Annotated in this window: 48 protein-coding genes and 1 pseudogene (1 of these 49 running past the window's edge); 31 read left to right on the forward strand and 18 right to left on the reverse strand. The window is 45.0% G+C overall.

Annotated elements, in window-relative coordinates; genetic code table 11:
* Positions 1-345: 345 nt before the first annotated feature.
* Positions 346-1,977, reverse strand: a complete 1,632-nt coding sequence (locus JGK20_RS14140; protein ID WP_293149884.1) for a serine/threonine-protein kinase — start codon at positions 1,975-1,977, stop codon at positions 346-348.
* 279 nt (positions 1,978-2,256) lie between these two features.
* Between JGK20_RS14140 and JGK20_RS14145 the strand changes: the two genes are divergently transcribed.
* Positions 2,257-2,400: a hypothetical protein gene (locus tag JGK20_RS14145; protein ID WP_293196495.1), complete on the forward strand. Its 144-nt coding sequence runs from the start codon at positions 2,257-2,259 to the stop codon at positions 2,398-2,400.
* A 113-nt stretch (positions 2,401-2,513) separates the two neighbouring features.
* Positions 2,514-4,979, forward strand: a complete 2,466-nt coding sequence (gene pheT, locus JGK20_RS14150) for a phenylalanine--tRNA ligase subunit beta (protein WP_293230938.1) — start codon at positions 2,514-2,516, stop codon at positions 4,977-4,979.
* Between the two features lie 136 nt (positions 4,980-5,115).
* Here the strand turns inward: pheT and JGK20_RS14155 are convergent, their stop codons facing one another.
* Positions 5,116-5,688 (reverse strand): Uma2 family endonuclease, encoded by a 573-nt coding sequence (locus JGK20_RS14155; RefSeq protein ID WP_293230941.1) that lies wholly within the window; start codon positions 5,686-5,688, stop codon positions 5,116-5,118.
* Between the two features lie 164 nt (positions 5,689-5,852).
* On the opposite strand from JGK20_RS14155, the pseudogene JGK20_RS14160 reads away from it, so the two are divergent.
* The 5 genes and pseudogenes from JGK20_RS14160 to JGK20_RS14180 all read left to right on the forward strand — a co-directional run bounded on the left by JGK20_RS14160 (position 5,853) and on the right by JGK20_RS14180 (position 16,339).
* Positions 5,853-6,099: pseudogene (locus tag JGK20_RS14160) on the forward strand (YciI family protein).
* Between the two features lie 126 nt (positions 6,100-6,225).
* Positions 6,226-9,246: a hypothetical protein gene (locus JGK20_RS14165; RefSeq protein ID WP_293189917.1), complete on the forward strand. Its 3,021-nt coding sequence runs from the start codon at positions 6,226-6,228 to the stop codon at positions 9,244-9,246.
* A complete protein-coding gene (locus JGK20_RS14170) occupies positions 9,243-12,872 on the forward strand; it encodes a helicase-related protein (RefSeq protein WP_293189919.1) in 3,630 nt (1,209 codons plus the stop codon). The genes JGK20_RS14165 and JGK20_RS14170 overlap by 4 nt, the downstream gene beginning before the upstream one ends.
* A gap of 17 nt (positions 12,873-12,889) precedes the next feature.
* A complete protein-coding gene (locus JGK20_RS14175) occupies positions 12,890-15,904 on the forward strand; it encodes a hypothetical protein (protein ID WP_293183471.1) in 3,015 nt (1,004 codons plus the stop codon).
* A 33-nt stretch (positions 15,905-15,937) separates the two neighbouring features.
* Positions 15,938-16,339, forward strand: a complete 402-nt coding sequence (locus JGK20_RS14180; protein WP_293230944.1) for a peroxiredoxin — start codon at positions 15,938-15,940, stop codon at positions 16,337-16,339.
* 104 nt (positions 16,340-16,443) lie between these two features.
* Here the strand turns inward: JGK20_RS14180 and raiA are convergent, their stop codons facing one another.
* The gene (raiA, locus tag JGK20_RS14185) at positions 16,444-17,097 is read right to left on the reverse strand and encodes a ribosome-associated translation inhibitor RaiA (RefSeq protein WP_293183475.1); all 654 of its coding nucleotides are present in this window, start codon (positions 17,095-17,097) and stop codon (positions 16,444-16,446) included.
* A 151-nt stretch (positions 17,098-17,248) separates the two neighbouring features.
* On the opposite strand from raiA, the gene lipB reads away from it, so the two are divergent.
* Positions 17,249-18,022, forward strand: coding sequence for a lipoyl(octanoyl) transferase LipB (gene lipB / locus JGK20_RS14190; protein WP_293183477.1), 774 nt, complete (start codon positions 17,249-17,251; stop codon positions 18,020-18,022).
* Positions 18,023-18,232: 210 nt separating this feature from the next.
* Here the strand turns inward: lipB and JGK20_RS14195 are convergent, their stop codons facing one another.
* The gene (locus JGK20_RS14195) at positions 18,233-18,784 is read right to left on the reverse strand and encodes a single-stranded DNA-binding protein (protein WP_293230947.1); all 552 of its coding nucleotides are present in this window, start codon (positions 18,782-18,784) and stop codon (positions 18,233-18,235) included.
* A 260-nt stretch (positions 18,785-19,044) separates the two neighbouring features.
* A complete protein-coding gene (locus tag JGK20_RS14200; RefSeq protein ID WP_293183481.1) occupies positions 19,045-21,588 on the reverse strand; it encodes a mannose-1-phosphate guanyltransferase in 2,544 nt (847 codons plus the stop codon).
* Positions 21,589-21,677: 89 nt separating this feature from the next.
* Here JGK20_RS14200 and JGK20_RS14205 point away from each other — a divergent pair, with 89 nt between their 5' ends.
* Complete coding sequence (locus JGK20_RS14205; RefSeq protein ID WP_293183483.1) at positions 21,678-21,818, forward strand: hypothetical protein; 141 nt, start codon at positions 21,678-21,680, stop codon at positions 21,816-21,818.
* Between the two features lie 259 nt (positions 21,819-22,077).
* Here the strand turns inward: JGK20_RS14205 and JGK20_RS14210 are convergent, their stop codons facing one another.
* Positions 22,078-22,341 (reverse strand): hypothetical protein, encoded by a 264-nt coding sequence (locus JGK20_RS14210; protein WP_293183485.1) that lies wholly within the window; start codon positions 22,339-22,341, stop codon positions 22,078-22,080.
* Positions 22,342-22,360: 19 nt separating this feature from the next.
* Here JGK20_RS14210 and JGK20_RS14215 point away from each other — a divergent pair, with 19 nt between their 5' ends.
* A complete protein-coding gene (locus JGK20_RS14215; protein ID WP_293149854.1) occupies positions 22,361-22,558 on the forward strand; it encodes a hypothetical protein in 198 nt (65 codons plus the stop codon).
* Positions 22,559-22,569: 11 nt separating this feature from the next.
* Here JGK20_RS14215 and JGK20_RS14220 read toward each other — a convergent pair whose 3' ends face one another.
* The gene (locus JGK20_RS14220; protein ID WP_293183487.1) at positions 22,570-23,784 is read right to left on the reverse strand and encodes a transposase; all 1,215 of its coding nucleotides are present in this window, start codon (positions 23,782-23,784) and stop codon (positions 22,570-22,572) included.
* A 122-nt stretch (positions 23,785-23,906) separates the two neighbouring features.
* Between JGK20_RS14220 and JGK20_RS14225 the strand changes: the two genes are divergently transcribed.
* Complete coding sequence (locus JGK20_RS14225) at positions 23,907-24,644, forward strand: class I SAM-dependent methyltransferase (RefSeq protein ID WP_293230950.1); 738 nt, start codon at positions 23,907-23,909, stop codon at positions 24,642-24,644.
* A gap of 248 nt (positions 24,645-24,892) precedes the next feature.
* Here JGK20_RS14225 and JGK20_RS14230 read toward each other — a convergent pair whose 3' ends face one another.
* Positions 24,893-26,563, reverse strand: a complete 1,671-nt coding sequence (locus tag JGK20_RS14230; RefSeq protein ID WP_293183491.1) for a hypothetical protein — start codon at positions 26,561-26,563, stop codon at positions 24,893-24,895.
* 136 nt (positions 26,564-26,699) lie between these two features.
* On the opposite strand from JGK20_RS14230, the gene JGK20_RS14235 reads away from it, so the two are divergent.
* Positions 26,700-26,840 carry a hypothetical protein gene (locus JGK20_RS14235; protein ID WP_293224724.1) on the forward strand — a complete coding sequence of 47 codons (141 nt, stop codon included), beginning with the start codon at positions 26,700-26,702 and terminating at the stop codon, positions 26,838-26,840.
* A gap of 60 nt (positions 26,841-26,900) precedes the next feature.
* On the opposite strand, the gene JGK20_RS14240 is transcribed toward JGK20_RS14235, so the two are convergent.
* Positions 26,901-27,380 (reverse strand): NUDIX domain-containing protein, encoded by a 480-nt coding sequence (locus JGK20_RS14240; protein ID WP_293149848.1) that lies wholly within the window; start codon positions 27,378-27,380, stop codon positions 26,901-26,903.
* 145 nt (positions 27,381-27,525) lie between these two features.
* On the opposite strand from JGK20_RS14240, the gene JGK20_RS14245 reads away from it, so the two are divergent.
* Positions 27,526-28,227, forward strand: coding sequence for an alpha/beta hydrolase (locus JGK20_RS14245; protein ID WP_293230953.1), 702 nt, complete (start codon positions 27,526-27,528; stop codon positions 28,225-28,227).
* Between the two features lie 189 nt (positions 28,228-28,416).
* On the opposite strand, the gene JGK20_RS14250 is transcribed toward JGK20_RS14245, so the two are convergent.
* A complete protein-coding gene (locus JGK20_RS14250) occupies positions 28,417-29,247 on the reverse strand; it encodes a class I SAM-dependent methyltransferase (protein WP_293230956.1) in 831 nt (276 codons plus the stop codon).
* Between the two features lie 305 nt (positions 29,248-29,552).
* Here JGK20_RS14250 and JGK20_RS14255 point away from each other — a divergent pair, with 305 nt between their 5' ends.
* The 11 genes from JGK20_RS14255 to JGK20_RS14305 all read left to right on the forward strand — a co-directional run bounded on the left by JGK20_RS14255 (position 29,553) and on the right by JGK20_RS14305 (position 40,762).
* Positions 29,553-30,329 carry a GTP-binding protein gene (locus JGK20_RS14255; RefSeq protein ID WP_293230959.1) on the forward strand — a complete coding sequence of 259 codons (777 nt, stop codon included), beginning with the start codon at positions 29,553-29,555 and terminating at the stop codon, positions 30,327-30,329.
* Positions 30,326-31,141 (forward strand): metallophosphoesterase family protein, encoded by an 816-nt coding sequence (locus JGK20_RS14260; protein WP_293196502.1) that lies wholly within the window; start codon positions 30,326-30,328, stop codon positions 31,139-31,141. The genes JGK20_RS14255 and JGK20_RS14260 overlap by 4 nt, the downstream gene beginning before the upstream one ends.
* Positions 31,142-31,378: 237 nt before the next feature.
* The gene (locus tag JGK20_RS14265; protein WP_293224720.1) at positions 31,379-32,110 is read left to right on the forward strand and encodes a metallophosphoesterase family protein; all 732 of its coding nucleotides are present in this window, start codon (positions 31,379-31,381) and stop codon (positions 32,108-32,110) included.
* A gap of 96 nt (positions 32,111-32,206) precedes the next feature.
* The gene (locus JGK20_RS14270; protein WP_293230962.1) at positions 32,207-32,776 is read left to right on the forward strand and encodes a Crp/Fnr family transcriptional regulator; all 570 of its coding nucleotides are present in this window, start codon (positions 32,207-32,209) and stop codon (positions 32,774-32,776) included.
* Positions 32,777-33,045: 269 nt separating this feature from the next.
* Positions 33,046-34,101 carry a GTP-binding protein gene (locus JGK20_RS14275; protein ID WP_293196506.1) on the forward strand — a complete coding sequence of 352 codons (1,056 nt, stop codon included), beginning with the start codon at positions 33,046-33,048 and terminating at the stop codon, positions 34,099-34,101.
* Positions 34,102-34,423: 322 nt separating this feature from the next.
* Positions 34,424-35,074 carry a GTP cyclohydrolase I FolE gene (folE, locus tag JGK20_RS14280; RefSeq protein ID WP_293153275.1) on the forward strand — a complete coding sequence of 217 codons (651 nt, stop codon included), beginning with the start codon at positions 34,424-34,426 and terminating at the stop codon, positions 35,072-35,074.
* Between the two features lie 143 nt (positions 35,075-35,217).
* Positions 35,218-36,447: an FAD/NAD(P)-binding protein gene (locus tag JGK20_RS14285; RefSeq protein WP_293230965.1), complete on the forward strand. Its 1,230-nt coding sequence runs from the start codon at positions 35,218-35,220 to the stop codon at positions 36,445-36,447.
* 74 nt (positions 36,448-36,521) lie between these two features.
* Positions 36,522-37,556, forward strand: a complete 1,035-nt coding sequence (hemB, locus tag JGK20_RS14290) for a porphobilinogen synthase (RefSeq protein WP_293230968.1) — start codon at positions 36,522-36,524, stop codon at positions 37,554-37,556.
* Between the two features lie 173 nt (positions 37,557-37,729).
* Positions 37,730-37,867: a hypothetical protein gene (locus JGK20_RS14295; protein WP_293183511.1), complete on the forward strand. Its 138-nt coding sequence runs from the start codon at positions 37,730-37,732 to the stop codon at positions 37,865-37,867.
* A 172-nt stretch (positions 37,868-38,039) separates the two neighbouring features.
* Positions 38,040-38,711: a response regulator transcription factor gene (locus JGK20_RS14300; RefSeq protein ID WP_293183513.1), complete on the forward strand. Its 672-nt coding sequence runs from the start codon at positions 38,040-38,042 to the stop codon at positions 38,709-38,711.
* A gap of 188 nt (positions 38,712-38,899) precedes the next feature.
* Entirely contained in the window at positions 38,900-40,762 is a 1,863-nt protein-coding gene (locus tag JGK20_RS14305; RefSeq protein WP_293230971.1) for a CHASE2 domain-containing protein, read from the forward strand.
* A gap of 37 nt (positions 40,763-40,799) precedes the next feature.
* Here JGK20_RS14305 and JGK20_RS14310 read toward each other — a convergent pair whose 3' ends face one another.
* Positions 40,800-41,246: an HNH endonuclease gene (locus JGK20_RS14310; RefSeq protein ID WP_293183517.1), complete on the reverse strand. Its 447-nt coding sequence runs from the start codon at positions 41,244-41,246 to the stop codon at positions 40,800-40,802.
* On the reverse strand, positions 41,233-41,508 hold the full coding sequence (locus JGK20_RS14315; RefSeq protein WP_366034572.1) for a hypothetical protein: 276 nt from the start codon (positions 41,506-41,508) through the stop codon (positions 41,233-41,235). The genes JGK20_RS14310 and JGK20_RS14315 overlap by 14 nt, the downstream gene beginning before the upstream one ends.
* Before the next feature lie 158 nt (positions 41,509-41,666).
* Here JGK20_RS14315 and JGK20_RS14320 point away from each other — a divergent pair, with 158 nt between their 5' ends.
* The 3 genes from JGK20_RS14320 (at position 41,667) to JGK20_RS14330 (ending at position 46,509) form a co-directional block, all read left to right on the forward strand.
* Positions 41,667-42,422 carry a DUF928 domain-containing protein gene (locus JGK20_RS14320; RefSeq protein WP_293230974.1) on the forward strand — a complete coding sequence of 252 codons (756 nt, stop codon included), beginning with the start codon at positions 41,667-41,669 and terminating at the stop codon, positions 42,420-42,422.
* A gap of 45 nt (positions 42,423-42,467) precedes the next feature.
* Entirely contained in the window at positions 42,468-45,695 is a 3,228-nt protein-coding gene (locus JGK20_RS14325) for a CHAT domain-containing protein (RefSeq protein ID WP_293230977.1), read from the forward strand.
* Between the two features lie 397 nt (positions 45,696-46,092).
* The gene (locus JGK20_RS14330; protein ID WP_293230980.1) at positions 46,093-46,509 is read left to right on the forward strand and encodes a hypothetical protein; all 417 of its coding nucleotides are present in this window, start codon (positions 46,093-46,095) and stop codon (positions 46,507-46,509) included.
* Here the strand turns inward: JGK20_RS14330 and JGK20_RS14335 are convergent.
* The 3 genes from JGK20_RS14335 to JGK20_RS14345 form a co-directional block, all read right to left on the reverse strand.
* The gene (locus tag JGK20_RS14335; protein WP_293185830.1) at positions 46,489-48,447 is read right to left on the reverse strand and encodes a cation:proton antiporter; all 1,959 of its coding nucleotides are present in this window, start codon (positions 48,445-48,447) and stop codon (positions 46,489-46,491) included. The two genes, JGK20_RS14330 and JGK20_RS14335, sit on opposite strands and share 21 nt — an antisense overlap.
* Positions 48,448-49,029: 582 nt before the next feature.
* Entirely contained in the window at positions 49,030-50,172 is a 1,143-nt protein-coding gene (locus JGK20_RS14340; RefSeq protein WP_293216146.1) for an RNA-guided endonuclease TnpB family protein, read from the reverse strand.
* An 81-nt stretch (positions 50,173-50,253) separates the two neighbouring features.
* Entirely contained in the window at positions 50,254-51,465 is a 1,212-nt protein-coding gene (locus JGK20_RS14345; RefSeq protein WP_293216144.1) for a GH25 family lysozyme, read from the reverse strand.
* 113 nt (positions 51,466-51,578) lie between these two features.
* On the opposite strand from JGK20_RS14345, the gene JGK20_RS14350 reads away from it, so the two are divergent.
* Together JGK20_RS14350 and JGK20_RS14355 are read left to right on the forward strand one after the other, a co-directional pair.
* Complete coding sequence (locus tag JGK20_RS14350; protein ID WP_293185828.1) at positions 51,579-52,073, forward strand: DUF427 domain-containing protein; 495 nt, start codon at positions 51,579-51,581, stop codon at positions 52,071-52,073.
* 625 nt (positions 52,074-52,698) lie between these two features.
* Positions 52,699-53,814, forward strand: coding sequence for a GGDEF domain-containing protein (locus tag JGK20_RS14355; protein WP_293204765.1), 1,116 nt, complete (start codon positions 52,699-52,701; stop codon positions 53,812-53,814).
* Between the two features lie 221 nt (positions 53,815-54,035).
* Here JGK20_RS14355 and JGK20_RS14360 read toward each other — a convergent pair whose 3' ends face one another.
* Both JGK20_RS14360 and JGK20_RS14365 read right to left on the reverse strand, forming a co-directional pair.
* The gene (locus JGK20_RS14360; RefSeq protein WP_293230983.1) at positions 54,036-54,581 is read right to left on the reverse strand and encodes a class I SAM-dependent methyltransferase; all 546 of its coding nucleotides are present in this window, start codon (positions 54,579-54,581) and stop codon (positions 54,036-54,038) included.
* Positions 54,488-54,979 carry a hypothetical protein gene (locus JGK20_RS14365; protein ID WP_293230986.1) on the reverse strand — a complete coding sequence of 164 codons (492 nt, stop codon included), beginning with the start codon at positions 54,977-54,979 and terminating at the stop codon, positions 54,488-54,490. Before JGK20_RS14365 ends, JGK20_RS14360 begins: the two co-directional genes overlap by 94 nt.
* Positions 54,980-55,489: 510 nt before the next feature.
* On the opposite strand from JGK20_RS14365, the gene trxB reads away from it, so the two are divergent.
* On the forward strand, positions 55,490-56,857 hold the full coding sequence (trxB, locus tag JGK20_RS14370; protein WP_293185824.1) for a thioredoxin-disulfide reductase: 1,368 nt from the start codon (positions 55,490-55,492) through the stop codon (positions 56,855-56,857).
* 51 nt (positions 56,858-56,908) lie between these two features.
* Here trxB and JGK20_RS14375 read toward each other — a convergent pair whose 3' ends face one another.
* Positions 56,909-57,211, reverse strand: coding sequence for a hypothetical protein (locus JGK20_RS14375; RefSeq protein WP_293185823.1), 303 nt, complete (start codon positions 57,209-57,211; stop codon positions 56,909-56,911).
* Positions 57,212-57,410: 199 nt separating this feature from the next.
* Between JGK20_RS14375 and JGK20_RS14380 the strand changes: the two genes are divergently transcribed.
* Positions 57,411-57,671: the 5' portion of a class I SAM-dependent methyltransferase gene (locus tag JGK20_RS14380; protein ID WP_293185821.1), read on the forward strand. Its footprint extends 348 nt past the window's final position; only the first 261 of its 609 coding nucleotides appear in the window; its start codon is at positions 57,411-57,413; the stop codon falls past the right edge of the window.

Below are 57,671 nucleotides of genomic sequence, written 5' to 3' on the forward strand. Positions count from 1 at the left end.
CGAGTCCGGCGGTTGAGCAGTTTCATTTTTGTGCGATCGAATCCTCCATTGCTACTTTTTAATTTAGGTGACTTTGGGCGATCGAGCTTCCTCCAGACGAATCACCTGACTGGGGGAAGGGTTCAACAGTTGACAGTTGACAGTTGACAGTTGACAGTTGACAGTTGGGGGAGAGGGGGAGATTGGGGAAGATTGGAGGAGATTGAGAGAGATTAGGAAAATATTCCTTTTTCCTTCTTCCTTACTTCTTTCCTTCTTCCTTCTTACAACTTCGATCGGACTTTCATCCGTTACATCCGTTACATCCGCTACAGAATCCGTTGCCGAACTTCCTTCTTCCTTCTATTAAAATCCAAAACCCCGCTTACCATCGGGCTTAGTAGTCAACCAATTTGTCTTTGCACTTGCGAGTTGTTCCTCAGTAACAGTAGCGTCAGTTAGATTCGCGCCGCACAAATTCGCACCCCGCAAATTCGCCTTGCTCAAATAAGCGCCCGTCAAATCAGCACCTCGAAAATCCGCACCTTCAAAATTAGCAGTGCTGCAATAAGCTTCAGTCAAATTTGCCGATCGCAAATTTGCCTTCACCAACCTCGCGTGGCCCAAATTCGCCCCCGACAAATCCGCTGCTTGCAAATTTGCCTTCACCAACCTAGCCTGATAAAAATTTCCCCCCGCCAACTGCGCTTTTGGCAATTGCAAACCCGACAGTTCGCAGTCAGCAAAATCGCGTTTACCTTTAAAATATGCCGCTCGCAAGCTGTTACTTTCCCACTTTACAACCGCTTTCGTTACCTTTTGTCCTGCTAAATTGCCATTGGACAAGGCCGCAGTTCCGAAAGTTCTGCCAGACTCAGCCAAAGTCCGGGAAACTCTCGGCTGCATCCCTGTATTTCCCGATTGACTGAAGGAAGTTCTAGTGCGGATGCTTTGCTTCGATCGCAAATCTCGATCGTTTTTCATCTGGGGCGAAGGCAACGAAGTAGCATCACTATTAAATATCGTTGGTTCTTCAACCGTGCGGCCACCTGCGTTGAATTGAGTTGTCAAGCCGTTGCAAAGATCTGCGTCTTCAAATTCGCCATTCAGAGCTTTGACGACATCTCCTGTCGATTGAAAGCGATGGCCGACCATGGGCTTGAGCATTTTCTCAAGAATCCGCGCAAAATTTGGGCTCACCTGAACGTGGGGCTGCCAAACAATTTCGCCAGTTACCGCATCAAAATCTAAATCTTTGGGAGACTTTGCTGTCAGCAAATACAAACAAGTCATGCCCAAGGCGTAGATGTCGCTGGCAAATATCGGCCGCAGCGCCATTTGTTCGGGGGGAGCAAAACTAAACGTACCAACTGAAAATTTCGTGTTGGCGCTTTGGTCGGCGGGGTCTAATAATATTGTTTGGCTAACTTGGTCTTTAACCGCTCCGAAATCAATCAGAACCAAGTGATTGTCTTGAGCGCGGCGAATAATATTTGCGGGTTTAATGTCTCTGTGAATTACTCCTTGGCTGTGGACGTATTGCACTACCGAGAGAATTTCTAATAGAAAATTTTTAACATCTGATTCATTGAAACGCCCTGATTGTTTGACTTCTTGTTTCAAAGTCGAGCCTTTAACATACTCTTGAACTAAGTAAAATTGCTGTTCGGTTTCAAAATAATCTAACAGCCTCGGCACTTGCGGGTGGTCGCCGAGTTGGCCGAGGGTTTTCGCTTCTCGCTTGAATAATTCCCGCGCCATTTCTAAAACTCGCGGCGACGAACTACTGGGTCGGAGTTGCTTGACCACGCAACTCGGTTGACCAGGCAAAGAGATGTCTTTTGCCAGAAATGTAGCTCCAAAACCTCCTTGTCCTAAAGGTTCAATGACTTGGTAGCGAGCGCGCAGCAATAACCGCGCACCACAGGTCTGACACTGGAGAATAGAGTCAGGAGGGTTTTGAGGATGTGGACAGCCCGGATTTACGCAGTAGCTCATGTTGATTGAGTTTGCCTATATTTTTCTGATTTTGCTCTGGCGATCGCTCGACTGCACAAATTCCCTTAAACCGCATCTGCTAGAAATACAGCTCTATCAGTTGCCGGCGGGCCGTGCTGCGGCGTGCGAATTGGAATTGCACCTAAGTCTTTTAGGCCGATATCTTTTCCCTATTTTAATTATCTCGTTGCTGTGAGTTTTTGCGGTAGATTATCCTTGAAGATAGTTTAAAGACTTGCTAAAGTTGTCCTTTTTTATGTAAAGTCTTTCTAAACTTAAGTGCTTTTTGCGCTGTTAGATGTTTCTAGCATACCTCATTCTCTGATTGAGAATGTTACTCATCCCACAGCAGACATCGATCGAAAGGGCGATCGCTCGTTTTTGCTAATCTCTACCACAATCGTCTTGACAAATCTTAATTAGTATGGTATGAAAAGTTTTCCCGAATAAATTCTCGGACAGCACAGTCGAAGCCCGCCGGCGTAGACTAATGACGAATAACTACCGAGCACTGACAACAAACTACTGACAAAATTATGCGTATTTCTCTAAACTGGCTGCGGGAATTGGTCGATGTGACGAGTTCCCCGGAAGAATTAGCCGAAACCCTGACAATGGCAGGATTTGAAGTCGAAGAAATCGAAGACAGGCGTGCATGGGCCGACGGCGTAGTATTGGGCAAAATAGTCGCCTGCGAACAACATCCCAACGCTGACAAATTGAGAGTTTGTCAAGTTGATGTCGGCAAACCTGAACCCTTAAATATTGTGTGCGGGGCACCCAATGCGAGGGCGGATATTTATGTACCTGTAGCCGTTGTCGGTACTTTTTTATCGACGATCGATCTGAAAATTAAACCTGCTAAATTGCGGGGTGTTCCTTCGGAAGGAATGATTTGCTCTCTCGCCGAATTGGGATTGTTGAAGGAATCAGCAGGAATTCATATCTTTGATCTAGAAAATCCCGAATTAGGCAGCGATATTCGTCCGCTTTTAGGTTTAGATGATGTGATTCTAGACTTGACAGCAACTGCGAACCGTGCAGATGCTTTAAGCATGGTGGGTGTAGCCCGGGAAGTGGCGGCACTAACTGGCGCAAGTTTGAGAATTCCGACAACTAATGATGTGGCGATTCATGGCGAAAAAAGTCCGAATTTGGCAGTAGAAATATCGGAACTGCAAGGCTGCCCGATTTACATTGGCACGGAAATTTCAGGGGTAAAAATTGCACCGTCTCCGGCTTGGTTACAACAGCGGTTGCAGGCGGCGGGAGTGCGGCCGATTAGTAATGTGGTTGATGTCACTAATTACATTTTACTGGAATGGGGACAACCGCTGCACGCTTTCGATCGCGATCGACTGCAATCTTTCACCGGTACTTCTGACATCAGCATCGGCGTGCGCTTTGCCAAACCAGGCGAATCCTTCAAAACCTTGGACGGACAAAACCGCAATTTGCAACCTCAAAACCTGTTAATTACTGCTAGTGACAAACCCGTAGCCTTAGCTGGGGTAATGGGTGGCGAAGACACGGAAGTGCACGAAGGTACGCAAAATTTAGTCTTAGAAGCTGCCATTTTCGACCAAGCAACGATTCGGCGTTCTGCCCGCGCCCAAGGCCTGCGGAGTGAGGCTTCGATCCGCTACGAACGGGGTGTGAATCAGGCAGCTTTAACGACGGCGTGCGATCGCGCTATTGCCCTAATTTTGCAGTTGGCTGGCGGGACTGCGACGGTGCAAAAAACGGCGAGTTCGGGGGAAGATTTGAGTTTTTTGCGATCGATCGAATTGCGTCTAGATCGCATAAACTTGGTGTTAGGACAGTTAAAAAGAGGAGCAACCGGCGGTTCTCCCTATCTGGAACCGGAGGAAGTAAAAAATATCCTCACAGCCCTGGGCTGCGAAGTGGCTGCGACGGAAAAAGCACGAGTATTTGCGATAACTGTTCCGCCTTACCGCTACCGGGATTTAGAAAGGGAAATTGATTTAATCGAAGAAGTCGCGAGACTCCACGGTTACGACAATTTCTGCGATACTTTGCCTAGCAAAACAGAACCCGGTTATCTGTCACCAGAATACGCGCAAATACGGAATGTGCGATCGGCTTTTCGGGCGGCCGGCTTGACAGAATTGATGCACTATTCCTTAGTAAAAACCGAGGGAGATAATCAGGTGGTGCTGGCGAATCCGCTGTTTGTCGAGTATTCGGCTTTGCGGACTGAAATGCTGTCGGGTTTGATCGATGCTTTCGGCTACAATTTGGAGCAAGGAAACGGTGCGCTCAACGGTTTTGAAGTCGGTCGCATTTTCTGGAAAGAAGGGGATGCAAAGAAAGAAGCAGACGCCGTAGCGGGGATTATTGGCGGCGACCCGACTGTGTGGAAATGGCAGCAATCTGGGCGCGATCGACCTTTGACTTGGTTTGAAGCGAAAGGTGTCCTAGAAAGTGTGTTTCAGCAGTTGAGTTTGGCTGTGGAATATGCAAGCGATTCCTCTAATCCACGCCTGCATCCTGGCCGCACAGCCGCGCTATCGTTAAACGGGAAACGGTTGGGAGTTTTCGGACAGCTACACCCGCAATTACAGCAGGAAAAGGGTTTGCCGGAACAGGTTTATGTGTTTCAATTAGATTTAGGCGTGTTGTTGGGTGAGTTAGGTCGATCCTCTACGAGGGCTTCGCTAACGCACAACTCGACTCGCAAATTCGCAGGTTATTCGAGTTTCCCGGCTTCTGACAGAGACATCGCATTTTTCGCGCCGGTGGAAGTTCCGGTAGTTGAGATGCAGGGCGCGATGAAGCAGGCGGCGGGTAGTTTGCTGGATTCCGTGGAACTCTTCGACGAGTATCGCGGCGAAAACGTACCGGCGGGACAACGTAGTTTAGCATTTCGGTTGGTTTATCGATCGGGCGATCGAACACTCAGCGAAAGCGATGTCGAACCAGCCCAACAAAAAGTCCGCGATGTTTTAGTCGAGAAATTCGGCGTTAGTTTGAGAAGCTAATTGTAGGGTGCGTCGCCATGAGATTTTCGATATTTAGTGAGGGATTTTTGATGGCGACACACCCTACGGCTAACTTCCTTCAACCCACGGAGGTGGGTTTTGTTTGTGTAGACGCGGTTTCCAACCGCCGGGAAATTCAATTTGTAACTAAAGGACGCAACATCTCCCGTACACAAAAATAAAAATCAGGAAACTGCAAAAGAGAAATACTCGCATCATCCGCCAGAATCACCCGACTTTGATAACCATCCTGACTCGGTTCTCGAAAAACATGAAGTTGCCGATTATTCACATCCAAAACCCAATAATCAGCAATCCCCGACTCACCATAAATTTTCGCTTTAATCCCGCAATCCGTTCTCAGCGTAGTATCCGCAACTTCCACAATCAGATAAATTTCCGATGGCGTTGGATGGTGGTCTTCATAGTAAAGTGGATCTGGTATAACTACAGAAATATCCGGTTCAGGTTCCGAGTAATTATCGAGCCGAACAGGGTCTTGCAGTCGCACCAAAACCCTCTCTCCCAAACGGTTTTCCAGTAGCTTCTCTGTTCGTTTTACCGCCGCACCGTGTGCTGTTCCCTTTGCTGCCATCTTTACTATCTGTCCTGCTAGTAATTCTACCCGTTCATCCTCATCAAAAATACCAATTTCCGTCATCCGGTCATATTCTTGAACCGTTAGCAGCCGAAGGTCTAGTAAAGTCATAGTTATCTCCTCCTATTTAACAAACGTCTCTCTTTCTCCCCTCTCTTCCTCAGCGCCCTCAGCACCCTCTGTAGTCAATCAATCTTATCCTAAAAAAAATTATCAAATCCTGCTACACTTATTGTACAATAAATTTCAAATAAATTCATCCAAGGCTCAAAACCGTGACCAAATATGTAATGTGGGGAAGTTACTGCGAAGATGTCCTCGAAAAACGTGCTCCATTTCGAGACGCGCACCTAGCGGGACTTGCCAAACAGAAAGAATCGGGAGTGTTAATTGCGATCGGGCCAACCAAAGATTTAAGCAAAGTTTTTGCAATTTACGAAGCAGAAGATGAGGCGGCTGTGCGAAAATTAGTTGAAGCCGATCCCTGAGTACCAAGTGAAAGAGTGGATTCAAGCTTTTTGAAGCGACAGAGAAATTAAGAATTGTTTGGCTAGTAAATACAGAAATCAACTTGCTTGACTAATGAATCAATGTGGGCTAACATAGCTGAATTGCATAAGTTGTCAAGCGGTGCGAGGAGGTTGCAGAGTGAATACCCTAAGAACAACAGGCGGGGATTTAGTTGCCGTTGACTGTGGTGACTTATTGGACAAGATTTTAGCAATTTTAGAGAAGCCGGAGACTCAGAATCCATTTAAGATACATGGTAATTGCGATCGGTTAATCATCGACATTGACAGCATCGCCGAAGCAGTCGCAGGTTTGGGAGTAGAAAATCCTTTAGGTGCTTCCGAACGCGGTGCTCGTACCGCCACAGTCAACTTTACTCCCGGCTTCAAAGAACGCTTTCCCAATCAAATTACCAAAATCAAAAATAGTTTAAAAACTCGACTGGAATCTGCAATTAATCAACAAAACCCACAGCTTGCGATCGAACAATTTGTTGCCAACTTAATTACAGATTTGGAAAAGTTTAAAAATAATTATGCCAATTTAGACTTTAGCTATCCCTTTGGCAAATATTCCGGGTTGCAAAAGCAGCGATTGAGTATCACAAAAAATCCTAGCAGCAAAGAACTGCTAAAATTTCACAAACTAACTATCACCGTTGGAAATACCAGTACATTTAACACCGAGCTAAAACAAGGCTTAGGAAATTATATCAAATCTCAGTTTGCTAGCGCTAGTGAGAGCGATCGCGACGAATTAGATTTTATTCTTCAAGATTTAGAAGAAGATGCCAAATCAGATTTCTACAGACTCAAAGAATTTGTAGATATCGAAACTATCGGCAAACTCAAAAAGCAAGCACAGATATGTTATCTAGAATTTCTGCAAGACAACATTAGCACCAGCAATAACCCATTCAATGCCGAGGGTTTAATTTATTTAAAAGTCCTAATTCAGCGTCTCAAACAGATTGATGAATATATAGTCAAAAATGCCGATGGCGATTACTTAGTGAACTATGCCGGCACTGACTTGAACTATGCAGATGCTTTTGCTCGTGCTGAAGCCTTTGATATGTTGCCAATTATTCCCAAAATAGAAGGATATTTAGGAGAAACCAAAGACGAAAACAAAGGAGATATCCAGTTTATTTTTGGACTCAAGCTTAAGTTTAATAACCCAGTTCAAGCCTATGGCGGCAAAACAGTCTTTGAGTATTACCTCAATCTGCTTGACCCTGAAAGTGAGGAACATAAAGCCGAACTTGCCGACCCTGCTAGAAAAGAGATTTTCGCCAGAAAGCTATTGAAGTTAGTATTTTTGTACTACTTCGTTTTTGCCGCAAAAGACCCGTCATCAGAGGGTTATACAATTAACTCAGACTTAGAATACGATCCAATTCCAGTATTTGAGGAAAAAGTATTAAAAATCTTCAAAGGTTCTGATGAAGTATCAAAGCAAAAACTTTTGCGAGGGATCAAAAAAGGTTTTGAACAATATAATGTTGCCTCTAAAATAGACACTCTCAAGAATCTCCTACAAAAAATTCTGAAACACAAGCATTCACCGAAAGAATTTCCGCTTCACATTTCGGTCAGAAAAAACATTTTAGATAATAGTATCAACAATATTTCTACAACCTCTACATTTTTCAAGCCTGAGCTACGAACCAAGCCCAAAGAAGTATTAAAATATATAGCTATTGGTCAAGCAAAGGCTAGTGAAAATTCCCTATGTACTCTCACAGCTAAAATCGCAATTAGTGATGTTCATTATTTTGCTAGTGACGACCTACAAAGCTTTAGTATGGAGTATGATGTCACAGGTGTAAAAGCTCTGCCAGTGTTGCTGAGACCAACTGAGCAACAGTGTACAACTATATATAATCGGTTTTATCAACAGCGTAAGCTAGTCGAATTTACCTACAGTCTTGCTAGCAACAAATGGGATAATAAAAAAAGTTTTGTGTATCGATTTACCTTCGATATACTTGCCTATACTTGCCTCAAACTGTTATTGGAAAAACAGAGTAGATTATTCATTCCCATACTGCGACTGCAACTGAGCAATCAACAGTCAGATTCGCCCGTAGAAGAGTTCATGCGTTCTTTATCTAAAAGGTTATCGCATTTACTAAATGAAGAACATCGTTCTAATTCTCAGGGTATTGATATCAGAAATATAGAATACAAAGCTCCCAATGTAATGAGTTCTCTATATTCTGTATTGCCTAAAAAGTTTACCTTTGCCAAGCAGTCAGATTCTCCAAAAGAACTCGACAAACTGGCTATAGTTATAGTTTCCAGTCGCGAGAGTGATGCTAGGTGGAATAGCAACCAAAAGCTATCGAATTTGCAAGGAGAAATTGTCGGTGCAATTCGTCAAAAAGATGGTTCTGTCAGGCTACAATTGCTCAAAACCTTCTCGGAAACCTACGAACACGAACAGATGTTTAAAGAACCCACTGTGGTGCGAGATGAAATAGGGAAAGTTTACAAATTGGGATTCAGACACTTTCTCTACATAGCCAAAGCTCCCTATTCTAGTACCTTGCACATGACACAAAAAGAAGATGCTTTATTTTTCATGTCGAAAGATGTGATTAAATATTTTAAAGAAAACTACAATGATATCAAAATTTACCCGATGTTTTTTGACAAATACTATGCAGTTAAACTGTCAGAAAGATTGGGAGTAAATTCTTTATACATTCAGGATACATTGGAGTTAACCGCTTTAGTCAAAGACCCCAGCAAACGCTCTGTGGTATTTTTTAATTTGTTTAATGGTTTGGTAGTCGGCTCAGAAGCAGAACGTAATTATAGGGGTGTAATTTCCTATGCCACCTTGTTAAATATTTATCAAGATATACTGGATGATGAACATATCCATCAAGGATTGATTTCTAATACTCAATTAAAAAATGACATTTTGCAGTATTTGACCTTGTTCCACTTTTCTCGCTACGAAAAAGCAAGTGGTAAAAACGCTCAAATTAGTTTTAAATTAGACCCCTACGAAAACCTGATAGGAGATCAGTCTGTAGGTAAACTATCTCTCTACAAGCATATGGGAGGAGTTGCAGAGTTTAATGCCTTGGCATTTTTGACTAAAGTTAAAGAAGTTTTAAATACACCAACAGGAGGCACGCAGTCATGAAATCTAAAATAGCAGAAGATTTGGGGCGTTTGTTTGAAGTTGGGTTTAATATTGGGATTCTTGCTTGTATTAAAGAGAAGCAAATTAAGCATAACTTTGGAAACTTGTACCTTCAGGAATTGCAGGAGTTAAAATTCCCGAAGATGCTGAGAAAAATCACCGATAAAATAACCAGTCCCCTGGAAAGAAAGATGGCTGAAAAGTGGAGTACATTTTTCCTACAAAAAGGCTTTCTATCAGGTTTAAACTTTTTTCGAGAGTACCTACAATCTACAGGTTGGAATGAGACAAATAAACTACGACATTTGGAAATTTTGTATTACCAATCCTGTTTTTGCGATGAGAGCAGTATTGGTACTTACGCTAAAGGTTATGAACAGTGGTGTGGAGAAGTTATATCTCAATTTGACCAGATTGATAATATTTCTCAATATATTGGAAGTTACAAAGGGAAAGGCGAGTTTCTGAGAGCTGATACTCTAATATTCCTACGATATGGTAGGCAATTTAGAATTTTGTGTGTAGATTTGTCGGTGTTTTCGATTAGGACATCTGAGGATGTGACGAATCTGGACTATTTGGAGATTATTCGGCGTTTGTTGAGACGAGATATTAACTATTTGCGCTCAAAAAGTGTGTTTTCTAAACTTCGCATAGATACTGAAAGTTGTGATGTTGAATTTTCGGAAGGTTTGAAGAGCTATTTTACTGCTTTTAAGTATGATGATAAGGAGAGTGCTAAATCAATTCAAGCTGGCGGTTATGCTTATAGTTTTTATCAATTTCTCCGAGAAATAGGGATACTTGCTGAGGATTCGCGACTAATATTTAATGCGGTGGGATATAGCGATCGCGGAATTAGCACTATGTCTGTCCGCCCCGAAAATTTAGATGTTTTGAAAACTTGTTACTCGATTTATAAGTATGATTCGAGTCCTCAAGAAATCGTCGATGCCCGCAAATTAGTTTTAAATAAAATCAAGCGGAGTGCTTGCTACAGCTTCGATCAAGGAAAAAAGCTTGTTGACGATATATTAGCAATGTCTGCGGATAAAATCAATGTTGTGCGCCACCCAGAGCGACTTGAGGGGTTTGTCAATTCAGCAGGAATTGTGCCGGATGAATTGATGCAGCAGTTGGGATTGAGCGGAGGTTTGAGTTTGCGGAATGCTCACGCTAAGCTAATTGAAAAAGCCCTGGAATCTGCTGCTACTTATATCTTTTTGACTGGAAATCCTGGTATTGGGAAGACGACTGCGATCGCCAAATTTCTCACAGATCATGTAAACGATGGATTTCTATTCTTTTATGTCAGTCCCAGGAAGCAGGTAAATCTGGATATTATCGACAAGTTCAAAAAACCTGGTACTGAGGATTTATGGAATGATAAAATATTAGCAATTAATACCTATAGCGATTTAATTAAAGATAGCGGTCATAAATATACTGTCCAGTATCTCTCGAATCAACGGCATGGAAAATTTGGATTACAAGTTGTTAATTTTCAAGATAGCAGAGAAACTAAGCGTCAAAATAGGCGATCGGACCGACTCAAGAGACAAACAGAAAATGTAATTGAAGATGGTGGACGGAATACTAAGGGCGTACTTAACAGCATTTGTGAAGCCATTTCTACCCTGATTGATACTAAAGATTTCAACAATATTGTCGCGACTGTTTCCATCCAATCTTTAAAGAAAACTGATGCGGGCGATACATTAAAACATTTTGAAAAAATTTTTAGGAATGCTTACAACACAAAGCTAGGTGAAGTGCTTCCCGATCGCATGAAAGACATCTCCAGTCGCATCAAGCATTTGTTTATCATGATCGATGAGATTACGGGAGACGAGGGAGGTGTAGAATTCTTAAATGGCATCAACAATATCCTCAACACCTATGAATTGAAAAATAATGCTCACGGGTTTAATACAAAGGTGATCGTTGCAGATGCTTCTATCGTTGACAAAGCTGTAATTAGCCAACACCTAAGCGATACCTCTGCTGAACCGGATAAAATCTATTTTCGGAAAGCTAAAAATCCAGGTTCGCCTCTGTCAGTGGAGAATTTTAAGTTTAAAGATACTGACGCAACTGTGATTAACACTAACTCCTATCCTGCTAAAAGCTTAAGCATAACATACAAAGTTTTCATTGAATCTTGCAAGTTTAGTGAAGATACTTTGCTAGATAGAGAAACTGATTTAACCAAGACAGTACAAGGCGAAATTTTACAAGATATAGAAGCCCTGTTACAACGCTCTGATGTTGAACAAGTGATAGTTTATATTCAAGATAAACAAAAACTGGGTAATTTGATAGACAAGATTAGAGAACATCGGGGTAAGTTTGAAAAAGGGACAGATTATATCGAAATACACGCTAATATTGGTGAGGAGGAAAAAGAGTTAGTTCAAAAATGGAAAAAAGATGCGAAAGTAGTATTTATGACTGCTTCAGGTAGTCGCGGGCTATCTTTTCCCAAGGCAAAACACATTTTGGTTGAGATTCCGAGGTTTGAAATAGAGAAAAATCTGATGGAATTGATTCAGGTAATTTATCGGGGGCGCGGAAAGGATGAGATTGATAATCAGGACAAAGAATTGATTTTCTATTTGGGCGATCGGGTAGTGTATTTTGAAGATAATAAAGAGATATCGATACAGGAAAGTAAACTGAGTCTTTTAAATATTCTGTTGATTTTGAAAGCATCTATAATGACGCGAATTTATGGTTGCGGGCAAATTGGTTCAGATAAGTTTATCATCATACCCATCGGCGGTAAGTCTGTGTTTGCTGCTGGTGAAACATTCTCATCCCAAATGAAAAACTTAATCGATAAGTTGAAGAGCGAGCACAGGAAGAATAGGAGCGATCGGCGTTTACCACAAGTCTATGATAGTCTAGAAGATTTACTCGGTCAAGCTGATTTTACACTGAGAGAGAATGTTGAGTCTAATAGTAAATCTCAGACTTCATATCTTTCGCAGCGTGATTTTTTCAACAATGGATTTTCCCAGTTAGTAAGTGAAAGTTTCGAGAAGTTATTGAATCTGAATAACTTGGAAATGGGATATATGAGTGGCGGTTTGTTAGTTGTACCGATCGCATCGCAAACTTTGGAAGAAACCTACATTATGCCTCTGGCAACAATAGCCAAAAATGCTAATAGTGAACTTTGGCATAATATGCAGATAATTAGTTATGCTAGTGCTTATTCAGAGGATTTACAATTTGCGATTAAAGATGCGATGGAGTTAGTAAAAGAACTAACAAACTCTGTTGATAAGACACAGAGATTTGAGCAAAGCAGTCAGCGCAAGGATCGGTATTATGCCTTACCATTATTTGCGTTTATTGCTGGGGAAGTATTCAGGGAATATTTTGCTAGTAACCCCCAAGAACAGAAATATCAAGATTTTAGAAATATCTTGACTCAATATATTAAGGCGCTGTATCCTGTTGGTAATGTTTTGCCTATAGGAGATAAATATCAAGATTTCCCATTTGTTGTATTTAGAAGCTACAGTTTAGAACAGATTAGGGAAAAGATATTTACGGATAAGTATCTTTTGAGTTCCAATGAGTTGAATGTACTCAATTTGGTTTTGTCTAAGGAAATCTGACATCGGGGGTTGACAGGGTGAACGTTTTAAGATTAGATGATAGCGATTTAGTAACGGTAGATTATGGCGATTTGCTGGACAAAATTTTAGAAGTTTTGCAGGGAAATAACCCATTTAGCATTTCGGGCGATCGCAAACGTTTGCTAATAGATATTGATACACTTGCTAATCAAGTCGCTACTTGCAAAGAAGTACAAAATCCTTTGGGTAATTGTGAGAATCAAGCAGATTATGCTACGGTGAATTTCTTACCGGAAGTTGAGGTGCGCTTTCGGAGTCAAGTTAGGGAAATTGAGGCTTGTTTGCGCCGAAAAGTACAATCTGTTTTGGGAGATAGTGTTACAATTGACCAATTTGTAGTTAGTTTAATTAGTCCGCTAGAGTCTTTTAAAGGTAAGGGAACTCAGTTAGGTTTAAGGTATGACTTTGATAATTTCTATAAAGATTTACAGAAACAGAAGCTGAGTTTGGAATGCTTAGACTCTAATTATGATTCGCTGCTAAAGTTTCATAAAGTAACTATTTCGATCCGCAATGTAGATATTTTCCAAGAAGAATTGCAAGCAGGTTTAAAGAGTTATATTGCTGAAAATACTGGAAATCAAGAGGAGAAGGAAGAACTTAATTTCCTGCTTGAAGAAATGGTAGAAAATGAAACTTCTGATTTTCACCGACTGATTAGAGTTGTGGATCGGGAAACTCTGGGACAACTGAAGAAAGAAGCGAAAATTACTTACTTGGAGTATCTTTTAGAAAATATTGATTCAACTACAGAAAATAGGCGAGGTTTGATTTATCTCCAAGATTTAATCCGGCGTTTGAGGTTAATAGAAGGATATATCAACGATGTCAATAAACCTGATGGTGACTACTTGGTTAGCTATCAGAAAACTCCGGTTAATTACAAAGATATGTTTTCGCGATCGGAAGCTTTCGATTATTTACCGATCGTTCCGATTATAGCAGGTAGTCTGGGAGAAACTACGGATGATGCTGGGGGCGATCGCCAATTTATTTTTGGCCTCAAACTCAAGTTTGGCAATCCTGTGCAATCGCGGGGAGGCGATCGGGTATTCGACTACTATCTTAATTTGTTAAATCCCGACAGCGAGGAACATCTCGCCGCTTTGGAGGAACCAGCCAATCATGAAACCTTCTTCCGCAAGGCATTAAAAACAGCATTTTTGTATCACTTTGTCTTTGCATCATCTCAAAACCCCCTAGCAGCCGATTACAACCCAGAATTAGAATTAGAATACGATCCGATCGCAGGATTTGAGCGAGTAGTTTTACCGATATTACAAAGTTCTAACGAAGAGCATAAAAAGGTGCTTTTTTGCAAATTTTTTAAGCGTTTTCAAGAAATTAATGTCGATTATAAAATTAACTGTCTTAAGCAATTACTGCAAAAATATATCTTAGATAAAACTATTTTATCACCTCGCACAGAATCGCGACTGATTTCGATCAAAAGAGGTCTGCTTCACAATATAGATCGTATCTTAACAACCGGAAAATTTTTCAATGAGGTTGTGGGGCGCAATCCGAAGGAAACACTTCAGTATATTTCTGTGGAAAAACCTAATGTTAATCAAAGAGCAATTTGTCAATTACCAGTCTGTATTAAAATTGAAGATATTCGCTATTTTTCAACTGATGAATCCCAAAGTTTCAGCATGGAATACAATATTAAAGGTATTAAGGCTTTACCAGTGTTTTGGATTCCTAAAGCCGATCGCTCTAGAGATGTTTTTTATAAAAGTTTTCAGCATAAATCCGTGGTTTTTCCCTACAACAACCGACGTTTAGACAGCAATGGAGGCTTGCAAAGACAAGCAACGTTTGTTTACAAGTTTGCTATTTCGCTGATGTCATATATTTCCCTAGGAATCTTGTTACAAAAATTACCCAATAATTTATTTGTGCCGATGGTAAGACTTCACGAAGGCTACCACGAAAACCCTTCGCCTTCAGAAAAATTTATGGCATACCTTTCTAAAGTATTATCTCACATTTTGAGCGAAAAACACCGATCGAATTCCCAAGGATTTCGCATTCTGGGTGACAAGTATCATTTGACAGCCAAAAATGGTTTGAGTTCCCTGTATTCAATCCTGCCTAAAAAGTTTCGATTTAACAATGTACAGTTATCTCCAGAATTGGATAATTTAGCAATTATTACAGTATCGACTAGGGATAGCGATGGGAAAAATGGCGGGAGGCGCGATCGCAGAAAAGCCTGTTTTTTTGGCGAAGTCACCGGAATTAGGTGTCAAGAAGATGGTACTATTCAGGTGGGAATGCTGAAAACTTTCTCGGAAAATTACAGCCTTCAGCGTCTTTATACTCAGCCTTTAATTCTCGCAGATATTGTTAGTCAGTTATATAATAGAGGGTATCGAAAATTTTTATATATATCTCAAGCACCTTATATGAGTACGCTGCATATTACTCAAAATGATGGAGATGATAAATTATTTTTTATGTCGAAAGATATCATCCGAGTTTTGAAAGGAGAACGGGAAGATGTTAGGATTTACCCGGTATTTTGTGACAAATATTATGTACATAGTCCCAAACAGCATCGGGGAGAATCTTTTTATATTCAAGATACAGCAGAGCTTGCCGAGTTGTTTTCGGATAGGAGGAAACAAGCTATTGTGTTTTTTAATTTGTTTAACGGGATTAAAGTTGAACAAGGGGATAAGAACTTTTATAATGGAGTGATTTCCTATTCGACGCTATTGAATATTTATGAAGGTATCCTAGACGATGAAGATATTCGTCAAGGTTTGATTTATGATGGTATAATTAAAGATACTTTGCTACACTATTTGACAATATTTCACTTTTCTCGGTACGAAGCTCGTCAAAAAATCAGTCTCAAGTTAGATCCGTTCGATCGCATTATTGGCAATGACTCAGTTGGTGCTTTATCTGAATTCACTCACGCTGGTGGTAGTGCTACTTTTAATTCGCTGGCTTTTTTGAATAAGGTAAGAGAAGTATTGAACGTAACTGAGACTGTATAATAATCAATAAACAAAACACTCACTTAAATAAATATGACTGTCAAAGTAGGAGACATCGCACCGGATTTTAGCTTATTATCTCAAACTGGCTCATCAGTCAGTCTCAAGGATTTTAAAGGCAAAAATTGCGCTTTTCGTGATAGTTATGAAGTTTTCAAAGACGCAGGTGCAGAAGTAATTGGGATTAGCGATGATTCGCAGCAGTCTCACCAAAAATTTGCTACCAAATATCAGTTACCTTTCACATTGTTGAGCGATACTGGCAATAAAGTGCGGCAATTGTACGGGGTTCCAGCTACCATGTGGATTATGCCCGGTAGAGTCACTTACGTCATTGACAAACAAGGTGTTGTCAAGCATATTTTTGACTCAATGCTGGATTTTAAGGCGCACGTTGCTGAGTCTCTCAAAACTTTGGAAGGTATTAAAGGTTAGATATGATTGGATCGGATTGATTTAACCGCAGAGAGCGCAGAGAACACAGAGGAAGAGTAAGACAAAGAGAGGAATTTAGTCCTCTCTTTGCTATTAGCAATTATCTAACCTTTCGCAGCACCTGATTTTTCATGTGCTACGTTGTGGGCGGTTTTGCCATTCTTACTATTACCGTGGCCGTTAGCATTGCGAGGCTGGATAACTCCATAGCCGCTTTGACTCTTGCGTTCGTAAAGCACATTAATTTCGCCTGTTTCTGCATTCTGAAACATATAGAAATCGTGGTCGATAATCTGCAATTGTTCTAAAGCTTCTTGCACAGTCATTGGAGGCATGGCAAAATACTTTGTCCGTACTACTTCGGGTGGAAGTTCGGGAGTTCGATCGCCAATCAAATCTGCTACTACAGGATGTTCTTCAACTGCCGTAACCGTTTTGGCACTACTCTGGGTCTTGTTGTCGTGGCGTTTTTCCTTAAATTTCCGCAGTTGACGAGCTATCTTGTCTGCGACCAAATCGATGCTAGCATACAGGCTTTCCGTGCTTTCCTCAGCCCGAATCACGCTGCCGTTAGCATAGATAGTCACCTCAGCAGTCTGCTTAGGATTGATCCTGGGGTTACGAGCCACCGATAGATGAATATCCACTTCCGTCGTCAAAGTTTGAAAATGGCTAACTGCCTTTTCAACTTTTTGATTGACGTACTCGCGAATGGCATCGGTGATTTCTATATTTTTACCCTGGATAACAAGCTTCATAGAGCTCCCTCCCTTCTGTAACGTGGGTATAGTTTATACAATAGCACTATGTATTCTAGAAAACACTTATCTTCCAAATCTTTTTTCATATGTTGACAATTCTTGATTTTAACTGCGTAAATATTCCGTAAAAACACTGTTGATTTTTTTCATGATTTCCCCTCTCATTCATCAACCTGCGATCCCCGAACCGTGCTTGCTCCTCGATTGGGGACAAGTACCCTACTCCCAAGCTTGGGAAATCCAGCAAAAACTCGTGCAAGAACGCCGGGACAATCCCGATTTGCCGGATGTGCTGATTTTGCTGGAACATCCGCCGGTTTACACTTTGGGGCTGGGATCGAAGTTGGAATTTCTGAAGTTTGACCCGAGCCAAACTCATGCGGAGTTGCACCGAGTTGAGCGGGGCGGGGAGGTGACTTACCATTGTCCTGGCCAGTTGGTGGGCTATCCTATTTTAAATTTGCGCCGCCACCAGCAGGATTTGCACTGGTATTTGCGGCAGTTGGAGGAAGTGCTTTTGGGAGTGCTGGAAGTTTGCGGGCTGAAGGGTTCGCGGGTTCCGGGAATGACTGGGGTTTGGGTGGATGGGTGCAAGGTGGGTGCGATCGGCATTAAAGTCAGTCGCTGGATTACGATGCACGGTTTTGCTTTGAATGTTTGCCCGGATATGGCAGGTTTTGGGCAAATTGTACCTTGCGGGATTCCCGATCGACCGATTGGTAGTTTAGAGCAGTTTATTCCGGGGATTGAGGTCGATCGAGTTAGGGCGATCGTTGTTGCTGAGTTTGCTCGCGTTTTTGGGGTGGAAATTGTGCGATCGGATCGGGAAATTGTGCGATCGGATCAAACGGCGGTTGAAACCGCGTCTACAAACGATGACGTACGGTTGAAACCGCGTCTACAAACCAAGACGTACGGTTGAAACCGCGTCTACAAACGATGACGTACGGTTGAAACCGCGTCTACAAAAACGAAGTCTGCCTCCGCAGACTGAAGAAAATAACGTAAATTTAACCACCCGTTTTTCAACCCGCGGAGGCGGGTTTTGCCTGTGTAGACGCGGTTTCAACCGCCGTCGGATCTATTCGCCGTCGGATCTATTCGCCGTCGGCTCTTAAAACGGAATCGGCTCTTAAAACGGAATCGGATCGTAATCTGGATTGTCAGCTTCGCTTGAGGAACCAGGCTTGCGATCGGAGTCCGAAGACTGATGCGAGTTCCAATCCGAACTAGACGGGCGGTTAGCAGGGGCTGGAGCGCTGTTAGAACTGCGGCCTCGGGAACTCATGGGAACCACATTGCTCGGCACATTAGCCGGGGCGGTGTCGCGAATTTGAGCGGGTTCGGGGGCGGTTCTAGCTGCGGGTGCAGCGCTCATAGCATCGGCGCCGAGAGTGTAAATTCTTTGGGCTGTCAGTTCAGCGCGCTTTTCTTTGATACCATCTCTGTCGATCGTATTCATACCCAGCCGCCCTTCAATAATCACGCGATCGCCCTCGCGATATTTGTCGTGAATTTCTTGAGCTAAATTGCCCCATCCTATCACCTTCAAATGTTCTGGCGGATCTTCAGGTCTCGACCCTGGAAACTGCACCAGCATCTCAGCGATTTGAAGTTGATTGTCTGGAGTATAACGGAGTTGCGGTTGTTGAATTATTTCCGCCATTAAAATGCAGCTATTCATAACTTAAATGGGAATTGGGAATTGGGAATTGGGCATTGGGCATTGGGCAAAGAGGGAATTGGGCAAAGAGGGAATTAGTCATTGGGAAAGCGAGGGTTTGTAGTGAGGACTTTAGTCCTCTCTTTATATATGAATTAATAAGGACTAAAGTCCTTACTAAGAACTGAATTATCGTTGCATAACCGGACATAATATAATACCCGATTACCCATTACCGATTCCCAATTCCCAATTCCCAATTCCCAATTCCCAATTACCCATTACCCATTACCAAATTTATCTTGTCGAACCGCCTCTTCGCTTTGGGTCACAAAATCGTGAACGAGGGCGCGGTACTCTTTCAAAGTTTCAGATACCCAATCTCTGTCCTCGCTGTTGGCGAAGATATGAACGGTGGGTTCGCTAGCATCGGGCAAAACTAATACCCAATTGTCGTCGCTGTAGTTAAAAATCTTCACTCCATCTATTAATTCTAAACGATCGGGCGAATGAGTTTCTACCAAATGCCGCATGAGCGAACCTTTTACCGTCCAAGGACAGCGGACGCTGTAACTGCGGTGGGTGACGCGGGGAAGTTCCGCTTTGATCTGTCCGAGCGATCGCTCCTGAATCGTCATCATTTCTATCACTTTAGCAATGCAGAACATTCCGTCAAACCCCGGATGCAATTGCGGGAAAATAAAACCCATATTGCCGCTACCGCCCAAAACCACATTCGGGTTCCTGTTAGAGGCTTCCATCAATGCACTTGGGTTTGCCTTAGTGCGGATTACCTTGCTTTGATAGCGGCGGGCGATCGCCTCCACCGCAGAAGACGCATTCACCGGTACTACTACTGTACCTCTGGGATGGGAAGTCAGCATCAAATTTACCATCAGCGCCGTCAGCATTTCCCCACGAATCGCTATTCCCGACTCGTCTACCAAAATGAGCTGTTCGCCGTTCGCAGACACCTGCACGCCAAAATTAGCGCTGAGTGCTTTTACCACCCGGCCGAGTTGGTCGAGCAAATATTCCCGTTCTCCGTTGCTCAGAGAAGTCTGCTTGAGACTGGCATTGAGTACCACCGCATCACAGCCGAATTTGGCGAGCATTTGTGGCAGAATTGCTCCGGAAACCGCGTAAACGTAATCGATCACCACCTTAGAATTGCTGTAGCGAATTGCCTCAACATTCATCTGCCGCTCAAACATCCGGTTGTAAACGTCGAGTGCTTGGTTAAAGTACGACATATCTCCAATTTCGGGAATCAGAGCCCTGCGTAAATCTTCCTTAAAATAAGCGCCCTCGATTTTTTTCTCCGCAGCTTTAGTGATATTGATACCTTTGATATCGAAGAATTCAATTAAAATGTGGTCGGAGCGATCGGGCGAAATCCGAACGTGAATGCCGCCAGCAATTGAGATCGTAGACGAAACCGTGCGCGCGATCGGAATTGCCGTCGATTCCAAATTGACTACATTAATTCCCACCGACATCAAACCCGCAATCAAAGATCTCGAAACCATCCGCGAAATACTGCGCTGATCCCGAGAAACCGATACCGAAGCCCCTGGTTTCAAAGTTGAGCCGTAAGCCGCGCCCAATTTAACGGCAAATTCCGGGGTAATATCCACATTGGCCAGTCCTTGAACGCCCCGCTGGCCGAACAAATTCCGTTTAGCTTGTTCTCCCCAAATTAAATTTTGATTCAACAGAGCGCCGGATTCAATATTTTTGCTCGGCCAAACTCGCACGGAAGGGCCGACTTGCGCCTCTTCTCCGACAATGGACATTGAACCGACGACAGCACCTTCGAGGACGTGGGCGCGCCTGTCTACGCGGGTACTGCGGCAAATCACGCAGGCCCTGAGATGAGCATCTTCGCCGATAATTGCTCCATTCCAGACGATCGGACGTTTAATGTTAGCATCAGCCCCGACTGTCACATTATCTCCGATTACTGAACCCGCGTTAATTTTAACTCGGGCTCCAATTCGGCAATTGTTGCCGATCATGGCAGGTACTTCGACGATCGCGCTATCGTCAATAAAAGTATTTTGACCTACCCAAAGTCCCGATCGAACTTCATCGTAGTAGCTCAAATCCAGTTTGACCTTTCCCCGCAATGCGTCATACTGAGCTTCCCGGTAAACATCCAACTGGCCCACATCGCACCAGTAACCCTCCGCGATGTAACCGTACATCGGCTCGTTTTTTTCCAACAGCAGCGGAAACAAGTCTTTCGAGAAGTCGCACTCTTGATTTGCCGGCAGGTAGTCCAATACTTCTGGTTCTAAAATGTAAGTGCCGGTATTGACGGTATCGGAGAAAATTTCGCTGCTAGAAGGCTTTTCCAGAAAGCGACTGATCCGGTGATTTTCTTCCGTAATTACTACCCCGAATTCCATTGGGTTGGGAACGCGAGTTAAAATTAACGTAGCTTTGGATTTATTGCTGCGGTGAAATTTGATAGCTTCTGTCAAGTCGAAGTCTGTGATGCTATCGCCGCTGATGACCAGAAAAGTTCGATCGAGCAATTCCGCAATATTTTTGACACAACCAGCCGTACCCAGCGGTTGGTCTTCCTCCACAGCGTAGGTCATTTGAACGCCAAACTCGCTGCCGTCAGTAAAATATTCGCGCATGACATCGGGAAGGTAGTGCAGCGTCGCAATAATTTCCGTAATATTATGCCTTTTTAGCAAATTGATAATGTGTTCTGCGATCGGGCGATTCAGAATCGGCACCATCGGTTTAGGTAAATCGCACGTCAGAGGTCTGAGCCTCGTTCCCGACCCCCCAGCCATCAGCACAGCACGCATAAACAATCCTCCTTACTTAGAAACCTCTCTACCGTTATTGTCCGCTAGAAAAAGCTTGCCTGCTGTAACCTGTGGGGTACTAACTATCAGTGTTAATTATCTTTGAGTTATCCCACGTCTCAGAAATCCAGGAAGGAGAAGCCGTCGCCCAACAGCCACCGATTTCAACTTTTGGGTGGAAGCTGAGAAAGGGCGCGATAGAACTCCAATTTGTAGGGAATGTTGCGTAAATCCTCAGAATCATCGACTTTTGCCAGAAGTCGTTTCTTGCATCTTGCACCCTGAAAGGTATCTGCTTGGCTTTTATAGCAACCGCAGCCGACGACTGGACTGTTCTTAATTGCTGAAACCCTTGCTGAATATTGCTTCTTGTTTTTTCCTTCCTCCCTCTTCCTTCCTCCCTCTTCCTTCCTCCCTCTTCCTTCTTCCTTCTTCCTTCTTCCTTCTTCCTTCTGCTATATTTTTCAGTAGCCGACGACTGGACTGTTCTTAATTGCTGAAACCCTTGCTGAATATTGCTTCTTGTTTTTTCCTTCCTCCCTCTTCCTTCCTCCCTCTTCCTTCTTCCTTCTTCCTTCTTCCTTCTTCCTTCTTCCTTCTTCCTTCTGCTATATTTTTCAGTCTGTGGCGATCGGGGATTTTCAAGTCTCTAGCTGAAGGTAGAATTACAAGGGCGTATCTCTGCACCAGAGCAGTTGAAAAATGATAGATTAAGAATAGCGATACAGGCTCGCTGACGAAAAATCCAATCACTCGCTTAGGGGGTTATTTAATGGAACCGTTAATTGGATTAGTGTTGCTAGTCGCTTACGGCGGCGGTATTTGGAAATTTTGGAATGGTTTCGATCGCACTAATTTCGACAGAAGTTTTGCAAATAAGCTGAAACTGTCGCTGCTGTGGCCCGCGTTAATTTTTAATAAGCCTTACCGTCAAAACTTTACAAAAGCACTCAAAGGCTCTAGAAGTTGACACTCTCCGCTCTAAAGAGACGGGGATTCTTTCATCACAGGGAGCCTAGTAGCTTTACCCTCTGAAAGCATCTTGACGGTATGCCCTACCGCTGCAAGCCCACGCTGGACTACTACCTGCGCTGCTGCTACATCTCTATCTGCTTCATATCCACACTCAGGACATTGATGAATTCTTAAGCTCAAAGGCTTCTTTCCTGTATGAGTCTGGCACTGAGGGCAGGTTTGAGATGTACCATTTTTATCTACCTTTAATAAAAATACATCTTTCTTGAAACAAACATATTCCAGAATAGATAGAAATTGTCCAAATCCCGCATCTAGAGTGTGCTTGCAGAGCATCCCTTTTGCCATTGCTTTGACATTCAAATCTTCAGCAAATATCATTCCTGCTTGATTACAGAGATGATGGGCGGTTTTGAAATGGAAATCCTTCCTACTGTCACTGATATGTTGATGGTATCTTGCTACTTTTTTTTGAGCTTTTTGCCAGTTTTTTGACCCGATTCTTTTGCGACTGACTACTTTTTGCAGCGATTTCAGCTTGCGTTGAGCATCCACAAAGAATTTAGGTCTGGCAACTAGTTCATTATCGGAGGTAGCGAGAAATTTCTCTAAACCTAGATCGATTCCTAGGGCATAGCCATGAGGCATGGTAGTAGGGATACTTACATCTAGAGCTAAAGCTAACATGGCAAAGTATCCAGAGGCTCTTTTAACTATTCTGATTTGCTTGACTACAAAACCATCAGGGATAGGTCTAGAATCTCTGAACTTAACTAAGCCAATACTGGGTAGGTTAATCCTATTCCCGATTACTACGGTTTGATTAGGAGTAGGGAACAGGAAACTTCTGATTCTGCCTTTCTTCTTAAACCTCGGAAAGCCAAAACCTGATTCCCACATAGAAGTAAAGGCTTTCTCTAATTGCTTGAGAACTTGCTGCAATACTTGGGAGTGGACAGTTTTTAGCTCTGAATTACTTTGTCTAGCGGTGGTCAAAGATTTGCACTGCACGGCAAAGTTTGGTCTAGGGCTATCAACGGGAATAATGTATTCGGATTTTAGGCTACAGGCGTTGATTGCACATGACCTTGAGTTGTACCAGTCTTTCCGCTCTCTAAGAGCATAATTCCACACCTTGCGACAGACTTCTAACCAGTGGTCAAAGGTCTGAGATTGGGATGAAGTGGGTTCTAGTTTGTACTCGTAGGTCATGTTTAGCATATCTCTATAATAGCTTATCTAGGGCTAAGATGGTAGATAGAAATGGAATAGTGCAATAATTAAAAAATTAAAGCCGTCCTAGAAGGACGGGGCTTTAGACCCAATTTCTTGGTAATTAAAGAATGTCTAAAAAGTCGGAACGCCCAGCAGCAGGTCAAGAGCAGACTTGGTTTGCCAAAGACAAATCAGATAGCTGGCAAGCTTTACTATCGCAGGTTGCATCTCGGTTCGATCGCGAATATCGAGGAGAAGCATTCGCCTTACCCGAAGAAGTCGAAGCAATGCCGATTTTCCTGGAATCAGTCGCCGGAACCCTGCAAGAAAAAACAGTATCTCCCTTCTGGAAAATTGCCAAACCCCAAAAAAATCAGCGCTGTTTAGATATTGGCTGCGGAGTCAGCTTTCTGATCTATCCTTGGCGGGATTGGGAAGCCCTTTTTTACGGTCAAGAAATCAGCAGCGCCGCCCGAGATGCCTTAAACGCTCGCGGCCCTCAACTTAATTCCAAGCTATTTAAAGGCGTAGAATTGGCTCCCGCCCATCGCTTAAATTACGAAGAGGATCAATTTGACTTGTGCATCGCCACAGGCTTTAGTTGCTATTTTCCCATAGATTATTGGGCTATTGTCATGGCAGAAGTGAAGCGAGTATTAAAACCAGGCGGTCATTTTGTGTTTGATGTCCTCAATCCCAATGCACCTCTAGCAGAAGATTGGGCAATTCTGGAAACTTATCGAGCAGGCGAAGTATTCTTAGAGACAATAGAAGACTGGGAAAAAATGATTAAAGTGGCAGGCGCTAAAGTAGTAAAAAAACAAAACGGCGACTTATTCCAAATGTATAAAGTCCAATACAATTGAGAGGGCATGGGGCATGGGGCATGGGGCATGGGGAATTGGGTGAAGCGGAGGGATTGGCCTTCCCAGGGCATGGGGCATGGGGCATGGGGAATTGGTAATTGGGTGGGATTTTTTTAGGTCAGATCCAGTTAAAAATGTAGAGTGCGCCAGCAAATATAAATTGGTTTGCTAGGCAACAAATATTGCAACTGACGCACCCTACTGACTGATCGCCAATTACCAAATACCAATTCCCACCCAATTAACAATTAATTGGCCGTAGCAGGAGAAGGCGCAGGAGAAGGCGCAACTTCGGCGGCGGGAGAAGGCGTAGATTCCGGAGAAGGCGCAGCTTCTGGCGAGGGAGACACTTCAGCGGCGGGAGAAGGCGCAGCTTCTGGGGAGGGGGACACTTCAGCGGCGGGAGAAGGTGCAGCTTCTGGCTGCGGGGACTGTTCGGGGGCTGGTTTCGGTTGGGGAGAAGGAGATTGTTCGGGGGCTGGTTTCGGTTGAGGTGAGGGCGACGGTTTGGTTGCGGGTTTTGGTGAGGGCTGTGGCGACTGTTGGGCCCCTGGTTGCGGTTTGTTAGAGGGCGCCGGAGGCTTCTCAAACTGCGGTTTCACTTCCGCAGGGGCTGGGGACTGTTCGCCTGTCGGCTTGGGTGCTGTCGGGGCTGGCGCTAGCGGCTGCGGGCCTGTGGGCCTGGTTGGGGTTGTGGATGGGGTGACAGGAATGCCACTGCAAACTTTTTCGTCGTATTTAAACGCGACAGCCAACTGGTAAAGCTTGTGGGTGCTGGCTGCTTGAAATGTCAGATTAGGGTTAATAATCGCTGTTTTAGCCACAGTATCGAGAATACCGTAACCTGTGGGGACGATCGGCTTAGGCTCGGCCTTGAGCAAACCTTGAGGGCTGACAACTGCTCCGAAAACTGCCGTTCCTTCGAGTTTTTGCGAGCAAGCTTCTTTGGGATAAGCGACAGTCACAGGAGTCGGCCCCGTCATTTCCAAGTCGGGGTAAGCTCTTTTGAAGTCATTAAACAAAGCAACATAGGTATTAGCAGCAGCCAGCAATGTCTCTCTGTCCTTGGGTAAGTTTGAACCGGGAACTCCCTGCTGTTCTAGCTGTTGCTGTCCCTGGTCAAATTGTTGCCTCCTGATTCTTTCTTCGGGAGTTTCTGCGATGAGATTCCGTTTATTGGGATCTTTTTGAGTCAATTTCGGTACTCCATCGGGCCCAGAATTCCTGCCACCAATGGGGAATTCCGGGGTAAAGACTGGAGCTCCGTCTGGGAATAGCGGGAGTCCGCCTCTACTGGCTATAACCCTTTTGAGAGTCTCTGCCTCATCTTCGGAGGTGCCGCCAGGAAGCTGGGGCAATCCTGTTACTCCTGGTGGCGGTGGGGGGATATTACGATCGAAATTACCGGGTAATGGCGGGAAAATCAAACCGCTGGGAGGCCCTTGGGGGACGAAAGTTGGTGTTTTGAGAGAGGGGGGTTTGACCGTTGGAACTGAAGTTTGTGACTGCGGGGCGGCTGGGGCAGTTAATGGCGGGAGAGGGGGATCGAGAGGCGCAAAGAATCCAGGAGGTGGCATTCCCGGTGGCAGGGCGGGCAAGTTAACCGGTGGAGGGGGCAAAGGGGGAGCTAACTTTGGGGAGGTGGGAACGGGAACTGGTGCGATCGAAAACGGCTTATTAGACGATCGCGGTGGTATGGTTTGTGGCAGGCGGCCGGCTTCTGCGGGAGTTAGTTGTACGAATCCGACGGAACCGGGGATGTTTTTTGAGGAATTGCCACCACCATAGATGATGTTTGAGATTGTCGGGGCGCTTACTCCGAGCACTCCGTGAAGGCCGACAGAAGCTAGGGCTGCCCACCAAAAAGGCTGGCGCAGCGGTTCGGAAAGGGCGTTGGCTAGGGAGGATGAGTCAGTCATGACGATCGAGAATTGGTTATTGGTTATTGGTTATTTGTTACCGATATTTTTTTATGGGGAGCGGGTCAAAACTAAAAAATTTGCAATTTAAAGGTACAAGCATAGCACGATCGCCCTGGAAATTGCCCGATCGCTAGTGCCTTCTCACAAAAAAGACCGCTGCAATACCGTCATTTCCCGGCTGGCAAACTGCATTAATCGATTAAACACGATCGGCCGCTGCGATCGACCCCTGTTTCCAATTCGGTTACAGAAAGGAATTTGGACGGATGACTAAAAAGCTGACTGCATAAGTCTTTTTTCCTCTTCCCTCTTCCCTCTTCCTTCTTCCTTCTTTTTACCACCGATAGCGGTAAGTTTTAAAAGGAGCTCCCTCAACGCTCAGCAAGTCGATCGGATAAATTGGAGCGCCGCTTGCCATATATTGAAACATTTCCCGAACTTCCTCTCCGCGCAGCGACAACTGGTCTAACTCTTTAAGAGAATACCAACCAGCACACAAAGTAAACTCGTCCGGCTTGCTCTTGGGTGGCGTCTTATCTTCAGGACGAGCCACAAAAATCACCCTCAGGCGCACGTTGCCCCTAGGCATCACCGTATGCTCTACCCTGAGAATTCCCTCCACGATCACAGGAATGCCCGCTTCCTGGACAGTATTGCGCTGAGCAGCTTCAAGCAAAGTCTCGCCTTTTTCTACTCGCCCTGCTGGCAGATACCACTGCTGCTCGTACTTGCGCTCTTGTACCAGTAGAAAACGGTCTTCTAAGTGAACGACAACTAGGGTAAAATACAATGTTGGAATCGGCTCGCGAGCCATAGAAGTAGATATTCCCCAAGCAAAAAGTTTAACGAGCAAGAGATGTTAGCCATCCAAAGGATGCTTCGGCAAGCGTCTTTGAAGTTGAAAAATAGATCCTAGCACCCCGGCCGAAAAATCTAAAGTCTAAAATCTAAAATTGATAATGCCATTACCTACCGTGATTTTGCCAGGATATTTTGCTGCTGCTTCAGACTATCGGGAATTAGAAAAATCTTTGGTCGATCGCGGTTTCCCAACTGTAACAGTACCACTGGGCAAGGCAGATTGGTTGCCGACTTTTGGCGGGCGATCGATGGTGCCAATTTTGCGGAAGCTCGATCGCACGGTCAAACAAATGTTACAGCAATACGGCGTCTCTCAAGTAAATCTCATCGGTCATTCCGCAGGCGGCTGGATTTCTCGGATTTATTTAGGCGAAAAGCCTTATACAATTCACGGCGACGTGCGGTCGAATGCGGGTTTGTGGGAAGCTCACCCTTGGGTCAACACTTTAATTAGTTTAGGCACGCCACACGTCTCTCAAGAGCGCTGGACGCGCAAAAATCTAGATTTTGTCAAAATTCATTATCCCGGTGCTTTCCACCCGCAGGTGCGTTACGTCTGCGTTGCTGGGAAATCTGTTTTTGGTAAGCCTAGTTTTGGAACTTGGCTGGCCTATAAAAGTTACGAGTTGACTGTGGGGAAGGGCGAAACTTGGGGCGATGGAATTACGCCGATTGAAGCTGCTCTTTTGGATGGGGCCGAAAATTTGGTGCTGGAGGGTGTTTGGCATTCGCCTCGCTCTCCGGGGAGGTGGTATGGTTCGCTGGAGGTTTTGCCGAATTGGGTTGGGTATTTGTGTTAGAAACGAACCGCGAAGACGCGAAGGACACGAAGAAAGAAAGAAGAAGAAAATAGAAGGGTTCACCAACAATAATTGCCAATAATCGACAATCTCATAAACCCGCCCCCGACTTGAGAGTTATTCGATATTTCTATTAGACATTTGGCAAAAAGAGCTTCAAGAACAGGCAGGATGCCTGTTCCACAAAAATTATGGGAGATATCTATTGAGTTTTTTCCCGCAAGCCATCAACCAAAAACTCATCATCGATCGATCGCCCGCAGCGGCAAACTCATCCCGGTAAATTAGATAACTCTCTATTTCCGACTCGGAAATCAGCCCTTGTTTGACCATTTGTAAAATCGGCCCGGAGTCCAGCAAAGGTTCAAAGGCTTGAATGCCGATGATATCGCTGTGGCTGACAACGGCTTCTAAATCGACGTTACCAAACTTAGCTTCTTTCAGAATGCGGCACAGGTTTCGCCCTACGCATAAATTACCGCCCCGAGAGGCCATCACCTGTTTGAATTTCTCCCGGACAATCTCGACTGACCAAGGTGGATTTGTCAGCCAAAATAGATCCGCATCGCTATCGATAATCACCAGTTTACCACTCGGTTTTAAGATGCGGAAGATTTCTCTGGCTGCTGCGACGGGATCTGGGAGGTGAACAAATAGCAAACGGGCGATCGCAAAATCAAATGTATTATCCTCTAAACCAGTATCTGCGATCGATGCTTGAATGCGATTCACGCGATCGCCTCCTTTGTCCTGCAAATATCCTAGAGCTTTCTCGTGCAATACCGGGTCGATTTCTACGGCTGTTAACAAACTGTTTGGCAGTAATTTTAAAAGTTGTTCGGTAAAAAATCCCGGCCCGCTACCCGCTTCTAAAACATTCATCCCGTCGGCTAAACCGAACCACTTTAAGGTGCGTGCTTCTTTTTCCCAACTGAGCACAACTTGAGCTTTTAATCGCTGGATTTCTGCGTCAAGTTCCAGATTGTACGTACTGGCTTGATACGAACCTTCTGCTGGCATAAAGTCTTCTTTCTTCCTGGAGTGATGCCCCGATTATAGTAGACCTCTTGCAAAATAGCTAGGAACGGGCAAGATGCCCGTTCCACAATTTTTTTTTCTGTGGAATGGGCATCTTGCCCGTTCCAAAATTTGATTAAAACGATTTTTGCAAGAGATCTAGTGTAGGGCAGGCACGCGGGAAATCGGATTATTGGAACCGATGTTCGGAGGCTCTACCTCTCTTATGGAGGGGCATCGGGTGCGATCGCCAAATTAAATCTAAATATCTAAGAGCTAATTTGACTGAGAACGATTATCATTGTATTATGAGTCAACCTACAATCACCGCCGTAGCGGGCCCGCCCGGAAGTGGCAAAACAACCTGGATTCGACAGCAGATAGCCGTCGAGACAGCACCCGTACTGTATTGGTGTCCCGGAACCGGCAATGTGCCGATCGACCAAACCTGCATCGCCGCCGAATTCCCCCAAATCACCATCCTGACAGACGGCCAAGAATCCGAGTTCGCGAAACACCTAAACAACGGCGTTTCAGCTTACATTGAACTGGGATTTTACCTACAATTAACATCAATAGAAAACCTGCTTCAAAGCTTCCCCAGTCGCCGATTCGCTGTCGTACCACCAGACATCAAAAACACCGAATGGCATCAATGGGCGGATGTAATTGTAGAGGGCATAGCCGTTAGCGGCGAACCGGAAAAACTATCAATTTGGCGCAGCCCCGCCAGCGGACAAGTCCTCGATCCAGCCAGCCTCGATCTCTTTTGGTATGAAGAAATGACTCAAGGAGCCTATGGCAAAATCCACCGAGCCAAAGGCATTTTTGACATAGCCGACGGGCGATGTTTTTACTTCGATTTCGCTGCCAAATTCCAAGAAACCGCCCACGAAGAATTGCCACTTCCCCGCTGGCTCGAAGGCCGCCCCCAAAGATTTAGCGGCATAGAAATAGTTGGCGAAAATCTCGATGAAACAGCATTAGGACAAACCCTAGAAGATTGCTGTCTCTCCGAAACAATCATGTTGAATTACCAACAACAAGTAAAACAATCACTTTTATCAGCAGAAGAAGCAGAATGAAAATAGCAGTTATGTCCTGCATTCACGGCAACTATGAAGCCTTAAATGCAGTTTTATCAGACATTGACGAACAACAAGCCGATAAAATCTTTTGTCTCGGAGATTTAGTCGGCTACGGGCCCAATCCCCACGCCGTAGTAGAAATGATTCGATCGCTCGACATTCCCACTTGCGTCGGCTGTTGGGATGAAGATATTGTCGAAGGTTTGAACTCCTGCGAATGTAGCTATCCCTCAGTTTTAGCCGAAAAAAGAGGCAAATTAGCTCACGAATGGACTAACAATCAAATCTTCCCAGAAACGCGAGAATATTTAGCCACTTTGCCACACAGTCTGCGAGAAGACAATATGTGTTTTGTTCACGGTAGCCCTCACAGCAATCATGAATATTTACTGCCGACAATGGATGCTTTTTCTGCCTTAGAGCGGGTATTTTCTGCGGGTGCTGATGTGCTGTTTTGCGGTCACACTCATGTACCATATGTCCGTACTTTAGATGCTGGAAATATGCAGGTTAGAGTCAGCGGGCCAAGCATTGAAGGAGACAAAGATTTGAGTTTTACTGCTCCTTTAAAGCGGATTGTGAATGTTGGTTCTGTAGGAGAACCGCGCCACGGTAGACCGAATGCTACCTATGTGATTTATGATGTTGACGCGCAACAGGTGATATTGCGAGAAGTGGAATATGACTATCAAACTACTTGCGCTGCAATTATTGAAAAAGGTTTGCCGCCGATTTTTGCTTGGCGTTTGGCTAGAGGTTTGGAATATGCCGAAAGAGCTGACGATCCGACTCATGTTTGTGAGAGATAGATAAACAGTTGACAGTTGACAGTTGACAATTGACAATTCAATCATTCCAATGCAACCAGAAACGATATGAATCGGCGGTTGAAACCGCTACTACAAAAACGAAGTCCGCCGACGCGGACTAAGAGTAAAGGAGAGATTCAGAACTTTTTCCTTTATCTTACTTCGCGTCCTTTGCGCCTTCGCGGTTCGTTCAAAACAATCTCCGAAAAAAACCTTTAGTATCAACAACAATAAACAATGAAAAACTGGGCAATATTAACAGGAATCGAAGGGAATTTGATAGCTTACGAAGCTGTACTAGCTGACATAAAACGCCTGAGAATTCGCGTTGACGAATTGTATATTTTAGGCGATTTAGTCGGCCCGAATCCCGATTGCGAAAAATTAGTGCAGCGAGTTCGATCGCCCAAACGAGGAGAAATCGCACCTCAAATCTGTATCGGGTGGTGGGAAGAACAGTGTTTTAACTTATATGGAATAGGTTCTAGCCCTGATGCGACAGAATTGCAACAAAAATACGGTGCTGAGACGATTAAGTTGCTCTGGGATTCTGTCAGCCGAAAAACTGTAGAGTGGTTGCGCTCTTTGAATTTTGGTTTTCATGAATTGGATTGTTTGTTGATTCATGGGAGTACCGTTAGCGCATCTGATGAGCTTACCCCGGAGACTCCGCCGCCTGTGATGCTCGATCGCGTAATCCGTGCTGATGCTAATAATTTGTTTTGCGGGCGATCGGGCTTGGCATTTGAGTATCAATTACAGCCAACTATTCTCAATAACTGGGTAATGACACTTGATTCTCAAGAGCCTCCTGCAACGGTGTCTGCAACTGCGCGAAGGGCGATCGGAGTTGGGAATGTCGGGCGGATCGCCGATCGAGCAACTTATACCCTGTACGACCCAGATACCGATACAGTCAAGTTCCGAAACGTCTCTTACAGCACCCGCAAAGGGTTTCAACCTTCTTGACTCCGGAATTGGAATTTCCAGCTAGTTGATATAGATTATCAATTAACTTAGACTGTAATAGTATCCAAAGTAGCGATCGCGCTAAACCTAAATCCTATGACTCTTTCAACCTACACTCCAGCCTTGTACTCTAATCTCAGACAGCAGACTTTCACCTGCCGTCAGTTAGTACCCATGCCCTTTAACGGCTTACTGCGAATTGAACGGGGAGCCGTCCGAACCATGACCTGGAGCGAACAGGGAACACCAATAACCCTCGGATATTGGGGAGTTGGAGACGTACTCGGTCACTCGCTGTCAGGCATTGAACCTTATCAAATTGAGTGCAAAACTCATGTAGAAGTGAGTTACATTCCTCAAAATTTGTGCTATCAATCCTTAGATGAAATTTTCAGACACTTTCAGCAAACTCAAGAATTTTTCTGCATTGTGCGTAGCGAATATCTGCGGGATAGATTGGTGCAACTATTAGCTTGGTTGGCAAAAAAATTTGGTCGGGAAGTAGCACAAGGAATCTTAATCGATCTGAGATTGACTCACCAGGAGATTTCTGAGGCGATGGGAGTTACGCGGATTACCGTCACGCGCCTGATGTGTCGGCTGGAGCAGGAGGGAATTATCGATCGCACTCGCCCTCAATACATTGTTTTAAATTCCCGTTTGTAACATGGGATTAATCTGGAAAAGAGATGACAGTCAAGTGTTCAAGAGTCATCAGCTAGCTGAGCAATAATTCTAGGGCTTGCGCTTACAGCACATTTTAGATATCATGAGAATGATTATCATACTTAGTCTAGTGCGATCGCCCGTATCGCCTGGATTTCAGCTATCAAGTGCGATCCTCTTCGAGGACTGCGCTAACGACAATTGCCTTGGGAAGCGCAGTGCCTTTCCCAATTAACAGCAGGGCTTCTACAATTAATAGATGAGGGACAATGACTAATCTCACTGTACAAACCCCAGATTTAATTTCCGATTTTCCCAAAAGAGGAATGCCCGTAACTATAATTACCGGATTTCTCGGCAGTGGAAAAACCACTTTACTCAATCAAATACTCAAAAACCGCCAAGATTTAAAAGTAGCAGTTTTAGTTAACGAATTTGGCGATATCAACATCGATTCGCAGCTTTTAATTTCTACCGAAGATGACATGGTAGAATTGAGCAACGGCTGTATTTGTTGTACCATCAACGAAGGCTTAGTCGATGCCGTCTACCGAGTTTTAGAACGGGAAGAACCCATCGACTGCATGGTGATTGAAACCACCGGAGTTGCCGATCCTCTACCGATCATATTGACATTTTTAGGCACTGAATTGCGGGATTTAACCAGTTTAGATTCTGTACTCACCGTAGTCGATAGCGAAACATTCACTCCCGAACATTTTGACAGCGAAGCAGCTTTAAAACAAGTGGCATTTGCAGATATTGTGCTGATGAACAAAACTGATTTAGCTCCTCAAGCAAAAGTAGAAGAGTTAGAAGCTTACATTCGCACAGTTAAGGAAGGAGCGAGAATTCTCCACTCTCAACACGGTGAAGTTCCTTTACCCTTAATTTTGGGTGTAGGTTTAACACAAGCCGATCTTTTTGATAGTGTTGAAGCAGAGGAAAAACACGAGCATCACGAACACCATCACGAACAGGATCATCATCACGAACATCATCACGAACATCACCATCACAGACATCACTCCAATCACTTAGACAATGACGGATTTGTTTCGCTATCATTTGAGAGCGATCGACCTTTTTATCTCCACAAGTTCCAAGAATTTCTCACCGAAGAAATGCCCTTAGATGTATTTCGAGCAAAAGGCATTCTCTGGTTTGAAGACAGTCCGATGAGACACATTTTTCAACTTAGCGGCGCGCGCTATGAATTAAACGCTTACGAATGGTTGACTCCACCCAAAAATCAACTCGTAGTCATCGGCCGCAACTTAGATACTGCTCAAATTCGAGAACAACTTAACAGTTGCTTAGTTTAAGATTTCATCAATCTAAGTATCACGTCCAGGATTCTAGCCGACACATTTTACATTAGGTATCGACAATATTTAGTGTGGAACAGGCAGGATGCCTGTTCAAGACAATTTTTTGGGGAGATATCTATTTAATTTCGCCGTTAGTGGTTGCAATTTTTGCTGTTCACAAATCGTGTAAATACTAACGGCAAATTTTACATTTATATCGATAAAACTCATCCAAAAAAATCTCAATATTTTAATATTACATTTTGTAAATCTTGTTATAATCAGGTAGCAACCAAAAGTCAATACCGACTGTTAAACATTCTCACAAACTGCAAGCATGACTTTATCTACTCGCCCAGAACTGACTTCTCCAAATGGTGTAGTGTCATCAATTCCTACTCAATCTCAACCCCCTGTCTCAGATGAAGAAATGAGACAAGCAGTGCGTACATTGCTGCTAGGATTGGGAGAAGACCCAGACCGTGAAGGGTTACGAGATACACCGAAACGAGTTGTCAAAGCCTTGCAGTTTCTAACTGGAGGTTATCGTCAATCTCTCGACGAACTGCTCAACGGAGCGGTGTTCACAGAGAATGCTAACGAAATGGTATTAGTGCGGGACATTGATATTTTCAGTTCCTGCGAACATCATATTCTGCCAATTATTGGCAAAGCACACGTTGCTTACATTCCCAACGGCAAAGTAATTGGACTGTCAAAAATCGCTCGAATTTGTGAAATGTACGGCCGCAGATTGCAAGTACAAGAACGCTTGACTGCACAAATTGCTGATGCACTTCAAGGATTGCTAAAACCTCAAGGTGTAGCAGTTGTAATTGAAGCAACTCATATGTGTATGGTAATGCGTGGCGTGCAAAAACCAGGTTCTTGGACTGCGACTTCAGCAATGCGTGGCGTGTTTGCTGAAGATTCCAGAACTCGTCAAGAATTTATGAGTTTAATCGCACACAAATCAAGTTTTCACTAGCTAGAATTGTCTGCGAAAACTTCCGTATTTGCAGGCTGAACAAAGAAAAGAGAGTCATATTAGATTACCATATTTCTCTCTTTTCCTTTCCTCCCTCTGCGCCCTCTGCGCCCTCTGCGGTAAAAAATCTTATCTAAACTGAAATGGAAATCACCAGTGTTACGCGATCGCAAATCGATTTAGCGGTAGTCGGGGCGGGGCCTCACGCTTTAACCCTGGTTACTCATTTGCTGCAAAAATGCCAGAAGAAGCGGGACAAATTTTGGGTTTTTGACCCCAGTGGTGGCTGGCTAACTCAGTGGGAGAGGCAGTTTGCGGCTTTGGAAATTCCACACTTGCGATCGCCTGCGGTGCACCATCCCGATCCCAATGCTTTTGAGTTGCGACGGTTTGCCGAATCTCGCCCTAACGAGTTGTTTGCGCCCTACGATTTGCCAGGAAGTCGGCTGTTTAAGGAATTTTGTGGCGATGTGGTTAAGAGATGGGAATTGGGCGATCGCGTCATCAAGGCAAAAATAACTCGGATTGAACCGTTGAAAGGGAATTTTCGGCTTTGGTTTGAGGATGGAGAAAGTGCGATTGCGCGTCGTGTGGCGATCGCCACAGGCGGCGGTAAACCCCAACTACCGGAGTGGACAAATCAAATTCAAACGCCCTATCCACCAGACAAACTTTGCCATTCCCATCAAGTTAATTTGCAGGGATTAAAGTTGCAGGGAGAAAGGATTTTAATCGTTGGGGGCGGTTTAACTAGCGGACATTTGGCAGTAGGTGCGATCGGGCGCGGTGCCCAAGTAATATTAATGTCAAGACGAAAGTTACAAGAAAAATTATTTGATGCTGAACCGGGTTGGTTAGGGCCAAAATATCTCAAAGGTTTTGAAAATGAACCTGACTGGGAAAAGAAATGGGAGATGATTCAACAAGCTCGCAATGGTGGCTCTATGACTCCTAAAATTATGACACAATTGCGTCGGATTTCGCGGGATTCGTGTCTTGAATTTCACCCAGAATGTCAAATTATTGAGGTTAAATGGGATGACAATCAATGGACTGTTTACTGTCAGGATGGAAATCAGCTATTCGTTGATAGAATCTGGTTAGCAACAGGAACAAAATTAGATGTAACAGCCGAACCATTGCTGACAGAAATTTTAGAAGCTTATCCCACTAAAATAGTTAAAGGATTGCCTGTTTTGGATGAGTATTTGCGTTGGCCAGGATGCGAGTTATTTATTATGGGTGGTTTAGCCGCTTTGCAAGTAGGGCCTGTTGGTCGAAATCTTTCCGGTGCAAGAATGGCAAGTTCTCGCATTGTGCCAGCTTTAATTCAATATAGGGCTAGGGTTTCATTAACTCAAATTGCTGGGTAATTCCTAATAAATATAGATTTGAGCGACGGAAATGCAATAATAATGATTATCATTCTTTACAAACTTTAGTTCCTATGTCCTCCGCAAATAACGTCGAGTCCGCCGTTCCCACAGAGAACGATCGCAGTCCCTCCCTCACAACAATCCGTCCCCGCCGCCTGCGACGCACGCCCGGATTGCGCCGGATGGTACGGGAAAATCATCTGACAGTTGACGATCTCATCTATCCGATGTTTGTGATGGAAGGAGAAGGGCAAAAAGTTGAGATTGCTTCGATGCCTGGTTGTTATCGCTTTTCCCTGGATTTATTGCTAACAGAAATCGCCGAATGTTGGAATTTGGGGATATGTGCGATCGCCCTTTTCCCAGTAATCTCAGAAACCAAAAAAGACGACACCGGAACTGAAAGCTATAATCCAGAAGGATTGGTTCAACAAACAGTCAAAGCCATTAAACAAAACATCCCCGAAATAGTTGTAATTACCGACGTAGCCCTCGATCCTTTCACCACTCACGGACACGACGGTTTAGTTGATGAAAGCGGTAAAATTCTCAACGATCCGACTGTTGAAGTTTTGGTAAAAATGGCAGTTTCTCAAGCCGCCGCTGGTGCAGATATGGTCGCACCTTCCGACATGATGGACGGCAGAATTGGTGCAATTCGCAAAGCCTTAGATGCCGCAGGATACATCGATACAGCAATTTTGGCTTATTCAGCAAAATATGCCTCTGCTTATTATGGCCCGTTTCGGGATGCCCTCGATTCTGCCCCCAAATTTGGAGACAAAAAGACTTATCAAATGGATGCTGCTAATGCTAAAGAAGCGCTGAAAGAAGTTGCTTTGGATATCGCAGAAGGTGCAGATATTGTGATGGTAAAACCTGCTTTGGCTTATCTCGATATTATCTGCCAAGTGCGCCAAGCAACTAATTTACCCGTAGCTGCTTATAATGTCAGCGGCGAATATGCAATGATCAAAGCTGCTGGAAAGTTGGGTTGGATTGATGAAAAACGGATTATTTTGGAGACTTTGACGAGTATCAAACGGGCTGGTGCCGATTTGATTTTGACTTATTTTGCCAAGGAAGTTGCTTTGATGTTGAAATAAGGGAATTGTTTTAAGCGCTTTTAGGAACAGGCTCTCTGGCCTGTTCCACAAGAATTATGGGAGAATTACGATGGAAATATAATCAAATCTCCGATCAAGTTATCTGTACGTAATATCATTGTGGTATGGGAATGATTTAACCACAGAGAGCGCAGAGAGCGCAGAGGAGAGAGATGAATAATTTCGATGAAGTGCAGATTTTGGAACATAATCAACAGAACTGCGCTTTAGTGCAATTCTGGTTGCTGACTTCCACAACCACATTTGGCGGACAGATGCAGGACGGATGCCCGGTAATTACTCTATGGTAAGAAGATGACCGAGACGATTTGGGATTTGGGATACTTCGACCTCACTCAGTACAAATTTTGAATGAGAATTTCAGCAGTTTGAATCCCCTAGTTTCAACGCTTGTCACAAATCTAAAATCTAAAATCTAAAATCTAAAATCCAATGATGATGTTGTGCGGCAACGAATCAACTATGCCCCAGACTTTACCTCGATCGGACAAACGAACTTTTTTAGTCGTGGATGACCATGCGATGGTGTTAGACGGCACGCTTAATATTTTAAGGCAGGAGTATCCACAGGCAGATATTCTGACGGCTCCAACGGCTCAGGAAGCCCTTCAGCAAGTAGCACAGATCGTCCCGGATCTGGTGATTGTGGATTTGGTGATGCCAGAGGCGATCGGCGAAACTGCTCAGGCTAATTCAGGGCTTCAACTCCTGAAAACGCTGATGGAGCATTATCCGAGTTTGAATATTGTGGTGCAAAGCGCCCATGTTCGCACATTGGTTTGGCTGAAACCGTCGATCGACAATCATATGGGCGGATTCACGGTTGTTGATAAAAGCCAGCCTGTGAAAGACTTGCTGGCGATGGTCAATTGGGCGCTGGATGAGCGAATTTATACTCCTAGAGAGATCCGCAATGGGCTGCAACTCAAACCTGCTTGGATGCAGGTATTGCAATTTGCTTTTCAAGATAGCTTACAGGATACTGCGATCGCCAAACGGATGAATGTTTGTGAACGCACTGTGCAATATTACTGGATTAAGATTCGAGATGTGCTAGAAGTGTATCCCGAAAAAGATAAAAATCTGCGGATTCAAACGGAAGTGCGGGCTAGGGAAGCAGGACTTATTGATTGACAGTTGACAGTTGACAGTTGACAGTTGACAGTTGACAGTGGGGGAACTACTGACTACTGACCAATAATTTCAAAGGTGGTACAAGCCCCCGGATTTATCCGTGGAATCAATCCAAAATCTAAAATCTAAAATCTAAAATCGATTGACTGTTTGGAGATTTAAACAATACCGATACAACTGGAAACGATATGAAGCCTGATCGATCGCAAGCAGTGAAAGCAGATATCTCGACTTGGTGGCGAGGATCGCTTCCAGGGTTGATGGTGATTGTCGCTGTGATGATGGCTAGATTGACGGGTGCGCTTCAGTTTGTGGAGTTGGTGGCGTTCGATCGATTTTTGCTGCTGCGTCCTCCTGAGCCAATGGATGAACGGATTATAATCGTCGGCATTACGGAGGAAGATATTAAACGCGCCAAAACTTATCCGATTCCCGATCGCGAAATTGCCGATTTACTCAAACGATTGCAGACTTATGAACCGATCGCGATCGGGCTGGATATTGTCCGCGATATTCCGGTTGAACCGGGCCACGCTGAACTAGCATCGGTGTTTCGTAACAGCAAGAATGCGATCGGAGTGGAGATTGCTTTGCCCGATCGCAATGGCTTTATCGTCGCACCTCCACCCGCACTGCGATCGGAACAAATTGGCTTTGCAGATTTCGTCCTCGATGGGGATGGCTATCAGCGCCGCAGTTTATTGGGCACTTACAACGATCGCCAAGAATACCGTTTTTCCTTCGCAATCCGTCTGGCTGAGCGCTATTTAGCAAACCGAGGAATTAAGGCAGGTAATGGAATTCGCGATCGAGAGGCGATGCGATTTGGCAATATTGAATTGACCAGAATGCGGCCCAATTCTGGCGGATATGTGGGGGCGGATGCAGGCGGTAATCAGATTTTGCTGAATGTTCGCAGCGGTTTGGCACCTTTTCGAGTCATTTCTCTAGCACAAATCAAGGCGGGAAAAGTAGATCCAAACTGGATTCGAGGCAAGATTGTGCTGATTGGGATGATGTCTTTTAGTGCAAAGGATTTGGCAAGTTCAGGTGCGATCGCAGGTATCAATCCCGGACGGATTTACGGAGTGGAAATGCAAGCCCACGAAACCAGCCAGATTATTAGCGCGGTGCTCGATCGCAGACCGTTGATTCAGGTTTGGGGAGATGACTGGGAAACTCTCTGGATTGGGGTCTGGGGACTCTTGGGGATGAGTTTGGGGCGATTTCTGCGATCGCCGTGGAAAATTTTGTTGGGGCTCTTAATCGCCAGTATTAGCTCGATCGCGATTTGTTACGGATTAATTTTGATGGGGTGGTGGATGCCGATCGTACCTGTGTTCCTGATTTTGGTGCTAAATGGGGCTGGTCAATTTGCGATCGAGCAAACTTTTAATGCGATTCATAGCGGGCCTTTACAAACATTGGTAGTGATTTTGAGAACTGCTCAGGAGCAAGATCCACCCCCATCATTTTTAACGGATTTGCAACGCCTGAATCAAGAATTACGGGAAGTTTACGGATCGGTGCAGCGAGATGCGATCGCCGATGAACCGCATTTGCGAATGGGAAGTGCGATCGAATTAGCCCTGCAAGCCCCGTTGCATGAATTGCTCTACAAAGTCTATTCCAACACCCTCGAACAAGAACTGCCCTACCTCCAAACGATCAAATTCAAAATAGTGCAGTTCGATCCTTTGAACACCGAACATCTGCGGTTGGAACACAAACGAGGACTCTGCCGCTTTCTCGAAGAAGCGCTTTGCAATGTCGGCAAACACGCGATTGAAACCACTCGGTTGACAGTAATTTGCACTCAAGAAGGCGATCGGCAAGTAATTCGGGTGGTAGATAATGGCAATGGGAAACTGTCTGAAATAGAAGCGACAATTCAAGATTCAAACACTAACATTCAATCTTCAGGATTAGGAACGCAATTGGCAAACAATTTAGCTAAACAATTAGGTGGAACGTTTCGGCGCTATCAAAATGTACCGAAGGGAACCGTGTGCGAGTTAAGTTGGTCAGCCAAACGGCGGTGGTTCTGGTGATTTTCGAGAAGCGATCGTGGGTGCGGGTCTTCAAAATCTAGGATAGATCGCTTGCTGGAGGATGCAACCCCGTTTGAATCCAAAATCGTCTGGTTGCTCGGATAGAATCATCATCTGGATAGCGTGTATCGTTTAAATCAAGGCGGATGCAGGTTGCTCGACCGATGGGTGTAATCCCTTGAATCACAACTCCGTTGTCTAGCCAAACAAAATGTTCCTCCCACTTCTGCTGACGAGGATTGAAAATAGGGACAATTTCCTGGGTTTCTGGATCGACTCCAGCCACAAAGTTATACCGTCTTTCATTACAACGACGACAGGCAAGTGCAAGATTATCTATTTCGTCAGGCCCACCCAGAGATTTTGGGATAATGTGATCAAATGTGAACCGATTTGCGCTCAGACGTTCTGGCGAATGACAGTATTCACACAAATAGCTGGCTCTTTTGCGTATGGCTTGTTTGGCTACATCACTGATTGGCATTTTGGGCAGCAAGCATAGCGTTGATATAGGTAAAAATTCGATCTAACTCTCCGATCGCGTCTAGTTCTGTAACTTCATCTGGAGTGAGTTGATCCGCCTTCTTTTTTTCTAGCAGGCTTTCCATTCGGAGTTGAAGAGATTCAGTGAATTTGAATAGCGTCCAATCTCCCACCTTTTCAATCTGAATTTCATGAATGAGTGAGGACGGCTTACTGAGAGTCGTAATCATGTTTGCTTCTGCCAGAAGGGAGTGGAAAGACATTGAAAATCTGCGCTTTAACGAGATTATAGCTTGATATGAAGGGGCGATCGCGCTTTAACAATGCTTTGCACCTTCCCGCAAGTCTTGTTTGCGGGCAGTCCTCTATTATGTTTGTGTATTGTCGATTACCGTAGAAAATAGTTACAGAGAGGATTCAGATGATGACTCACGGATTGAAGCGTCGAACCATTTACTCTGCGGGAATTGCGAGTTTAATCCTGAGTGTTTCGTTCTGGATTCCGATCGCAGCCCTGGCAAAATACACTCCTCCTCCAAACCCTTCTAAACCGAAAGAAACGGGTACGAATACGACTCGCGGCGGCAGTTGTGAAGGTGATTCAGCGTCGGTATTAAATGCTTTGGTGCCGTTTAGCCATATGGGACAGACGATTTCCGGGCATCCCACTTTTACCTGGTTTGTACCCGATCGCACTTCTCGTCCGTTGCAATTGAGGCTGTTTAGTCGATCGGGCCAACTACTCTACCGAACCGAGATGGAGAGTCAGCCAGGAATCATGTCGGTTGCTTTGCCGCCAAATCTGCCCCCACTGTCGATCGGGCAATCCTATCAGTGGCAAGTGGTGTTGGTGTGCGATCGGAATGTTCCTTCGCGGAATGTGGTGGCGACGGCAGAAATCCAAGTGGTGCAGCCTGCGGAATCATTGCAGTCTCAACTTGCAGCCGCATCAACTCCCCAACAGCGGATCGACTTGTATGCCAAGGCTGGGCTGTGGTATGACGCGATCGCAGAAGCGCGCAAAGCCTCTGAGACTTCTCAAAACCAAACGGCTGTGCTGGAATTGCTAGATTCTCTGGCTAATTCGGAAGCCGAACCTTTGAAAGACTGGAGCGATCGATTGAGGCAAATAAGAGCGATCGAACAACAACGCCAACTCCCGCAACCCAAACCCTAAAATCCCATGCAGCCTTTCTCGCTAAAATTTAAATCCAGTTGTAAAGTGCGATCGGGCTTTCTGTTTCCCCTCGCCTTTTGCCTTTTGTCTGTTGCTTTTTACATTCCTCCGCATTTCTCACTCCCGGTTGTTGCTCAAACTACGGATGTTAGTCAAGCAGAGGGCGATCGATTGTTGGAGCAAGGGATTCCACCGCCTCCGGCTATCGATCAGGCGATCGAGGCGAGTCAAGCAGAGGGCGATCGGCTGTTTCAGCAGGGGCTTCAACAGTATCAGACTCGCCAATTCCCAGCAGCGCTGAATTCGTGGCAACAGGCACTGGAAATTCATCGCGCTCTCAAAAACCGCCAAGGTGAGGGTGCGATACTGAGCCTTTTGGGATTTGCTTACCGCTCTCTGGGCAACTACGCCAAAGCCATTGAGTATTCACAGCAAAGTTTAGCGCTCGCCCGCGAAATGAAAGACCGCCAAGGGGAAGGTTTGGCACTGGGCTATTTGGGACGTGCTTACCACTTTCTGGGCAACTATGACAAAGCCATTGAGTATGGGCAGCAGAGTTTAGCGCTCGCCCGCGAAATTAAAGACCGCGAATTGGAAGCTGCCGCACTGTTGAATTTGAGCGCTTACCGCATCCCGGTTGTTCCTCAAACTACAGATGCTCGTCAAGTAGAGGCTGATCGGCTTTTGCAGCAGGGGATTCAACAGAATCAGACAGGTCAGTTACCCGCAGCGGTGAATTCCTGGCAACAGGCACTCCAAATTTATCGCGCTCTCAAAAACCGCCAAGGGGAAGGTAGCTCACTCGGCAATTTGGGAGCAGGTTACAGTTCTCTGGGCAACTATGCTAAAGCGATTGATTATGCACAGCAGAGCTTAGCGATCGCCCGCGAAATTAAAGACCGCCGTGGGGAAGGTTTCGCACTGGGCAATTTAGGAGCCGCTTACCTCTATCTGGGCAACTATGCCAAAGCCATTGAGTATACACAGCAGAGTTTAGCCATCGCCCGCGAAATTAAAGACCGCCAAGCGGAGGGTGTAACACTGGGGAATTTGGGAGGTGCTTATATCAAGCTCGGCAACTATGCCAAAGGCATTGAGTATTCACAGCAGAGTTTAACCATCGCCCGCGAAATTAAAGACCGGGAACAAGAGGATAGAGCACTGGACAATTTGTCAACCATTTACAGCTCTTTCGGCAACTATACCAAAGCCATTGAGTATTCAGAGCAGAGTTTAGCCATCGCTCGCGAAATTAAAAATCGCGAACAAGAGGATAGAGCACTGAGGCATTTGGGAATCGCTTATCTCTCTGTGGGCAACTATGCCAAAGCCCTTGAGTATTCAGAGCAGAGTTTAGCCATCGCCCGTGAAATTAAAGACCGCCCGGGAGAAGGGAATGCACTGGGCAATTTGGGAATTGCTTACGTCTATCTGGGCAACTATGCCAAAGGCATTGATTATGCACAGCAGAGTTTAGCCATCGCTCGCGAAATTAAAGACCGCCAGAAAGAGGGTAAGGCACTGGGCAATTTAGCCGCCGCTTATATCGCTCTGAGCGACTATGCCAAAGCCATTGAGTATTTACAGCAGAGTTTAGCGATTGCCCGTGAAATTAAAAACCGCGACGGGGAGGGTAAGGCACTGGGTAATTTGGCAGCGGCTTATATCCCTCTAGGTAACTATGCCAAAGCCATTGAGTATACACAGCAACAGTTAGCGATCGCCCGCGAAATTAAAGATCGTGACGGGGAAGGTACGGCGCTCAACAACCTTGGATTGGCGTTCTTGAAAGTTGGGAACCTAACAGAAGCTGAAAAAATGCTGATTGATGGAATTCAAGTTTGGGAATCGATTCGTCAAACGATCGGTTCCAACGACGCGAATAAAGTCTCCATCTTTGAAGGACAAGCTAGCACCTATCGGATTTTACAACGAGTCCGGGTGGCTCAGAATAACCCGATCGCCGCTTTAGAAATTGCCGAACGGGGACGTGCTCGTGCCTTTGTCGATCTCCTGACACAGCGCTTATCAACTGGTGATGCCAGTTCGGTTATCGCCACTGCTCCCAACCAGGAGCAAATCCGACAAATCGCGAAAGCACAGAACGCCACTTTGGTGCAGTATTCGATCGTCTATGACGGCTTCCAGATTCCGAGCAAAGAAATTTTTGCATCGCGTGAATCCGGGGTGCGGTATTCGATCGTCCTTGAGGACTTCCAGAATCCGGGAAAACGAGAACAGCGAGAATCCGCGCTCTACATCTGGGTGATTCAACCCACGGGCGAAATCACCTTCCGCGAGGTTGACCTCAAACCCCTCTGGCAAAAACACAATGCCTCTCTAGCCAGCTTAATCGTTGGCAATCAAGAATTCCTGGCTGTTCGCAGTCGCAGCAGTCTTAACTCCACCCAACCCCAACCCAACTTACCGACACTTCATCAACTGCTGATCGATCCCATTGCTAGTCTCCTACCCAAAGATCCCAATGCCCACGTCATCTTCATTCCTCAAGGTTCCCTGTTCCAAGTACCTTTTCCCGCCCTCCAAGATGCAAACGGCACTTACTTAATCCAAAAACACACCATTCTCACCGCCCCCTCGATTCAAGTTCTGGCATTAACTCGACAACAGAAGTTAGCACAGAAGCAACCTAACAGCGGTAACGCTCTAGTCTTGGGCAATCCTACGATGCCGAGTGTGTCTCCCTCTCCAGGAGAGCCCAAACGGCAATTGTCTGCTCTACCTGGGGCCGAAGCCGAAGCCAGAGCGATCGCCCCTCTGCTCAAAACCCAAGCCATCACAGGTGCACAAGGTACAAAAGCTGCGATCGTCCAAAAAATGCCCCAAGCATCGATTATTCACCTCGCCACGCATGGGTTGCTGGATGATGTGCGCGGATTGGGAAGTGCGATCGCCCTAGCTCCTTCTGGTAGCGATGACGGCTTATTGACCGCAGAAGAGATTTTTGATATGAAACTGCAAGCAAGTTTAGTCGTTTTGAGTGCCTGCAACACTGGAGAAGGCAGAATTACCGGGGATGGAGTAATTGGTTTGTCGCGCGCTTTGATTTCGGCAGGAGTGCCGAGTGTAATTGTTTCTTTATGGGCGGTTCCTGATGCGCCGACATCCGAATTGATGCAGGCATTTTATCGAAACTTGCAAAGTAATCCCGACAAAGCACAGGCTTTACGGCAGGCAATGCTAACCACGATGAAAACTCATCCCCAGCCGCGAAATTGGGCGGCATTTACTTTAATTGGGGAGGCTGAGTAAGTTTTTGTGAAGAGCGATCTTTATTCTTCCGTCGGGCATTGCGCCGACTTTGTTTGACAAGAAGCGGTTTCAACTGCCGAATTATCTTTGTTTGACAAGAAGCGGTTTCAACCGCCGAGTCATCTTCTCTTTGCACTTTCCCGCAATCAATCTTGCACCTCATACCTCATCAACTCTGCGGGTAGAACGAATGAATTTCCCATCTGGGTTGCTTAAGATTTAAGTAATCCTAAATCATCAGTCAACCGTCAACCGTCAACTGTCAACTGTCAACTGTCAACTGTCAACTGTCAACTGTCAACTGTCAACTGTCAACTGTCAACTGTCAACTGTCAACTGTCAACTGTCAACTGCAAACATTCTAGATAACCTGGTAAAGGAAAAGAGAGGCGAACCATTGAACGGCTTACAGCGAGAAATTATTCAAGGAGTTTTAAATGGTTTGACATACCAAGAAATCAAGAATAATTATGCGATCGCGCGGAACTATCAAATATGCTACTTAGGGCGATACGTTGCTTATCATTTGTGGAAATTGCTGACAGAGGTATTGAAAGATGCAGGAATTATCGACCCGGATGAAAGAGTCCGCAACAAAAATTTGTGGGATTCCGCGATGAGAGTGGCACAGCAAAGAGTGCAGTCGGAATCTGTACAAAAAAGTCAACCTCCCGTACCGCCAAATTGTGTATTTCGATCGCATATCAACAATCCTCTCCCTCTTTCCCCTTCTCCCTCTTTCCCCTTCTCCCTCTCTCCTGTTCTCCCTCTCTCTTCTTCTCCCTCTCTGTCCCTACCGCGAAACAGGTGGTAGCAAAACTTCTGCTTCCTTTTCAATTATAGATTCCTCCAAAACATTCTCTAAAACCGGAGCAGGAATCGGCACTTCTTCAACTACCTGATGCTTTTCCAAAGTCAAGCGAGAGTTGGACGAACCGGACAATCTTTTTAACAATTTTGGTGTAGGATCGTAGAGCAAATAAATAATGCGATCGCCCGCTTGCCAAATCTCTGTTGCCGACACAACTTGCAAGTATCCTTGTCTTTCAAGTAGCAGCGGCGCCAACTCCCCGGCTTGCACCAAAGCTTGCAAGTGAGCAATCTGAAATTGCAATCCCTCGCTGTTTAACTCGGTTTCCCCTAATTTTACTTCGCTGTCGGTCAAATATTCGTTCCAATCCTTCAGCGACAAATCCGAGACAAAGGCTTGATTAATTTTACTATTATTTGCAGGCGCATTTGCTTGCGGGTCTTTGGGGAATAATGCCAAAACCCTCGGCGGTGCAAACTCCTCGGCTGCTCGCTGAGCTAATACTAAGTTTACCTCGCCGTTGTTAGTCATTGCCAAAAATGTTCCCATCGAATCGAGTCCGGCTTCTTCTAACACGCTATGGTCGAGAGCGCTACTCAAAAATACTCGCAAACCTTCTCTTTCTGCTTGCGCGCAAGCTTCCGGATTGGTGTCGATAATTGCGACTGATTCTCCGCGTTCTTGAAATAAGCGAGCAATTAATCTGCTTAAAGGATTTGACCCGACAATTGCTGCACCTGTTGCTGATTTTGAGGTGACTCCTAACAGTTGAGCTATCCATCCCGCTGTCAGCCCTTGTACGAAAACAGTCATAATAATTGTCAGGAAAACTAAGGCTTTAATTGAGTCGCCGCCGTTGATGCCGCGCTGGGTGAGCAAGATGGCAAATAAAGAGGCGATCGACGCTGAGACAATTCCCCTCGGCGCTACCCAGCAAGCAAATAATTTTTGCCGCCAGTTCAGCCCGCTGTTCCAAGTGCACAGCCACACATTGATCGGCCGCACTACCCACATTAAGGCTAAAACTGTAAACAAACTTCCCCAACCGAGGGCGACTACACTAGCGAGGGATAAATCGGCCGCCAGCAACACGAACAGCACGGAAATGGCGAGGACTGTGAGTTGACCTTTGAACCTCCTGAGCAGCCGTTCTTCCGGCACAGCAGCCGCTCTGAGGACGATGCCGGAGAGGACTGTTGCCATCAGTCCTGATTCGCTGCGGAGTTCTTCTGATAAGCCGAACAATCCCCACAAACCTGCTAAAACTACTAGGTTTTTCAAGTCTTCTGAGAGAAATTGCGATCGCTTGAGAATGAATCCCAGCAGCCACCCTCCGGCAACTCCGACGACTGCGCCAACTAAAAGGCGAACGATTAAATCTCGGAACAAGACCAATAAATCAGCATTGCCGTTTAAGATAATATTCAGTACCAATACCGCCAAAATTGCTCCGACTGGATCGATTAAAACGCCTTCGGCTTCTAGCAAGGCGGCGACTTGTTTGTCAACGGATACTTGTTTGAGCAACGGGCCAATGACTGTCGGGCCTGTGACGACTACTAGGGAAGCATACAGAAATGCGATCGGCCAGGGAAATTCCCCCAACCAGTGTGCTGCCATTCCGCCGCCAATGAGCGTAATTAAAGTGCCGAAAGTAACTAAATTGCGAATGCTACCGGAAACTTTGCCTAAATCTCGCAATTCCAAATTCAAGCCGCCTTCAAACAGAATTAAGGCTACTGAAAGAGACACCATCACTTCTAAACCGCTGCCCAACAGATTGGGGTGCAACAGTCCGAGGCAATCCGGGCCTGCTAAAATACCGAATAGCAGCAAAAATACGATCGCCGGAACTTTCAGATAAGCGGCCAGAACTTGAGCGCTGATACCACAGGTGACGGTCATGACCATCAACAGGGTGATGTTAAAGGGGATTTCCATAGATATGATTGTTACAGGCTGCCCGCTCGGTTTTAAAATTTAAAAGATTTAAAAGCGCGATCGGGGGTGATTTGATTGCAGGCGCTATACTTGACGCTGGCACAAACTCGCCACTGCCCTGGATTTTTGTGAATAAAATTAAAAAACGTTGATATTGGCTATAACTTTATCAGATAATTCTCTTACCGTCAAAGATGAGAGTAAGCTGTAGCGCCTAGATTGTCTGTTATGTTCGATGGAGAGGGGGAGAAGGGGAGAGGGGGAGAAGGGGAGATTTGAGTCGAGTTAATTCTCAAAGAGACTTCTTGCACTCATTCGGAAACTATCTTGAAATACATCTGCGTTGCATCGTCGGTTACATCTGCCTAAAATCTGCGATCGACCTAATTTCAGAACACTTAAACCAGATTCATCTGTGGAATTAATCTCAAATCATTTGGGATTCTGCCACCTGCGAAGAAACTCCGATAGAGTTGCTGGCGAGACTTGTTTTTCCAGCCAATCTAAAGCCTGGTTTTGATTAGGTGCAGCGCGTTGACATACTCCCCGCGCTGAAGCGACGGGGATTCTTGACACATCATTTCAACTTGCTACCGAGGTAGTCTTACGGTCGATCCGTGCCCGTTTATAGTCGTGCCCATGCCCGGTGCCGACTTTTTCTATATTCTTAGCTGCGTTTTCATCTCGATCGTGCTCAGTTCCGCAATTCAAGCATTGAACAGTTCGGACTTTTAGATCCAATTTTCCCCACTTAAAGCCACAGCTTGAGCACACTTGGCTGGTAGGTTCCCAGCGACTAATTACTCTAAATTCTCTGCCGTACTTGTCGGATTTAGCCTCACACAAAGCTCTAAATTCGTACCAGCCTTGTTGACTAATTGCCCTGGCAAGTTTGCGGTTTTTGACCAGACCCGATACATTCAAATCTTCCAAGATAATAGTTTGGTTTTCACTTACTATTTTGGTTGATAGTTTATGTAGAAAGTCTTTACGCAAGTCGGCAATTTGATTGTGTGTTTTGGCTATTTGAATCCTGGTTTTATGGCGACGTTTTGAGTCTTTCTGTTGACGTGCTAACTTGCGCTGTAGTTTGCGAATTTTGCGATCTAACTTTTTATAGCTAGGGCTGTGCGCTGTTTCCCCGTTACTCATTACTGCCAAAGTTTTAATTCCTAAATCAATGCCGACGCTTTGGTTTTTGGCGTCAATACTGATGGGTTGAACTTCTACTACAAAGCTTAGGAAATAGCGGTCGGCACAGTCTTTAATTACTGTGACGGAACTCGGCTCAGACGGCAATTCTCTAGACCATATGGGGTTAACATTTCCAATCTTTGCCAAATATACAGACTTACCTTTGACAGAAAAGCCTGATTTAACAAAAGTTGCAGATTGACTGTTAGTCCTTTTTTTGAATTTGGGTTGCCCGAGTTTTTTGCCTTTCCTTTTCCCTTTCAGGAAGTCAAAATAGTTTTTGTAAGCAGCCTCTAATTGCTTAAGAGACTGTTGCAAAGGGACTGAGGAAACATCGTTAAGCCATTGCCTTTCCTCGGTCTTTTTAGTTGAGGTGAGAGTTTTAGCTAAGCTGTTGTACCCTGGGTATTTACTAGCTTTGCTTAAAGCTAAGGCATCATTCCAGACAACCCGGACGCAACCAAACAACTGAGCCAAGCTCTGTCGTTGTTGGTCGGTCGGGTAGATACGGAATTGATACCTTTCTTTCATTATTTTGGGTTTTTTACTTTGTTCTATTATACTATGTTTTGCTGATAGAATCAGGAAGATTCAAAGAAAATTAAAGCCGTCCTAGAAGGACGGGGTTTTAAACCCAATTTTCTGATAAAATTTGCAGGCATCTATCAGCCGAATCGGAGAATTTGTGGGATTAGATTGAGAACGCCATTTTTGGGCAAACTCGGCAATAACAGCCGGCGAAATTTGTTTTTGCAGCCAATCTAAAGCTTGGTCTTGTTCTGCCAAACCGCGATAAAATTTGCTGACATCTATCAATCGCAAATTAGTGTCGCCCGGTGCGGCAGTTGTCCGCCACTTTTGAGCAAATTCCCCTAAAACAGAGGTAGAAACTTGAGTTTGTAGCCAAATCAAGGCAGTATCTTGAGCAGCACTAGCTTGGTAAGATGACAAGAGCTCAGTCAGCCGCGCGGCTGGTACTGGAATTGGTGTCGGAATTGGTGTCGGAGTTGGTATCGGAGTTGGTGTTGGCGCTGTAGGGGGGACAATTACTTTGGGAGATTTTCTCATCAACGCGGCCCAAGTTTTGATGCCTGCCATGCCGTCTGCATTGAGGCCTTGAGATTTTTGAAACGAGATGAGGGCGGCTGTGGTAGAGGTTCCAAATTTGCCATCCATCGCGCCTTGATAGAAGCCTTTACTTCTTAATTGCTTCTGGATGTCTGCAACTTTATAATTTACGGCGCCTTCTCGGACGCTTTCAAAAATATTGGCATCTACATTGCCCGAGACACCCGACACAGTGCTAGTGTCGCTGTACTGCCAAAAAGTCCAAGTCTTCCAGCCACCGGGCACCCAAGGTTCCTCGGCACTGGTATAGTGAGCAATCCATAGGGGGTAATCTGCCAACCGCTGTGTCCCGAGGTTGTCCCAGAAACCGGGGTAGGTGTAGATAATTGGTCGCATCGAGGTGGCTTTTTCCACTGCTTCGAGCCAAGTTGTCGCGCGATCGCACAATTCGTCCCCACTCAAACCGCCTGTAGTTTCCACATCCAAGACTGGTGGCAAATCCCCCGCTTCGAGTTTGACAGTTTTCAAGAACAAATCTATTTCTCCTTGAACGCTGCTTTCCGGTCGAAAAAAGTGATATGCACCGCGTTGAATCCCCGCAGCTTTAATTCCCCCCCAATTCCGGGCGAAAGTTTGGGAAACTAATGTTGCACCTTCCGTCGATTTGACAAATGCGAACAGAATGCCTCCCTTGGCAACGGCTTGCCAATTGACGTTGGGCTGGTAGTCGGAAACATCTATACCGCGAATGCTCATATAATGGAGAGTTTAAGAAAGCTGGCGCAAGTCTGAAGAAGCGACTAGATTAAGGCTACATTAAATTGTAATGCTAAGTTGCTAATTGTTTTTTTGTAGGGGAGATTGTACAAGTGAACCTCGATCGCATAGAGCCAGGCCCCGGTCAAGAGTCGGTTTGGGATTACCCGCGCCCCCCTCGTCTTGAGGAATCGACCAAACACGTACAGATTATTTTTAACGGAATGACGATCGCCGATACGCGCCGCCCGTTTCGGGTATTGGAGACAAGTCACCCTCCAGCCTACTATATCTCTCCCGAGGACATCCAAATGGAATATTTGCATAAAACTTCACGGGGATCTTGGTGCGAGTGGAAGGGACAAGCGGGTTATTACACTGTGACGGTAGGGTCGAAGGAAGTTGTAAATGCTGCTTGGTTTTATCCTCATCCCAATCAGGTTTTTGCAGCTATTAAAGATTACGTGGCTGTTTATCCGAGCCAGATGGATGCTTGTTATGTGGACGGGGAATTAGTGGAATCTCAACCAGGAGATTTTTACGGAGGTTGGATTACCAAAGATATTGTCGGCCCTTTTAAGGGAGGAATCGGAACTTGGGGTTGGTGAGTTCAACAGTTGACAGTTGACAGTTGACAGTTGACAGTTTGAGAGTTGACAGTTGACAGTTGACAGTTGACAGTTGACAGTTTGAGAGTTGACAGTTGAGAGTTGACAGTTGAGAGTTTGAGAGTGATCTCTACCCTTAAGTCCGAGGATTGGAGTAATGAATAGTCTGATTTTAATTTCTCCCGAAAAACGTTCCGGCTTTCAACCAATTCTTTCTGGTAATTGTGAAATTGCTGGGTTTCTCACCACCCTTCGCGGCTTTAGGTTTTGATTTGAGGAATGGCAAAGAAACCGCGTTTTTTACGCACAACTTAGTTACGAGTTCGTCTCGGCTTAAAAACTGATTTTGTTGAGTTAGTCTGCGCCATACATGAGTTAAGGGCGGGCGCAGAAACCTTTTCTTGCGCGACAACAAGCCAACAAGAAAAAAATCAAGAATACTATAAGTCTATTATTAAGCGAGGATGAACCAATGCAATCCACACTGCCGAAGCTAACGAATCAGCCCCTCCTCAAACAAACACTGTAGTCAAGAATACAGCCAATGCTAATAAATAAATGTTAAGATAATTCAAGAGCTGACACTAGATTTGTTGCTGCTGTATTGTTCATTCGGATATGCGCTGTGTCTGTGGAATTTATCGCGCCATCTAACTTCCCTGAAAAACCACCTGAAAATTTAACTTTAGAGTCTACTCTTAAGGATCTGGCTGTCTTTAATTTTCAAATTGAAGCTTCATCCCTAGCCAAAGACGTAGCTCGGTTGTTTCAATCTCACCCCCTGCTTCCGGGAGTTATCTTGACGGTAAATGGAGATTTTTTAGGAATGATATCGCGCAGGCGATTTATGGAAAGGATGAGTCGCCCATACGGAGTAGATATATTTGCTTGCAGACCAATTCTGGCTTTGTATCAAATAGCTCAAACCGATACTTTGATTTTACCAGAAGTAGCCTTAATTGTCATGGCTGCTCAGCGAGCCGTGCAGCGGCCGCCGGAACTACTTTACGAGCCGATTGTTGTGCAGTTAGCACCTCAAGTTTACCGACTGTTAGACGTGCATCAAGTATTGGTAGCTTTAGCTCAAATTCACCAACAAGCTACTTGGTATATTAGCGAGCTTTATTACAATTTATCGGTAATACAATCTGAACTAGAAGCAGCTAATTCTCAATTAAAAACAGCTAATTCCGAATTGTATCGCCTTGCTAACTCCGATGGTTTAACTTTGGTAGCAAACCGCCGCTGTTTTAACGAATATTTAGATAAGACATGGCAGAGATTGGGACAAGAAGCAGCAGAAATATCTTTGATTTTATGTGATATTGACTTTTTTAAGAAATACAACGATAGTTACGGACATCAGGCGGGAGATGCTTGTTTGCAGCAGGTAGCACAAAAAATTGTTGAGGCGGTAAATGACTCGGCAGGCGAAGTTTGGGAGGAAATGCTGGTGGCTCGTTACGGAGGTGAAGAATTTGCGGTAATTTTGCCTCGAACTTCACCAAAGATTGCTGTCTCGATTGCAGAACATATTAGAGTCTCGGTGAAAAAAATGGCAATTGAAAATATTAACTCGCCAGTATCCCCTTGTGTTACACTAAGTTTGGGAGTAGCGAGTACGGTTCCTGTACCGACAATCTCAAAAAAAGATTTGATTGCAGCAGCCGATCGTTCGCTTTATCAGGCAAAAGACGCAGGGCGCGATCGGGTCATATTCGATACTGTAAAGTTAGATTAAGTAGATAAGCGGCAAAAATTGATTCGTAGTCAGGACTTTAGTCCTCATCAAAATTTCAAAAGTTGATTAAGTAGATAAGCGGCAAAAATTGGTTCGTAGTCAGGACTTTAGTCCTCATCAAAATTTGAGGACTTTAGCCCTCACTACGAACAACTTTGATGGGATATGAGATAATTCTGGAGCGACTAGGAAAAATTTAGTTCGATCGCACAATCCACACTTTACATCCAAACCCGCTCGGCCGTCCAGTGCCTGTCCGAAGATTCATAAATCCTCAATCCCTCCAATCGGGCACTTTCCACCATTGTCTCAATCTCATCCAGGGTAAAAGCCGCTTGTAGCGAATCGCTGAACAGTTGTTTCTGATGCGAGTTGCAATCTGCCGCATAGAGCTCGACTAAATTATCCCTAATTTCCCGTGTTTCGGGCCGGAGTAAATCCCGCAAAAATATTGCTCCGTTCGGCTTCAAAACCCGCCGGACTTCGCGTAAAAACGGCAGCGGATCGGGCAAATGGTGGATAATGCTGTTGGAAATCACCATGTCAAAACTATTGTCGGGATAAGGCATGGCTTTAGCATCAATTAATTCGAGATTAATTTGCGATCGCACTCGGGCCTTTTCGACATTCTGCGCTCCAACTTTCAGCATATTTGCCGACAAGTCAATACAGGTCAATTTCCATTCCGGCCGCAGTTGAGTGAGGGCGATTGGAATTCGCGCCGTACCCGTACCCGCGTCCAAAACGTTTCCAAAAACCGGCCCCAAAGCAGCCGCACTCTTGGCAAACGCAGCATTAACCTCAGTTCCGGTTCCAAAACTCGCTCCATAAAATTTATCTCGTTATCTGGCATTTCCATATACAAGCCGAGTTTCGCCTGCAAAATCTCGACTAACTCCGGTTCCATATATCTGTAATTGTCGGAGATTTGCAGGCAAATAACTTTCTTGCCTTTGAGACTGTCGGGAAATTTGCTGCGAAGTCGAGCTCCGTGCTTCTTCTCCATCACAAATATGACATCAGCCCAGCCAAGCAAACCTTCAGTGACTCTAATTCTCGCACCTTTTTCGGTTCCAGCCGATCGCGCGCTGTACCCGCTAATTTTCTCGCAGATCTTCTCGGCCGTTAAACTCCGCCACTTATTCTGGCTCAACCAAAACAGCAAAAATCGATCGTACTTCTATTTTATCTGCGTTCATCTGCGTTCATCCGCCTGCATCTGCGGTTAAAAAATTCGATCGACTTTTTCCCCTTTCGCGCCTTACATATCATAAATACTGTATCTTGTCAAATCGAGCAAAATTTTATTTATAATTCTTAACCCAAAAAATGCGTATTTCGCATAAGAATTTGTAGATATTACATTTGCAAAATTTTAAATTTTACGATTTCAAAGGGTTTCAGCGTCAAAATCAAAAAATTGTTATAGCACCCCTTGAGTATCAGAATCGTATAATAGCTCAAACGGCGCAAATTCGTCAAGTAAATGAGAATGGAATCAATAGTGAAGGGTGAAAACTAAAAATATTTTATTATTTATTCTACTTATCAAAATTGCTTCTGCTGTCCCGATCGCCCTCAACCGCTCAACAATAGAAATAAGCTCGATCTAACTTTCTCCATCTCTGTTATAATTGAGATTAAACGAAGTCGTTATGAGTTCAAGTAAGCAGCTATGACTGAACAAGCCGTAGAAAACCTAGTAATTATTGGCTCTGGCCCCGCAGGTTACACAGCAGCCATCTACGCCGGGAGAGCCAACCTGAAGCCAGTCGTTTTTGAAGGCTACCAAACCGGAGGAATTCCCGGCGGTCAACTGATGACCACCACAGAAGTCGAAAACTTCCCCGGCTTTCCCGAAGGCATCACCGGGCCGCAACTGATGGATCGGATGAAAGCTCAAGCAGTGCGCTGGGGTGCGGAGTTATACACAGAAGATGTAACTTACGTTGATTTAACCCAGCGGCCGTTTACAGTGCGATCGGACGATCGAGAAATCAAAACCCACACGATAGTAATTGCTACAGGCGCGACGGCGAAAAGATTGGGTTTGCCTAGCGAGCACGTATTTTGGAGTCACGGCATTTCTGCCTGTGCGATTTGCGACGGCGCCACCCCAATTTTTAAAGGAGTAGATTTAGCTGTCATCGGTGCGGGCGATACCGCAGCAGAAGAATCTATTTATCTGACAAAATACGGCTCTCACGTCCATATGTTGGTGCGGCGCGGTCAGATGCGCGCTAGCAAAGCCATGCAAGACCGAGTGCTGAGCAATCCTAAAATCACCGTGCACTGGAACACCGAAGCTGTGGATGTTTTGGGAGTGCCGGGGAGCAAGATGGATGGGTTGAGAATTAGAAATATTGAGACCGACGCCGAGAGCGATTTGCTGGTGAAGGGTTTGTTTTACGCGATCGGTCACACTCCCAACACTCAGCTTTTCCAAGGTCAGCTAGAACTCGACGAACTAAGCTATATCGCCACGAAACACGGTTCGGTAGAAACCAGCGTCGATGGAGTGTATGCTGTCGGCGACGTGCAAGACCACGAGTTTCGTCAAGCCATCACTGCTGCCGGTAGCGGCTGTATGGGGGCGATGCTAGCCGAAAGGTGGCTGTCATCGAACGGCTTGACTCAGGAATTCCATCAAACCAAGGAATCGCAGCAAGCAGCAGCGCCGCCCGCTCCAAAAGTACGCAAAACCAGCGAGAACTTTGATATCAACGACACTCGCCACGAAGGAGGTTTTGCTTTGCGGAAGTTGTTCCACGAGAGCGATCGACTGATTGTGGTCAAATACTCGGCTCCGAGTTGTGGCCCTTGCCACAGTCTCAAACCGATTTTGAGCAAAGTAATAGATGAGTTCGAGGGCAAAATTCACTACGTGGAAATTGACATCGAAGAAGATCCGGAAATTGCTGAAAATGCTGGCGTGATTGGTACGCCGACGATTCAGTATTTTAAAGATAAAGCTTTGGTGACTGAGCTTAAGGGAGTTAAGCCAAAAAGCCAGTACCGCGAGTTAATTGCCAGCAATTTGTAAGCTCGTGTCGGCAGAGGATGACTGCGATCGGATTGGTTGCTAGTGAGAATTTCAGTCTCCCCCACAGAAGGACTTGCATTCCTCACTACGAACGGCGGACTTGCATTCCTCACTACCAGCCTGGTCGATGTTTGATAAAATTATGACTGGCGCCGATCGAGCAGATTGTTGAGCAAAATCTACCCAGCAACCGAGTCGATCGAACTGCGTCGGTCTGTCCGGAACAAGTACGACCGCTAAACTTTGCCGATCGCGTCCGGAACCTCCAGGATTGGAAGATTTGAAACCATAACTGTCCCGTTGCAAGTGCAGCACAAAGGCACGCCGAACTAACCAATCCCAAGGCGATCGCATACCGGAACTCGAAAGCCTACATAATTAGACTTGAATTGCCAAAATCGAAAAATACCCTGAAACGATCTGCGTTTATCTGTCTTTATCTGTCTGACATCTGCGGTTTCGGGAACGATCGAAGACTTATGCAATTCAAGTCTATTCAAAAAAAACAATATAAAGCCCTCCTAGAAAGACGGGGCTTCTACCCATTTTTCTGATGACACAAACTAACTTGAATCTCCAGCCCGACTACTGGAATAAGATTTGGCAAGAAGAAGGCCGCGGAACTTGGCGTCGATATCCCGGATGTTTCGGCAGAGTTTGTTGGGCCGTCGGACACGGGCTGGAAGTTTTAGAACTCGGATGCGGTGCAGGTGTCCTGGCTTCTCAGTTGTTAGAGTTTGGCAATTCAGTAACTGGGTTGGATATTTCCGAAGCTGCGATCGCCCAACTTCCCAAACAGATCTCAGGGGTAGTC

Origin of the sequence: Microcoleus sp. PH2017_05_CCC_O_A (assembly GCF_020738785.1) — a bacterium.
Lineage (GTDB): Bacteria > Cyanobacteriota > Cyanobacteriia > Cyanobacteriales > Microcoleaceae > Microcoleus.

Coding starts and splice junctions, on each gene's coding strand:
- JGK20_RS14375 (WP_293185823.1), bottom strand. CDS start 57,211: ATGCGATCGCCTTGGGATTGGTTAGTTCGGCGTGCCTTTGTGCTGCAC.
- JGK20_RS14315 (WP_366034572.1), bottom strand. CDS start 41,508: ATGTCTTTCCACTCCCTTCTGGCAGAAGCAAACATGATTACGACTCTC.
- JGK20_RS14255 (WP_293230959.1), top strand. CDS start 29,553: ATGAGTCAACCTACAATCACCGCCGTAGCGGGCCCGCCCGGAAGTGGC.
- JGK20_RS14295 (WP_293183511.1), top strand. CDS start 37,730: ATGAATAATTTCGATGAAGTGCAGATTTTGGAACATAATCAACAGAAC.
- JGK20_RS14195 (WP_293230947.1), bottom strand. CDS start 18,784: ATGAATAGCTGCATTTTAATGGCGGAAATAATTCAACAACCGCAACTC.
- JGK20_RS14155 (WP_293230941.1), bottom strand. CDS start 5,688: ATGACTTTACTAGACCTTCGGCTGCTAACGGTTCAAGAATATGACCGG.
- JGK20_RS14220 (WP_293183487.1), bottom strand. CDS start 23,784: ATGCTAAACATGACCTACGAGTACAAACTAGAACCCACTTCATCCCAA.
- pheT (WP_293230938.1), top strand. CDS start 2,514: ATGCGTATTTCTCTAAACTGGCTGCGGGAATTGGTCGATGTGACGAGT.
- JGK20_RS14270 (WP_293230962.1), top strand. CDS start 32,207: ATGACTCTTTCAACCTACACTCCAGCCTTGTACTCTAATCTCAGACAG.
- JGK20_RS14250 (WP_293230956.1), bottom strand. CDS start 29,247: ATGCCAGCAGAAGGTTCGTATCAAGCCAGTACGTACAATCTGGAACTT.
- JGK20_RS14345 (WP_293216144.1), bottom strand. CDS start 51,465: ATGAGCATTCGCGGTATAGATGTTTCCGACTACCAGCCCAACGTCAAT.
- JGK20_RS14240 (WP_293149848.1), bottom strand. CDS start 27,380: ATGGCTCGCGAGCCGATTCCAACATTGTATTTTACCCTAGTTGTCGTT.
- JGK20_RS14300 (WP_293183513.1), top strand. CDS start 38,040: ATGCCCCAGACTTTACCTCGATCGGACAAACGAACTTTTTTAGTCGTG.
- hemB (WP_293230968.1), top strand. CDS start 36,522: ATGTCCTCCGCAAATAACGTCGAGTCCGCCGTTCCCACAGAGAACGAT.
- JGK20_RS14305 (WP_293230971.1), top strand. CDS start 38,900: ATGAAGCCTGATCGATCGCAAGCAGTGAAAGCAGATATCTCGACTTGG.
- JGK20_RS14215 (WP_293149854.1), top strand. CDS start 22,361: ATGGAACCGTTAATTGGATTAGTGTTGCTAGTCGCTTACGGCGGCGGT.
- JGK20_RS14225 (WP_293230950.1), top strand. CDS start 23,907: ATGTCTAAAAAGTCGGAACGCCCAGCAGCAGGTCAAGAGCAGACTTGG.
- JGK20_RS14245 (WP_293230953.1), top strand. CDS start 27,526: ATGCCATTACCTACCGTGATTTTGCCAGGATATTTTGCTGCTGCTTCA.
- JGK20_RS14170 (WP_293189919.1), top strand. CDS start 9,243: ATGAAATCTAAAATAGCAGAAGATTTGGGGCGTTTGTTTGAAGTTGGG.
- trxB (WP_293185824.1), top strand. CDS start 55,490: ATGACTGAACAAGCCGTAGAAAACCTAGTAATTATTGGCTCTGGCCCC.
- JGK20_RS14340 (WP_293216146.1), bottom strand. CDS start 50,172: ATGAAAGAAAGGTATCAATTCCGTATCTACCCGACCGACCAACAACGA.
- JGK20_RS14310 (WP_293183517.1), bottom strand. CDS start 41,246: ATGCCAATCAGTGATGTAGCCAAACAAGCCATACGCAAAAGAGCCAGC.
- JGK20_RS14275 (WP_293196506.1), top strand. CDS start 33,046: ATGACTAATCTCACTGTACAAACCCCAGATTTAATTTCCGATTTTCCC.
- JGK20_RS14335 (WP_293185830.1), bottom strand. CDS start 48,447: ATGGAAATCCCCTTTAACATCACCCTGTTGATGGTCATGACCGTCACC.
- JGK20_RS14180 (WP_293230944.1), top strand. CDS start 15,938: ATGACTGTCAAAGTAGGAGACATCGCACCGGATTTTAGCTTATTATCT.
- JGK20_RS14285 (WP_293230965.1), top strand. CDS start 35,218: ATGGAAATCACCAGTGTTACGCGATCGCAAATCGATTTAGCGGTAGTC.
- folE (WP_293153275.1), top strand. CDS start 34,424: ATGACTTTATCTACTCGCCCAGAACTGACTTCTCCAAATGGTGTAGTG.
- JGK20_RS14320 (WP_293230974.1), top strand. CDS start 41,667: ATGATGACTCACGGATTGAAGCGTCGAACCATTTACTCTGCGGGAATT.
- JGK20_RS14230 (WP_293183491.1), bottom strand. CDS start 26,563: ATGACTGACTCATCCTCCCTAGCCAACGCCCTTTCCGAACCGCTGCGC.
- raiA (WP_293183475.1), bottom strand. CDS start 17,097: ATGAAGCTTGTTATCCAGGGTAAAAATATAGAAATCACCGATGCCATT.
- JGK20_RS14140 (WP_293149884.1), bottom strand. CDS start 1,977: ATGAGCTACTGCGTAAATCCGGGCTGTCCACATCCTCAAAACCCTCCT.
- JGK20_RS14265 (WP_293224720.1), top strand. CDS start 31,379: ATGAAAAACTGGGCAATATTAACAGGAATCGAAGGGAATTTGATAGCT.
- lipB (WP_293183477.1), top strand. CDS start 17,249: ATGATTTCCCCTCTCATTCATCAACCTGCGATCCCCGAACCGTGCTTG.
- JGK20_RS14260 (WP_293196502.1), top strand. CDS start 30,326: ATGAAAATAGCAGTTATGTCCTGCATTCACGGCAACTATGAAGCCTTA.
- JGK20_RS14200 (WP_293183481.1), bottom strand. CDS start 21,588: ATGCGTGCTGTGCTGATGGCTGGGGGGTCGGGAACGAGGCTCAGACCT.